Raw genomic sequence first — 57184 nt, 5'->3', positions numbered from 1 at the left:
AGCAAAAAAAAAGCAAGGCCGAAGCCTTGCAATTTAAACGCGTCCGATCTGTTCCGTTACCGGCGGCTGCGGGTTATCGCGCCAAGATCGCATCCTCCCAAGACTTTGACCGCGCAGGAGAACGGTTCTTTCTCCGTCCTCTCGGTTATGGAGGTACAATAGACCAAGCGTCACGCAGATGTCATCAAGAATCTTTCGCTGGATGCTTGGCTGTTGTGCTGCATTGCACAATAGAGGGGCAGAAGCTGCCCAACGAGTGATCAATTCGGCGATTACGGCGCCGGGTTTCCAAGCCGCCATGAAATCGCTATGAAGCGCACGACTATTCAGCCCAGCGCGCGCTGATTCCTGGCGCGGCCTTTTCATGGACTTGCCGATGCGTCTTACGCGTTATTTTCTGCCGATCCTCAAGGAGAACCCTCGCGAGGCCGAGATTGTATCTCATCGCTTGATGCTGCGCGCGGGTATGATCCGCCAGCAGGCTGCCGGCTCCTTCTCGTGGCTGCCGCTTGGCAAGCGCGTTCTCGACAAGATTTGCAACATCATCCGCGAAGAGCAGAACCGTGCCGGCGCGCAGGAATTGCTCATGCCGACCATCCAGTCCGCCGAGCTGTGGCGTGAGAGCGGTCGCTACGATGACTATGGCAAGGAGATGCTGCGGATCCAGGATCGCCATGAGCGCGACATGCTCTATGGCCCGACGAACGAGGAGATGGTGACCGACATCTTCCGGTCATTCGTTAAATCATACAAGGATCTGCCGCTGAATTTGTATCACATTCAGTGGAAGTTCCGCGATGAGGTGCGTCCTCGCTTTGGTGTGATGCGCTCGCGCGAGTTTCTGATGAAGGACGCCTATTCGTTCGATCTCGACTACGAGGCATCGAAGGCGGCTTACAACCGGATGTTTGTTTCCTACCTGCGCACCTTTGACCGCGTGGGCATGAAGTCCATTCCAATGCGCGCGGATACGGGTCCGATCGGCGGCGATCTCAGCCACGAATTCATTATCCTCGCTGACACCGGCGAGAGCGCCGTGTTCTGCCATGGCGATTTCCTGAACCTTCAGGTTCCGGGGGCTGACGTCGATTATGCGAATGATGCAGCCGTTGCTGACATCGTCAACGCGTGGACGACCCCGTACGCAGCGACCGAGGAGATGCATGACGAAGCCGCCTGGTCGGCGGTGGCTGCCGACAAGCAGGTGGCTGCCCGCGGTATCGAAGTCGGTCACATCTTCCATTTCGGCGACAAATATTCGAAGCCGATGGGTGCCTCTGTGACGGGACCGGATGGCAAGGAGCACCCGGTTTCGATGGGCTCCTATGGCATTGGCCCTTCGCGTTTGATCGCAGCAATTATTGAAGCCAGCCACGACGAGAATGGCATCATCTGGCCTGAAGCGGTTGCACCGTTCGATATCGCGCTGATCAACATGAAAGTTGGCGATGCGGCATGCGACCAAGCTTGCGACGAACTCTATGCAGCCCTGACTGCCGCAGGCAAGGACGTGCTTTACGACGATACCGACCAGCGTGCCGGCGGCAAGTTCGCAACCGCAGACCTGATCGGTCTGCCCTGGCAGGTGATCGTGGGACCTCGCGGCATTGCTGCCGGTGAAGTCGAGGTGAAGAACCGCAAGACCGGCGAGCGCGAGACCATGCCGCTGACGGCCGTGGCCGCCCGCTTCGGGATGGCCGCATGAGTGAAGCTGCCGTGAAGAGGCCTGCGGGGGCAGGGCCGTTCTCAGCGTTTGAACGTATGGTGGCGTGGCGCTACCTGCGCTCGCGCCGCAAGGATACGGTCATATCTGCGATTTCGCTGATCTCGTTTCTCGGCATCATGCTCGGCGTCGCGACGCTCATCATCGTGATGGCGGTGATGAACGGTTTCCGCGCCGAGCTGCTTACCCGCATCCTGGGTGTCAACGGACATGTGATCGTTCAACCTTTGGATCGGGCATTTGATGACTACGTTCCGGTGGCCGGACGCATCGAGGGCGTGCCCGGGGTGCGTTATGCGATTCCGCTGGTTGAGGGGCAGGTCCTCGCAACTGGACGGATGGGGCCAGGTAGCGGCGCGTTGGTTCGTGGTGTCTCCGACGAGGACATGATGAAGCTGGAGCTGGTCTCCAGCAATGTGAGGCAGGGCTCGCTCGCGGGCTTTGCCGCAAGCGAAGGTATCGCGATCGGCAAGCGCATGGCCGACAATCTTGGCCTTGCGTTAGGGGATGGCCTGCAACTGGTTGCTCCCGAGGGAGACGTCACGCCGTTCGGCACGACCCCGCGCCAGAAGACCTACCCGATCGTCGCAATATTCGAAGTCGGGATGTCCGAGTACGATGCGTCGATCATCTATCTCCCGCTCGCGGAAGCGCAGATGTTCTTCAACAGCGAGGGCGTCGTTCAGAGCATCGAGGTGTTCGTCGATAACCCCGATGCAGTTGATGAGTTACGCACGCCGATCGAAGTCGCAGCGCAGCGGCAGATTCTGATTACCGATTGGCGTCAACGAAATCAGACATTCTTCTCTGCTCTACAGGTTGAGCGGAATGTCATGTTCATGATCCTGACCCTGATCGTGCTTGTGGCGGCTTTGAACATCATTTCTGGCCTCATCATGCTCGTGAAGGACAAGGGCAGGGACATCGCCATTTTACGAACGATGGGTGCAACCAGCAGTTCGGTCATGCGGATATTCATGATGACCGGTGCCGCCATCGGCGTTCTGGGAACGCTGGCAGGCGTGGTGCTGGGAATCGTGGTCTGTCTCAATGTTGAGTCGATCAGGCAGTTCTTCTCCTGGCTCTCGGGCACCACATTGTTCAATCCGGAGCTCTACTTCCTGTCGACATTGCCGGCGAAGATGGATGTCAGTGAAACGGTGTCCGTGGTACTCATGGCGATGATACTATCGTTCCTTGCGACGCTCTTTCCCGCTTGGCGTGCTGCCAAACTCGATCCTGTTGAAGCGCTGCGGTACGAATAATGGCATCCAAGCTTTTGCTGGAACTCAAGGCAGTAGATCGTCGCTACAACGAGGGTGACCGCAAGCTGGTCATCCTCGACAAGGCAGACTTTTCGCTGAAGCACGGCGAGATGGTCGCGCTGGTCGCGCCTTCGGGCGCGGGAAAATCGACTCTGCTACACACAGCTGGCCTGCTGGAGCGTGCCGATGGCGGCGATGTCATCCTCTCCGGTGTCCCTTGCGGCCCCCTGTCGGACGATGATCGAACAGCCATCCGCCGCAACGATATTGGTTTCGTTTACCAGTTTCATCATCTCTTGCCGGAATTCTCGGCGCTCGAAAACGTGATGATGCCGCAAATGGTGGCAGGCCTCTCGCCAAAGCAGGCGAAGGAGCGCGCGCTCCAGCTGTTGGACTATATGAAGATCGGTCATAGGGCTGATCATCGTCCGGCGGAGCTGTCGGGTGGCGAACAGCAGCGTGTCGCGATCGCTCGTGCAGTCGCGAATGCGCCACTTCTGCTTCTTGCCGACGAGCCTACGGGCAACCTCGATCCGACGACAGCGTCCTATGTGTTTGATGCGCTGGAGGCGCTTGTCCGCCAGTCGGGGCTTTCCGCGCTGATCGCTACCCACAATCACGAGCTTGCCGCCCGCATGGACCGGCGCGTGACGCTGTCTCAAGGCAAGATCGTCAGCTTCTGAGTTCCTCTCACGGAAAGAGCCGACCCTCTGGTAAGGGCCGGCTCCTGACCCGGTCTTGGGGACGGGGAGGGTGGGGACTCGACCGGGCGTTCCGTATTCTCAGGCATGGTCTCGTCGAACTGACACATGCCCTCGTGTTAGAGATAGGCGATCAGCGGCGTCCACTCACACTGCCGACGAGAACGTTGCGGCCGTCGTCAATTGCCACCCACATGCCCGCATGTTTGGGTGATTGGCGCTTAAGATAGCGATAGTCGGTTTCCTGCCAGGCCAATACGCGCGCCTCGAGATTGTCGAGGATGAAGTCGCCCATATTGGTTCGCACGGTCAGAACTGCGTGGCCGTCCCCATTTGGCTGACGAACGACCGTGATCGGCAAATTTGATTCCGGGATACCCGCCGCGATTAAACGACGACGCTTTTCAAGAACATAGTCCTCACAGTCCCCAAGCCCGTGAACCGGATAGGACCAATGTTCCTCGATGCCCCACATCTCATAGTCGGTGCGAGGGGTGATCATCGTATTCACGAGGTTGTTGACTTCGATGATCGTCGCCCATAGCTCGCGGCTGAGCTTAACAGGTGCGGCTTCCCTAATCCGCTGGCACTCTTGTGCCTCGCGCTTGCAAAATTCGTAGTGTCCGACGGGCTGCGTGGACAAGTTCCCGGTCGGCATGAAGGGCTGTGCTGATGCGGCAGCAGTGGCGCTTGCGATGGCAATGACCATGGCTGCGATCAGCGTTTTTGTTGTTGTCGCCATTTGGCGTCTCCCCTGTGACGAGAGAACAATGGCAGACGCAGATTTATTCCACGCAAAAGCGTGTAGTACAAATTAGATCAAATTGAGCATTTGGCATGGCAATAAACATTAACGATTACAAAGCTGAACGCGAAGGATGTTTTTACATAGCGTAAAGGGCGGATCATTTCAGTTGGTCCGCTTCTTTAGGGTAAATACAAAATTAAAAGGGCCCGCGATGGACGGGCCCTTGAAATGATCGTCAGCAAATTGAGAAGTACTAGAACTCGGCGGTCAGCGCCTCTTCTCGCTGCACGATGGCGAATTCGACTGCTATTCCTTCAGCGAAGTGCCGGACCACGCGGCCCCGCATATTGCCAAGCATGACCTGGAGGCCGATAGCTGGCCGTGCGTTCACCTCGATTGCAGCGCCTGACAGCGATAGGTCGATAATGCGGCACGGGTGCTGGGTCCCGTCGGGAAGCTCCAGCAGGGTGATCGGGTTTCGCGGAGAGATGCGCTCGTGACGGCGATCTTCCGGCAGATCCAGTTCATGGCGATTGGCAAGCCAGGTAAGCTGGGCTGCGAGTTTGTCGCGTTTGCGCTCGGATGCGATGATGGTCATGGCGAAGCCGCCATCAAGCATGCGGGTAACGACGCCCTCGATTCTGCCTAAGTGATCAAGGTATGTGATGACACGCTCCCCAAGTGCGCCGCGTCTGTCCGCGCGCAGGGCAACATCGCCGGGTGACATGTCCAGAACCTGGCAGGGATATTCCGAGCGATCTTCGAGCATATAGCGGCCGTACACCTTCACGCGTACGCGCTGGAATCTGCGTCGTTCGGGTCTGCCGGAGGCGATATTCATCTGCACCGCCGCATTGGAACAGTCATGCCAATTCCTTCATCTCTTGTAAAAGCACAAGAAGATCGTCGGCACATTAGAGGCAGGCAAGTTAAAAAGGGGTAATACTCGGCGGATGATTTGAGAAGCTATCCCTCGCGCCCCCCGTCGATAACCACGAGGTGGCGAACTCTGCGCCCTGGTTTTGACGGTTCGGGCTGGATCGGAAGCATCTGCGCTTCGGCGGGATCGATTGGCGGAACTGATACCGAGGTGCGTGCCGCCAGCAATTCGGGCTCACGATCAGCGTCAATCACACGCAGCGTATCGATTCGGCTTTCAATGATCGGGTCTGCACCCAACCAATAAGGGCGTGCCAGCGGCGTGATCGCACCTAATATGCGTGGGCTGCCCATGCCGCCTTCCAGAGGCAGCAGGATCATTTCAAACTTGTTAATGCGCCCCGACAGGCTTGCGCCTTCCAGGGCGACGGTAACCACCGATTTGTTATGGAACGCTGCGTAGGTGAAGCGCGCAATGACACGCTGATCGCGGTGCCCCCACAGGGATATGAAGGAATATCCCTTCATTTCTCGCCCGTATGTCGCGCATAAACGCGTGCCGGCCAGCCGGAAAACGGCCTCGCCCCGGGAATCATTTTCAAGGATAAATGTATCCGCCAGCAAGGACTTGATGTCCGCCGGTTCGATCTCCGTGCGTCGAGGCGCGGGCCGTTCGCCTCGCAACCTGTTCCAATAATGGAACAACGCGATCGTTCCTTCGTGCTTCATGGACTCCTACCGCCCTGTTCCTCTTGCACTTGTCCCACGGGCGAACAGAAACTTTTTGATTCCCATGAGAGTCATGCCCCTACAAGCAGGAGCCATGCCAGTCCCGTTAACCGTTGTTCACGCGCTTCGGGTCCGGTAGGGTTAACGAATGGTTTACGTTGCCGACGAACACGAGGTATGGGAACCTCTCGATGACCTGAGGGGCGGGTTGGGTGGGGACTCGAATTGAACACTCTGGATGAAGGCCGTCTGGCACTACAGGCCGTTCGGGGATAACCGGACGGCTTTTAATTTTGGTGCAGGTCTGGCAGGGTCGGTGCTGTGCTGGACGGGCGACGCCGGGAAATCTGGTCCAGGCTCTTACATGGTCCTTCATCCGTCATATATGCGCTGAAACATCCCCCTCCCGAGAGCTGAAACAAATCGCATGACCGCTGAGCAACAATTTCCCGCCCCGGCGGCAGAGCAACCGATGGAAGAGGCACGGCCGCAGCGACGCGAGCCGATGCTGAACCTTCCCGGCATCATCGTCGCGCTGATTGCCCTATGTGCGCTGATCCATCTAGGACGCACCTATTTCCTTACCAGTGCTGGCGATTTTTGGGTCGTGCTCCATTTCGCTTTCATCCCGTTGCGCTACTCGGGCGGCTACGAACTTGACGTCTATGCCTTTATGGCTCCGGTGACCTATTCGCTGCTCCACGGCAATGCCCCGCACCTTATCGTCAACATGATCTGGCTGGCGGCCTTTGGTTCTCCGTTGGCGAACCGAATTGGCACAGTCCGCTTTATCCTGTTCTGGGTTGCCACGTCCGTTGCTGCGGTGGGTCTGCATTACGTACTTCACGCTGAGGACGTCACTCCGCTGGTCGGTGCTTCGGGAGCGATTTCGGGCATGATGGGAGCGGCAGCGCGCTATCTGTTTCAGGTCGACCGGCGCCTCAGGCGGCCCGCCTTCAGCGGTGCCATAAGGTCGGTCCCGGATGTCTTCCGTTCGCGTTCCGCGCTGACCTTCCTGGGTGTATGGCTTGCCGTCAATTTCCTGATGGCTTTCGGATTTGGTGCGCCTTCGGATGGTGGCAGCGTTGCTTGGGAAGCGCATATCGGTGGCTTTCTGGCGGGCTTCCTGGCCATCCGGTTGTTCGATCGCCGGCCCAGCCGCTTCCGCTAGGCTCAGCTGCTTGAATTCCCACGCGTCTCGGCGCACCATGGTCTCCACACCGGGGCGGGAAGAGGGCTTTGCCAGCGGAGGAGAAACAGATGACCGTGAAATCGATCCTCGATGCGAAGGGCCGTGAAGTCATTACAATAGAGCCCGAAGCCTCCCTGCATGAGGCTGCGCGCCTGCTTGGCTTGCGTCGCATCGGTGCGGCCGTGGTCGTTCGGGCAGACAAGACGATCCTGGGAATTCTCTCCGAGCGCGACATCGTTCGCGTTCTAGGTGAACATGGGGCCGGTGCACTTGAAATGCGGGTTCAGGACGCGATGACCTCCAAGGTCAGCACCTGCCGCGAAGGCAACACCATCAATGAGGTCATGGAGCTAATGACACGTGGCCGTTTCCGCCACCTCCCTGTCGAGAAGGAAGGGCGCCTGGACGGGATTGTGTCAATTGGTGACGTTGTGAAGCGGCGCATCGAGGATGTGGAGCGGGAAGCCGAGCAGATTCGCGAATACATAGCGACGGCATAACGATCTCGCATCCGGCGAGTCGGAACCTCGCAAGCCGGCTCGCGCATCCCGCTCGACTGCTGCGTCATCTGGTGAAACCAGTGGCCGAATGGCCCTGCGACCTTGCAAGCACGGTCCAAAAAGTCTGAAGCGCTTGCATGCGAGCGCGCTTTGATCTAGCGAAACCCTATATTTATGGCGCGCTCGCGCCTCTGGACCCTGCAGCGACGAACGGACTTCCATGACCCTCATCGATACGCGCACACCTGACCCCAAGCGCCTTATTCCCGGTGCCACCGGCGATTGGGAAGTGATCATCGGCATGGAGGTGCATGCCCAGGTCAAATCAGAAGCCAAGCTGTTCTCCGGCGCATCGACCGCATTCGGTGCAGAGCCGAATGCGAATGTCAGCCTGGTGGACGCGGCAATGCCCGGTATGCTTCCCGTGATCAACGAGGAATGCGTCCGGCAGGCAATCCGCACCGGTCTCGGCTTGAAGGCACAGGTCAACCTGAAATCGGTCTTCGATCGGAAGAACTATTTCTACCCGGACCTGCCGCAGGGCTATCAGATCTCCCAGTTCAAGCAGCCGATTGTCGGCGAGGGCACGATCATCGTTTCGGTCGGACCTGACCGCCAGGGCAATTTCGAGGACATCGAGGTTGGCATTGAGCGCCTGCATCTCGAGCAGGACGCGGGCAAGTCGATTCACGACCAGCATCCGACGATGTCCTACGTGGACCTGAACCGCTCCGGCGTGGCGCTGATGGAGATCGTGTCCAAGCCTGACATGCGTTCGGCCGATGAGGCGAAGGCATTTCTGACGAAGCTCCGCACCATAGTGCGCTACCTGGGCACTTGCGACGGCAACATGGACGAAGGCTCGATGCGCGCCGACGTCAACGTCTCCGTGCGCCGTCCAGGAGAGCCATTCGGCACGCGTTGCGAGATTAAGAACGTCAACTCGATTCGTTTCGTGGGCCAGTCCATCGAGTACGAAGCGCGTCGTCAGATTGCGATTCTTGAAGATGGTGGCTCCATCGATCAGGAAACGCGCCTGTTTGATGCTGTGAAGGGCGAAACCCGCTCGATGCGTTCGAAGGAAGAGGCGCACGATTACCGCTACTTCCCGGACCCGGATCTGCTGCCCCTCGAATTTGACCAGGCCTATGTCGACGCGCTGGCTGCGGATCTTCCCGAGTTGCCGGATGACAAGAAGGCTCGTCTCGTTTCGGAGTTGGGGCTGTCTGCCTACGATGCCTCTGTGCTCGTTTCCGAAAAGGCGATCGCTGATTATTTCGAAAAGGCTGCCGCCGGTCGCGATGGCAAGGCTGTGGCGAATTGGGTCATCAACGACCTGCTCGGCGCGCTGAACAAGTCCGGTAAAGACATTGAAGCGACTCCGGTTTCACCGGATCAGCTCGGTGCGATCATCGACCTCATCAAGGAAGGCACTATTTCGGGCAAGATCGCCAAGGACCTGTTTGAAATTGTCTGGAATGAGGGTGGTGATCCGCGCGAGATCGTCGAAGCCCGCGGCATGAAGCAGGTGACAGACACCGGCGCCATCGAGAAAGCCGTTGATGAGATCATCGCGGCTAATCCCGACAAGGTAGAGCAGGCCAAGGCGAAGCCGACAATGGCAGGCTGGTTCGTCGGGCAGGTCATGAAGGCGACGGGTGGCAAGGCCAACCCGCAGGCTGTGAATGATCTCGTCAAGTCGCGCCTCGGGATCGAGTAACGATGTTCGTACGCACCGTATCAGACCGCGATCTGGATGCGGTGCGACGACTGCTTGCCGAGAGCTTTCATCACACCTACGACGCGATCTATGGATCCGATCGCGTCGATAGTATGCTCGAGTCGAGGCACTCGTCGGAATTGCTACGTCGCCGTCTCGATCTGCCTCAGTCGGAATTTCTTGTCGCCGATGATGGCACCGAGCTTGCAGGCGTCACTTTCGCGAGTACGGCTGACGACGACAAGACCGTTGTACTTGACCTCCTGCATGTCCGAAACTCGCGCCAAGGCGAGGGCGTAGGCACGATGCTGCTTGTGGAGGCGGAGAGTTGCTTTCCGGACGCTGACAAGGTGCGGTTGGAGATCGAGGAAGCGAATACAGCTGCAATCCGCTACTGTCTGGGGCAGGGGTTCGCGAAGGTTGGCGAGGGCCTCGCGAGCGCCGCTCCCGCGTCCGAGATCAAGACGGTGATCTTCGAGCGGCCGATCATCTGGGCCGACTAGATCTTGTGTCGCCGCTGGTGCGGCAATCAGTTCACATGGCTTGAGAATGACGTTGTCAAACAGATCGCTGCGGCTTCTCAACCCTTGTATTTGCACGCGCGGGGGGCCATAAGCGGGGCTACGGCGCTACTTTGCCCGAGGAATCCATGACGACCTTTTTGAAACAGTTCTTCACTTGGTGGAATGGCCAGACGCTTGGAACCCGCTTCCATACGTGGCGTCACGGCACCCGCGTCGGCACTGACGAATTCGGCAACGTCTACTACGAGGGCGGCAAGGATTCGGAGGGGCGTACACGCCGCTGGGTCATCTATAAAGGGTACTCGGAGGCATCTTCGATCCCTCCCGGCTGGCACGGCTGGATGCATCACCGTGTCGACACTCCGCCGGTAAGCGAAAACTACCAGGCGCGTGAGTGGCAGAAGCCGCACCAGCCGAACCTGACTGGAACGCCTGCTGCATACAGGCCGCAGGGCTCGCTCCTGAATGCCGGCGAGCGTCCTCGCGTTACAGGCGATTACGACGCCTGGACACCCGGCTCCTGAGTGCAAAACGAAATTTGTGGCGAGGTTTTCTCGCCACAATCGTCTTGTACGCAGACGCAGTTCCTTTCTGAAGCACCGGATCGTACCGCCGTATGCGCACCCGTAATTCGAAGATAAGTCTGCGTCGTAGTTTCCTGGTTGCTGTAGGGTGCCTCGCACTTGGCACCGCCTCCGCATCCGCCGAGCGGATCAGCAACAAGGTGGCTGAGTTCACCGGCGTCGACAAGATTACGGGCCGGATCATCAGCTTCGATGTCTACATCAACGAGACGGTGCAGTTCGGTGCCCTGCAGGTGACGCCGCGCGTCTGCTATTCATCGCCAGAAACGGAAGAGCCGAAGACGGACACATTCGTCGAGGTGGATGAGATCACCCTTGATCGTAAGATCCGCCGCATCTTCAATGGCTGGATGTTCGCTGAGAGTCCGGGCCTGAACGCCGTCGAGCATCCTGTTTATGACGTCTGGTTGAAGACCTGCAAGCAGGAGTCGGACGTGCCCGCTCCAGAGGCTCCAAAGACCAATTGACGGTACCTAGGGCGCGAAGCTGGCGCGCGCCGATAGCGCCTCCGCCAGCAGCTGCTCGTATCTCTTCCTGGGCACATCGATCGCGCCGAAACGCTTCAGATGCTCTGTGGTGAACTGTGTGTCGAGGAGCGTGTATCCGCGTTCCTTGAGGCGCTCCACCAGGTGGACCAGTGCAATCTTCGAGGCATCTGTCTCGCGAGAGAACATACTCTCACCAAAGAAAACGCGGCCGAGGCTGACGCCATATAGGCCACCAACGAGTAGCCCATCGCGCCAGCACTCGACCGTGTGGCAATAGCCACGCTCGTAGAGGGCCGTGTACGATTCGCGTATCGGTTCGTTGATCCAGGTAGTCTCACGTCCCTCTCTTGCTTCAGCGCAGCCGTTGATAACGCCTTCGAAATCGGTGTTGAACCGAACCTCGAAGGGGTTCTGCCTGATCTTTTTTGCGAGGCTGCGGGGGACGTGGAAACTGTCGAGCGGAATGATCCCGCGCGACTCGGGTCGTACCCAAAATATCTCGGGGTCGTCGGCGCCTTCCGCCATGGGAAAGACGCCTGACGCGTAGGCACGCAACAGGAGGTCGACGGGTATTCGACGTCCTGGTGCGATTGGGCGGCTCATTTTGCCTGCCGTTGACGGTCAGTTGGCCGACGTCTTGGCCAGATGCTTTTCCAGCCAGTGGATGTCGTAGTCACCGTTTGCAATGTCGATGTTGCCGACGAGATCACGGAACAGTGGCAGTGTCGTGTTGATGCCGTCGACCACGAACTCATCCAGGGCACGGCGCAGGCGCATCATGCACTCGACGCGATTGCGACCGTGGACGATCAGCTTGCCGATCAGGCTGTCGTAATAAGGTGGGATTTTATAGCCGCTGTAGACGCCCGAATCGACACGGATACCGAGGCCGCCCGGAGTGTGGAAGTGCGTGATCGTGCCCGGGGAGGGAACGAAGGTGCGTGCGTCTTCCGCATTTATACGGCACTCGATCGCATGACCCTGGAAGCGAATGTCTTCCTGGCGCACAGAAAGGCCACCGCCGGAGGCGACGCGAATCTGCTCGTGGACGAGGTCGATACCCGTGATGGCTTCCGTAATCGGATGTTCGACCTGCAGGCGGGTGTTCATCTCGATGAAATAGAACTCGCCATTCTCGTACAGGAACTCGATCGTCCCGGCGCCCGAATAACCGAGATCTGCCACCGCGTTCGCGCAGATCATGCCTATGCGCTCACGCTCTTCCGCGTTGAGGGCAGGGGAGTTGGCTTCTTCCCATACCTTCTGGTGGCGGCGCTGGAGCGAACAATCGCGCTCGCCAAGGTGAATTGCATTTCCGGCACCGTCGCCGACGATCTGCACTTCGATATGACGTGGCTTTTCGAGGTACTTCTCGATGTACACGGCGTCGTCACCGAAAGCTGCGCCAGCCTCGGAGCGTGCGGTCGCAAGCGCGACCTCAAGGTCTTCCTCTGTGCGCGCGACCTTCATACCGCGGCCACCGCCGCCAGCGGATGCCTTGATAATGACCGGATAGCCGATCTCGGCAGCAATGCGCTTTGCTTCCTTCTCGTCCGTAACTGCTCCTTCAGATCCGGGAACGACCGGGATGCCCAGGCGCTTGGCCGTGCGCTTTGCCTCGATCTTGTCGCCCATCACCCGGATATGGTCGCCCTTCGGACCGATGAAGGTGATGTCATGCGCGGCGAGAATGTCCGAGAACTTGGCGTTCTCCGACAGGAAGCCGTAACCCGGATGGATAGCGTCGGCGCCAGTAATTTCACAGGCGGCGACGATCTGATGGATGTTCAGATAGGAATCGCGCGATGGCGGTGGGCCAATGCAGACGCTTTCGTCGGCCAGGCGCACATGCATCGCGTCGGCATCCGCGGTGGAGTGAACCGCAACGGTCTTGATGCCCAATTCCTTGCAGGCACGCAGGACGCGAAGCGCAATTTCACCGCGATTGGCAATGAGGATTTTCTGGAACATCGACACGCCTATTCGATGACGACGAGCGGCTCGCCGTATTCCACCGGCTGTGCATCTTCGCACAGGATGGCGGTAACGGTGCCCGAACGCGGCGAAGGGATCTGGTTCATCGTCTTCATGGCTTCGATGATAAGGAGGGTCTGACCTTCCTTGACGGTCTGCCCCACGGTGATGAACGGAGCAGCACCTGGTGCCGCGGCAAGGTAGGCCGTGCCAACCATTGGTGACGGAACCGCGTTCTTCGACGGCTCGGCTGCGGTGGGAGCGGTAGGCGCAGGAGCAGCCTGTGGCGCTGGGGCAGCCTGCGCAGGTGCGGCATAAGCCGGTCCGGCATAGGCCTGAACAGCTGCCGGCGTCCGCGACACGCGAATGCGCAGATCGTCTTGCTCGACCTCGATTTCTGTCAGGTTTGTCTCATCCAGGATGCTGGCTAGGTCGCGGATCAGCTGCTGGTCAACGCCGTATTTCTTGGTCGACATCGAGTTGGGTCCCTTAATCGTGTTTCTTGGCGCCGGTCATGACCGGGCTGCGAGCGCGTGAAGCGCCATGATGTAACCATACGGTCCGAAACCGCAGATCATGCCGGTGGCTACCGGAGACACCCACGAATGGTGCCTGAATTGTTCGCGCGCGTGAATGTTGGACAAATGCACCTCAGCGACGGGCAGGGGCTGCACAGCCCGGATCGCGTCGTGGATAGCGATGGAAGTATGACTGTAGGCTCCGGGATTGATGATCAGCCCCTTGGCCTTGGAACCGGCCTCCTGGATCCAGTCAACCAGAACCCCCTCATGGTTTGACTGACGAAAATCAACGTCAAATCCGAGCTTTGTCCCCGCCTCCCGGCAATCCTCGCCAATCTGGTCGAGAGTCTTGCCACCATAAATGCCGGGCTCTCGAATGCCGAGCATGTTCAGGTTGGGGCCATTCAGAACAAAAATGATGTTTGACATGGGTAGACGGTTCCTGCGCGCCGGCATCTATAAAGGGCTTAGTCCGGGAGGCAAAGAGCGCAAGTGCGTTCTTTGCCATGTCCACAGCGCATGGCGCGCATCAAGCAGGGTTAGTTCGTCGCGCGCGCCTGATCAACCTTTTCCGACAGGACTGAGTGTCCAAGTGCGCCAAAAACCACCTCGTCGCCGATGACGTAGGATGGTGTGCCGGTGATGGCGAGGCGATTGGCGAGTTCGTAGGTCTCGTTGAACGCCTGCATGATGGTCGGATTATTCATTTCCTTGCGAAGTGCGTCTTCATCCACGCCTAAGGATACTGCGGCGAGGATCGCTGCGCCTTCGGTCGCGCGTGCGCCGTTTACGAGCAGTCGCTCATGGAACTCGCCATACTTCTCAGGAGCGAGGGCCCGGAACGCCATGGAGACGATGTGAGCCTTCTGAGAATCCGGTCCAAGGATGGGAAATTCCTTTAGGACGAAGCGCAGGTCTGGATCCGACTGGACCATCATCTTCATGTCTTCAAAGGCGCGCTTGCAGAAGCCGCAATTGTAATCGAAGAATTCGACGATGGTGGTTGACCCGTTGGGGTTGCCGATGACACCGTCATACGAGGCGTTGAAGATCAGGTCTGCGGATTGGGCAATTGTCTCCTGCTGCAACTCGGCCTGCATGTCCTCTTGGCGCTGCTCAAGCGCAATCTGCATCTCAGCGAGGATTTCCGGGTTCTGCAGCAGATAGTTCCGAACCACCTGCTCGATCTTCTGGTCTGAACCCGCACCCGCCGCGCTGGCGTTCGCCACGGCACTATAGGTACCAGCATAGTAGCCAGCGCCAATTGCGAGGGCTCCTGCAACCAGGCCAGCAACGGTGAATGAAATGGATTTAGTGCTCATAGCCAATAGCCCGTATGGTGTGCCTAGCGCTTCGGCACTTTGAAATTGATGATGTCCTGTGCTCTGAGCCAGGAAGGAGAGCCTTTGGGTAGCTTCTGTTGCGCGCGCGCAGCGAACAACCTCGCGTCGTTATATTTACCCGAATAGAAGTGACCTTCTGCGGTTGCAAGCTCGGCATCGCCCACATTGCCGAGTTGGGCGTGAGCCTGCGCAAGATAGCGATATCCAGCGGAGAAGTCCTTGGTCCGCGAAAGGCCTGCCTGAAGCTCTCCGACGGCTTTTCGGACGTTTTCCGGTCGGCCCGTTGCAAGGAGCGCCTGGCCATATCCTATCTGGATCAGGCCGGAGCGTGTCTTGTCGAGGCTTTTGGCGCGAGCGAATGCTTGGGCGGCCTCCACGGGCCTGCCAGCCTTCATCAGTATCTCGCCGCGCATTTCATGGAAGTATGGGTTGTTCGGGTTCGCCTTCACGATCGCGTCGATCTTGGAAATGGCTCCGCGCGCGCTCCCGGATGTGAATGTCGCGATGGCATCGGCGTACAGGGCGGGTAGGCTACGCGGATTGTCGCGGAACATGCGCTTTGCGGCTGTGTGGCCCTGGGTATAGGCCGCAATTTTCGCGCGCATCAGGTCATGACGCAATTGCAGGGCAGGAGGATCTTTACGCTCGAAATGCCGGCTCTGGCGCGCCAGCGTTTCAAGCGTTGCGATCCGTTCTTGCGGCGTTGGGTGGCTGATCTGGTACGGATCGACACGGACACCGGCGAGAGACATGGCGCGACCCAGCCGCTCGAAGGTTTTCAGCATGCCCTTTGCCGATTGCCCGGTGCGTTCCAGATATGTGATGGCAGAGCGATCGGCAGTGGCTTCCTCCGTGCGCTGGTAGCTGAGGAGGGTGCGCCGTGCCAATTCGGAGCCACCCATCAAGAGGCCCGTACCGGAGCGACCAAGGCCGTCCGAGCCCGACTGAGCGCCGGCAACCATTGCGCCAGCGCCGAGGATCGTGGAGAGAATGGCCATGGTTTGCGCGCGAGCGAGCTGATCGCGAAGGCGCTGCTGGTGTCCGCCGGCGATGTGGCCTGCTTCGTGAGCCAGAACCCCGATGATCTCATTAGGGCTTTCAGCCATCAACAGAGCACCTGTGTTGATGAATATGCGCCGGCCCGCGACGAATGCGTTGAATGAATTGTCATTGACCAGAATGATCTCGATGCCGGATCTGCTCAGCCCGGCCGCCTCGAGAATCGGCCTCGCATATTCGGCTACCAACGCCTCGATCTCGGCGTCGCGTACAAGCGAGATTCCCCGCTGCGCATGGGCCGGCAAGATGAAGGCCAGCGAAAGAATTGCCAAAAGGAGCTGGCGCGAAGCGCGTGAAAAGGCGGAAATAGCACGCATGGATCTGAAGGCTGCCAAACTGTCGCGGAAATGAAAAGCAGAGACCACAATTTTCATGAACTTGTGAAGTCCACATCTTTCAGGCATTTGTGCGACCATTCCCATCTGGTTACCGAGGTTATACATGGCGGTCGCTATCTCCAGACGCGGCGCGGTTGAGCCGTTTCACGCAATGGACATTCTCGCTGAGGCCAACCGCCTTCGTGCGGAAGGTCATTCAGTGGTCTCGCTGGCGGTTGGTCAGCCTTCTGATCCTGCACCTCTCGCAGTGCGTGAAGCTGCGGCGCTTGCAGTACGCAATGGCAAGATAGGTTATACCGATTCTCTCGGTCTGATGGAGTTGCGCCAGGCAATCTCGCGTCACTACGCTGATGCCTACGGATTGGATGTGCCTGCTGCCCGGGTTGCGGTCACGACCGGATCGTCAGCGGGCTTCAATTTGGCCTTCCTGGCGATGTTCGATCCTGGCGATCGCGTCGCGATCACGACGCCTGGTTATCCTGCGTATCGAAACATCCTTGCCGCGCTTGGGCTTGAGGTCGTCGAAATTCGTCTCACTGAGGAGGGGTACCTCACGGCAGAGATGCTGGAGCGGGCTCATCGTGAAAAGCCATTGAAGGGCGTACTATTCGCCAGCCCGGGCAATCCGACGGGCGCGCTGATCCCAGCAGAAGCGCTGAAGCAACTCGTTGAGGCTGCGCGCGACATGGGAATTTCGGTGATCTCAGACGAGATTTACCACCGCCTGTCCTACACAGGCGGCGATGTCAGCGCGCTTGCGTACGGTGACGACGTGACGGTCATCAACTCATTTTCCAAATATTATTGCATGACCGGCTGGCGGATCGGCTGGATGATACTGCCGGAGGAACTGGTGCGTCCCGTGGAGCGGATCGCGCAGAGCCTTTACATTTCTGCGCCTGAAATGTCTCAAATCGGCGCGGTAAAGGCATTCGGAGGGAGCGCGGAACTCGACATCGTCCGACAGCGCTACATCGAAAACCGCAAACTGCTGGCCGAAGCTCTTCCAAGGCTTGGCTTGCCGCTGGCGGCGCCAATGGACGGGGCGTTCTACGCTTATTGCGATGTCTCGCGTCACACAAATGACAGCATGGACTTCGCAAAGAGGCTGCTTGCCGAGGCGCATGTCGCAGCAACACCGGGCATCGACTTCGATATTAATGAAGGGAACCGCTACCTGCGCTTTTCCTATGCCGGAAGCGGTGAGGACGTTGCAGAGGCGATCAAACGTCTGACGCGCTGGCTCTAGTAGCCGCTTTCAGGTGGCTTATGAAACGAAGAAACCGGCGCATGCGCCGGTTTCTTTATTCATGACATCAAGCTTTTAGAAGAAGCCGCGGCGTTGCCACCAACCCTTGCGAGGTTGTGTCTCTTCGCCCTCGGGTGCCGATGACGTAACCACGGGTTCAGATGCGATTGGTGCCGCTGCAGGCTGATCTGCTGCTGGTTCCGCCGTCGCGTCTGCAGCTGCAGCAGCTTCGACCTCAGTCTCGGTAGCCGGTGACGGTTCTACCTCACCCTTAGGTGTTTCAGCGACCGGCTCTGCCTCAACAATAGCGCTCACCGCTTCCGTCGGAACTGCAGCCACAGCTTCTTCTGCAACAACAGCCTCGGGCGCATCTGCAGCTGCCTCTTCGGTGACCTTCTTGCGGCGCGTGGTCCGGCGCGGCTTCGGCTTTTCAGCAACCACTTCGGAAGGTTCGGCGGGGGCAGCAAGGTCCGCAACGGCCTCGCTTACCTCAGCTGCGGCGGGCTCAACCTTCTTGGTCCGGCGTCGCGTCGTCCGCTTCTTTGGTGCTTCTTCCGCTACAGGAGCAGTCTCCTCGGAAGATGCCGCCTCGGGTGCCGTCTCTTCGGTCGCACCTTCGACAGTTTCCATAGCTGCGACGTCTGCGTCCACTACCGGGGCATCAGTGGCGTTAACGGGTGTCTCCACCTCGAAGGCTGGAGCCGAGGGTTCTTCCAGCTGGACGACTTTGTCAGCAACCTGAGCGTCGTCTTCGCTGGCCGAAGTTTCAGCAGTCGCTTCTCCTGCCTCGGCTGCTTCATCCTCGGTCGAGGCTGCAGCGGCTTCTTCGTCTTCGCGGCGATTGCGGCGTCCGCCACGCTTGCCACGACGGCGCTTCTTTGGCTCGGATCCGTCTTCTGCACCATTTTCGGAGGCCGCAGCGGCTTCCCCTTCGCCATCAGCCGAAGCCTCATCGGAGGCAGCATCATCATTGCTGTCATCAGACGCGTCCGATGCGCCGGATCTTGGCGAATCACCGTTTTCACGATCGCGACCACCGCGACGGCGGCGGCGACGCTTGCGCTTTTGCTGACCACCATTCTCTTCCTGCGCCGGAGCGGCAGCAACCTCAGTGGTGGTTTCTTCCTCGTCCTCTTCCTCGATTTCGAAATCGATGATGTCGTCTTCCGGGTATTCCTCATAGTTGAGGGCCGGCATGATCGGGACGAAGCCCTCGGGGCGTTCGGCGGCAGCGCCCTTCATGATCGCATAGTGCTGCGAGCGAACTGATTCATCCGCTTCGATCGTGATCGAGAGGCCGAAGCGGTTCTCGAGATCTGTAATCGTCGAACGCTTGTGATTCAGGATGTAGAGGGCCGTCGCGGTTGGCGTGCGAACGGTGATGTGGCAGCGCGAATCCTTCAGCAGGAAGTCCTCGATTGCCCGGATAACCATGAGGCCGACCGAAGATTCCGAACGGACATGGCCCGCACCGCCGCAATGCGGGCAGATCTGCATCGTCGACTCAAGGACCGAAGCGCGAATGCGCTGGCGCGACATTTCCAGCAGGCCGAAATGCGAGATGCGACCGACCTGAATGCGGGCACGGTCGTTCTTCAGGCATTCCTTGAGGCGCTTCTCGACCGCACGATTGTTGCGGCTCTCCTCCATGTCGATGAAGTCAATGACGATGAGGCCGGCAAGGTCGCGAAGGCGCAGTTGGCGCGCGACTTCTTCCGCTGCTTCCAGATTGGTCTGAAGCGCGGTGTCTTCGATCGAGTGTTCCTTCGTCGACCGACCGGAGTTAACGTCGATCGCCACGAGGGCTTCGGTCTGGTTAAGGATGATGTAGCCGCCGGACTTCAGGGTCACCTGCGGCTGAACCATCTTGTCCAGCTGTGCCTCGATGCCGTTGCGAGCAAAGATTGGTAAGGTGTCCCGATATGGCTGCACCACCTTTGCGTGGCTCGGCATCAACATGCGCATGAAATCCTTCGCCTCGCGGTAGCCCGCTTCGCCAGCAACCAGGATCTCGTTGATGTCCTTGTTATACAGGTCGCGAACCGACCGCTTGATGAGCGAGCCCTCTTCATAGACGAGGGCAGGCGCGGTGGACTTCAATGTCAGTTCACGGACGTTGTCCCACAGGCGCATCAGATATTCGTAGTCGCGCTTGATCTCGGTCTTGGTGCGGCTTTCGCCAGCGGTACGCAGGATCACGCCCATGCCCTGCGGGACTTCAAGCTCCTTGACGATATCCTTGAGGCGCTTGCGATCCTGGGCATTCGTGATCTTGCGGGAAATTCCGCCACCGCGAGCCGTGTTCGGCATCAAGACGGAATAGCGGCCGGCTAGCGACAGGTAGGTCGTCAGAGCCGCGCCCTTGTTGCCGCGCTCTTCCTTGACGACCTGGACCAAAAGGATCTGGCGGCGCTTGATGACTTCCTGGATCTTGTACTGGCGGCGCGACGGGCGGCGGCGCTCTTCGTGCACTTCCTCGAAAGCGTCTTCCGCACCTACCGAAACGACTTCATCGGCGCCATCGCCATTGTCGTGGCTGTCGTCGTCGTGGCTGTCATCACCCGACTCGTCATCCTGCTGCTGCTCGTCGTCAGACGCAGCAGGCTCATCAGAGGCAGCTTCCGATTCTACTGGCGAAGTATCGACGCTTGGATCTTCGTCGGCCTGAGCGGCTTCGGTTTCAATTGTTTCGGGTGCAGCTTCCGAGATGACATCGGCTTCCGCCGTCTCTGCAATGACCGTTACGCCTGCGTCATTGCTGTCCGCGTCATCGCTGCCGGCATCTTCGCTGGCAGCGGTTTCGTCGTGAGCGCCATCGTCGTCAGAAACGTTCTCGCTTTCGCCATCAGGGTGAGCAGTTTCACCATTGCGATCGCGGCTGCGGCCACGCCGACGGCGGCGATGGCGACCGTTGCGCTCCTCGCCGTCATCTTCATCTTCATCGGCTTCAGCGTCTTCCGCCTCTGCGCGCAGCAGTGCCTGCCGATCAGCAACGGGGATCTGGTAATAGTCCGGGTGGATTTCTGAGAATGCGAGGAAGCCGTGCCGATTGCCTCCATATTCCACGAAGGCGGCCTGAAGTGACGGTTCGACCCGGGTTACACGGGCGAGGTAGATGTTACCCTTAAGCTGCTTTTTATTCTCAGACTCGAAGTCAAATTCTTCGATGCGGTTACCGCGAACAACGACTACCCGCGTCTCCTCCGGGTGGGAGGCATCGATGAGCATTTTGTTGGGCATTATGATTTGTCTCCCCGGCGAGGGCAGACGGACGCAACCGCAGGATCGCGCGGAATGAATGCGCTGTTCTTGCCTGCACGCCGGAATATTGAGGGGTCGCACGCATTCGCAGAAGCCGACCTGCCATACCGACCGCGGCCATTACGGCGCGGTTTCCTTCGGTCCGGGGCAGGGTCTGGCTAACGTTCATTGCGCTACATGCGATACCATTTTTAAACTAAGGTCCGTTTTCAAACGGACCCGCCGATTTTTGCTCGTACAGAGCCGGCTGGGATGCTCCCGGCCGTCTTTCCTCACGCCAGGGGACCCGAACTCGCGGGTGCCGCCTGCAAGAAAATTCCTTGGAAACACCATGTCTGTTTCGCCGTGCCTTTCTCCGCGGGGGCACCGTTGCTGCCAAAGCAATGATACGCGGCAGGCTCGAACGATCACGACATTGCGGTGATCCGATCTTGCTTTTATGATTTGCTGAAGATCATGGCAACCCACATTCGGCAGCGGCATGCCGACGGAAAGTTGGGGACGCAGGTCATATGGTGCTTAAAGTTTTGCTTAACCATAGGCCATTACCACTCATTAACTCGGGCGTTCCGCTTAATATCGTACAGGGTGCCATGCCGCAGGCTGTCTCCATCTCTCGCGTGCTCATGCGGCTGATTGCGGCCATCGTGGCAGTAATCGGTCTTGCTCAGGCTGCCGCAGCATCCGATGCGCTGGTTGCGCACAGCTACAAGATGGCTGGAGATGCCGCGCGCATGCGGTTGGTTGTGCATTTTGACAAGGAGCCAGATCTTCGCTGGTTCCTTTTGCGCGACCCGCACAGGCTGGCGATCGAGATGCCGGAAGCGGAATTCCGGTTTGAGGGCGAAGATCTTTCGCCGCGCAGCATGGTAACTGCGGTGTTTTACGGCAATGCAGGTCCGGGGCACTCGCGGCTGATCCTGTCCTTCGATGGTCCGTTCGCGGTCGAAAAGTTCGAAATCCTCAAGAATGAGACCGAGCCGGGCTTCCGAATGGTCGCTGACATTGGAGCAGCCTCCGAAGAGGCCTTTCAGTCAGCAATGGCGGAGCAGATCGAAATCACCGGTGCCACCGTCGCTGCCAAAAGCGATCGCTTGCATAAGCAGGTGGAACGGCAGACCCGGCCATTCCGCGTTGTGATAGATCCAGGGCATGGCGGCATTGATACGGGTGCCGCTGGCGTTAGCGGAACGGTTGAAAAGACCATCACGCTCGCCTTCTCGCTGGAGCTTAAAAAGAAGCTGGGAGAAGTTGGTGGTCTCGATGTGTTTCTCACCAGAGACCGCGACCTCTTTTTGCGGCTCGATGAACGGGTGAAGATTGCACGTCAGCACGAGGCTGATCTCTTCATTTCGATCCACGCAGATTCCATTCGTCAGAAATCTGTGCGCGGTGCGACGGTCTACACCGTTTCCGACAAGGCCTCCGACCCGGAGGCAGCGGCCAAGGCTATCCGCGAAAACCTCGCAGACGAAATTGCAGGGGTGGTCGTTGAGGAAGAGCATCAGGAGGTAGCTGACATCCTGGCTGATCTGATCCGGCGCGAGACGCAGGGCTTTTCGATCCGCTTTGCTCGTTCGCTTGTTGAAGAGCTTTCGTCGGCGATCTCGATGATCCAGACCAATCCACATCGCTTCGCCGGCTTCCGGGTCCTTCGCGCGCCGGATGTTCCGTCTGTCCTTCTGGAGCTGGGTTATCTCTCCAATGCGCAAGACGAGGCGTTGATGAGGGATCCTGAGTGGCGCGCAAAAGCAGCGAGCGGTATCGCGGCGGCGATCGGGTATTTTGCTCAGGCTCGACAAGGTGCTGGCGGCTGAGCCATTTGCCCCAGCGATTCCTGGCTTTCCGGGCGATTTCTTCGCAGGGGATGCCGCTTTAGAGTGTGTTGCAGCGGAACAACACGGTGCTATCTATTACGGGAATCGCAAAACAGGCCTTTTCTATCGCCGCATTTTGCCCACAAGGGCGGAGCATCAGGGGTCTTTTAAGCGACGCATGATCCGAGCCGTTGGTTCTGGTCATGATGCGAGGGCCCAATTGGTCCTCCAGGTGGAGCGGGTATGATTAGGCTTATTGGATATTTCTTTGGTGTAGGTGTCGCGCTGGCGCTCGCTGTAGCTGCAGCCATTGCGATCTACCTGACCACTGTCACCAAGGATTTGCCCGATTACGAAGTGCTTGCGCGCTACGAACCGCCGGTTACCACCCGCGTTCATGCAGCCGACGGCGATCTGATGGGCGAGTTCGCTCGCGAGCAACGCCTGTTCTTGCCGATCCAAGCGATCCCGGACCGCGTCAAAGCAGCTTTCCTTTCAGCTGAAGACAAGAATTTTTATACCCATCCCGGCATCGACGTGATGGGGTTGATGCGGGCCGTCGTTACCAACGTCCAGAATTTCGGTAGTGGACGCCGCCCGGTGGGCGCTTCGACAATCACCCAGCAGGTAGCGAAGAACTTCCTTCTCGATTCCAGCGTCTCGTATGACCGAAAGGTCCGCGAGATGATTTTGTCGTTCCGTATCGAGCAGGCCTATTCGAAAGACCGGATCCTCGAGCTTTACCTGAACGAGATTTATCTGGGCTTCGTCATCCCTGGTTATGGCGCTTATGGCGTCGCTGCGGCGGCTCTCGTCTACTTCGATAAATCGGTCAACGAACTCACCGTTGCTGAGGCCGCATATCTTGCCGCGCTGCCGAAGGGGCCGACCAACTATCATCCTTACCGACACACAGAGCGAGCGCTCGAGCGCCGCAACTGGGTCATCGATCAGATGGTGGCCAATGGCTACGTAGATGTCGAAGAAGGTGAGAGGCAGAAGGCGCTTCCGCTTGGTGTCAACCCGCGACGTGGTGGAAACTACCTGTTCGCCGGTGAATATTTCACTGAAGAAGTGCGCCGTCAGATCATCGCGCGCTATGGCGAGAACGCACTTTACGAAGGTGGCCTTTCAGTCCGCACGACCATTGATCCGGTCATGCAGCGCCAGGCACGCAAGGCGATGCAGAACGGGCTGATCAAGTACGACACGCTTCGCGGTTATCGTGGGCCAGTTTCTCAGATCGAGCTGGGCAGCGATTGGGGTGTTGAGCTCAGCAAGGTTTCGCGTCTGTCCGATGTTCCCGAATGGAAGCTCGCTGTCGTTCTTGAAGCTTCTCGAGATGGGCTGAAAGTGGGTCTACAGCCCGCTCGCCAGGCATCAGGCGAACTTGTTGCGGAGCGCGAGACCGCAACCGTCGCGGCCGGTGATATGAACTGGGCAATGCGTCTTGCTCGTGATGGACGCATGGTGAAGGTGAATTCGCCTGCGGAAGTCGTCCAGCCCGGCGATGTTGTCTACGTCGAGACGAAGGGCGAGGGGGACGGCTACCGGCTTCGACAGGTCCCGGAGGTCGCCGGTGGTCTGGTCGCCATGGACCCGCATACGGGCCGTGTTCTTGCGATGGTTGGCGGCTTCTCTTTCTCGCAGTCCGAATTCAACCGTGCCACCCAGGCGATGCGCCAGCCAGGCTCGGCCTTCAAGCCGATTCTTTATGCGGCTGCGCTCGACAATGGCTATACGCCGGCATCCGTCGTCATGGACGCACCCATTTCCATCCGCGTTGGTAACCAGGTCTGGGAGCCCAAGAACTACGGCGGTGGTTCTGCTGGTCCATCGACACTGCGCGCCGGTATTGAACGGTCGCGTAACCTCATGACTGTGCGTCTTGCCAACGACATGGGTATGAACCTCGTCGCGGAATATGCCGAACGGTTCGGGGTCTACGACAAGATGCTGCCCGTGTTGGCAATGTCGCTTGGCTCTGGTGAAACCACCGTTATGCGAATGGTCTCTGCCTTTGCCATCATGGCGAATGGCGGCAAGTATATTCAGCCATCGCTGGTCGACCGCATCCAGGACCGTTACGGCAAGACAGTCTTCCGCCATGACCAGCGAGGCTGCGAGGGATGTAACGCTCCGGAGTGGAGCGTGTCTCTTCCAGAGCCTGAGCTGGTAGACAATGCGGAGCAGATCCTTGACCCGATGACCGCGTATCAGATCACGTCGATGATGGAAGGCGTGGTGAGACGCGGTACCGCAACATCGCTTGCCGAACTCGGTCATCCGATTGCCGGCAAGACGGGAACGACGAACGACGAACGTGACGCCTGGTTCATCGGCTATACGCCAGACCTCGTTGTGGGCCTCTATCTCGGTTACGACCGCCCGCGCCCGATGGGCAAGGGGTCGACCGGTAGCGGCTTGGCGGTGCCGATCTTCAAGGAGCTGATGGCCGAAGTTCTCAAGGACAAGCGCCCCGTCAACTTCCGCGTCCCAGACGGCATGACGATGATTTCGGTCGACCGCAAAACCGGAATGCGCTCGGACGGTGAAGGCTCGATCGTCGAGGCATTCAAGCCTGGTACTGGCCCAGCTGACAGCTATTGGGTCATCGGTATGGATGATTTCCAGGCGGCTGAACGGGCCAAGGAACTGTCGCCGGGCGCCAGCGAGGCGATCCTGCAGGGCGGTGGGGGCCTCTACTAAGGGCCAATACGCCCTGGCCATCACACCTTTACACCCGCGGAACAGGCACCTATGTTCCGCGCCGATTCAGCAAATTCGAAGGGAATTACCGCTTCATGCGCGCGGAAATCGAGAATATTGTCGACGAAATCAAGCAGGCGATAACCCTGCTGAGGAGGCATCTTTGACTGGGATCAGGCACTAAAACGGCTTGATTACCTGAATATGCGTGCCGAGGATTCGTCTCTCTGGGATGATCCGCAGGAAGCGCAGAAGATGATGCGTGAGCGACAGTCGCTTGATGACGGCATCAATGCCGTAAAGACGATCACGCAGGCCCTCCACGACAACATCGAACTCATCCAGATGGGTGAGGAAGAGGACGACCAGTCGATCATCACCGACGCGGAGGACGCAATCCGCGCCCTGCGGGGTGAGGTGAAGGCACGTCAGATCGAGACGCTTCTGTCCGGTGAGGCTGACGGCAACGACACCTATCTGGAAGTTCACGCAGGCGCAGGCGGCACGGAAAGCCAGGATTGGGCGTCGATGCTGCTGCGCATGTATACGCGCTGGGCTGAACGCCGGGGCTTCAAGGTCGAGGTGCTTGAAGTCCACGACGGCGAAGAGGCTGGCATCAAATCGGCGACCATCCACGTCAAGGGTGCGAACGCTTATGGTTGGATGAAGACCGAGTCTGGGGTGCATCGCCTTGTACGCATCTCGCCGTACGACTCCAACGCTCGTCGCCACACCTCATTTGCCAGCATCTGGGTGTATCCGGTCATCGATGACTCGATCGAAGTCGCGGTATCGGAATCGGATGTTCGTATCGACACCTATCGTGCATCCGGTGCCGGCGGTCAGCACGTCAACACGACGGACTCCGCCGTGCGCATCACTCACATCGCGACCGGCATCGTGGTCGCGTGTCAGGCAGAGCGCTCGCAGCACAAGAACCGCGCCAAGGCGTGGGAGATGCTGCGTTCACGCCTCTACGAGGACGAGCTGAAGAAGCGAGAAGCGGTAGCAAACGCATCGGAAGCTTCGAAGACTGATATTGGCTGGGGACACCAGATCCGGTCATACGTGCTGCAGCCCTATCAGCTGGTCAAGGATTTGCGGACGGGAGTCGAGAGCACAAGCCCGTCCGACGTTCTCGACGGCGAACTCGACGAGTTCATGGAGGCAGCGCTGTCCAACCGCATCGAGGGCGGCGCGGGGCAGGTGATCGAAGATCTGGCCTGATCTTTTTCAGGTCTCTATCAACAAAAGGCAGTGGGATGACCGCTGCCTTTTTTGTTGTTAGCAAGATTTAGAGAAGATTTTGGATCTTTCGGCCAGCCTTAAGGAAGCGAACTGGATCGATCGCGGTTCCGTTTCGCCGAATCTCGTAGTGCAGGTGCGGACCGGTAGATCTCCCGGTTGAGCCTGCTTTGCCAACCAAGTCTCCGGTGCTGACTTTTTGGCCGACTGATACATCGATCCGGCTCAGATGTGCGTAGCGGGTCGACAGGCCGTGGCCGTGTTCGATCTCGACCATGCGCCCATATCCCCCGTTCCAGCCTGCCTTGACGACCTTGCCAGCGCCGGTGCTGTGGATAGGCGTGCCCGTGGGTGTCCGAAAGTCGATGCCTGTATGCATCGCCTGACGGCGGACAAACGGATCGCGCCGCACCCCGAAGCTGCTCGTGACAGCTTTCCCGGGAGCCGGGTTGTGGATCGGCAGCTGCAATGCAACTGCTTTCGCGCTTTCAAGTTTTGCCAGCGCTTCGTCCAGTTCGCGTACCCGCGTGTCGAACAGCGTGCTGCCGTCCAACGGCATAAGCGGTCCACCGCTTGCTGTCTCGTCCTTGGTAATGTCAGCGCTCAAGCCTGCACTTGCAAGCGCCTCAGCGATTTGATCGGCGGTCTGGAACGCGGTCTCTGCAAGCTTGTCGAGGCCTTCGAGCTGCTCCTCCTCGATTGCACGAAGCGAGCGATTGATGGAGACGAACAGCCGGTCGGCACCGTCTGCTTCGGTTTCGGTTTGCGCAACTGTCTCGCCTGGCCAGGACAGCGCGGGTGCAGCCGCAAATACCGGTTCGGATCGCGCCGCGCGTAGTTCGGGACGTTTGCTGGGCACAGGCGCGCTATCCTGAGCTGCACCAACTTCTCGTGCGCGCTCCAGGATCGGCGTGATCTGGCCGTGCCGCTCTGACAGCTGGTTCTGGCGCGCAAGCAGCTGAGAAACCTTGTTCACCACCAATTGCTGGTCCAGAAGTTGACGGCTTGTGATGCGGTCAACTTGGCCGCGAAGCATTGAGATGCGATCTTCATAGGCTTGTTGAATGCGGGCCTGACGCGCTGCCGCAGCGCCTATGATGTCGTCGCGCAACACCAGATACGTGGTTCCGAGCAGATAGCCGATCGCAGCCACGACAACCAATGTCCCGCAGAATGCAGCGAGCCATGGCCGAACGATGAAATGCCGGATTTCGTCGCCGCGCGCGATAATTATCGTATGCGGTTCCTTACGCCTGCCGAAGACGGAAGCCTGCCGATTCCTTGCCACTGTACACACCCGATCGCAGGAAGATTGCGAGGGTGATTACACATAATTAGGGTTAACAAAGCTTGAGCGCGGCGGCATTTAGCGATGCCGGATTAACAGTTAGAGCGCGCGCACCGCTTCCAGCACCTGCTCGGCGTGACCGCGTACCTTCACCTTCGGCCAGACCTGAGAGATCTTTCCCTCTCTGTCGATGAGAAGCGTCGTACGCTCTACGCCCATATATTTTCGGCCATACATGCTCTTTTCCTTCCACACCCCATAGGCGTTGAGAACGGAAAGATCCTCGTCAGAAGCGAGGATCACGTCGAGCGCATGCTTGGTACGAAATTTGTCGTGCTTCACAACGCTATCCGGAGAAATGCCAATCAGAATCGTGTCAAGCTCGGCGAAGTCTGCCTTGAGCGCAGTGAAATCGAGAGCCTCCGCGGTGCAGCCGGCCGTGTCATCTTTCGGGTAGAAGAACAGCACCACATTACTGCCGCGAAAGGCCGATAGCGATATACGCTCCGCACCGCTGCCGGGCAGATCGAAATCTGGCGCTTCCTGTCCAATTTTGATCTGGTCCATGTTCGTGCTCCAATAAAGGTTCCGCTCTAGCGCTCGGCAGTTATAGTGAGCCACACAGATTCGTCCAACCGAAGGAACGGACCATCGCGGCGTGCATAGCGAGATCCTGCCCCACGAGAAAATCCGTTTTCGACGCAGCGATGCAATGCGACTGGACGAGTTGCCTTCCGCGGTTGCTGGAGTGCACCCGCGCAAGCGCTCGCGGTTACGCAGCCTCTACAGATTCGCGCTCTTCACCATAGCTGGTTTGACCCTGCTCGCCTGCGTTAGTATCGCGGCTATTGTGGGTGGTGTGGGAGACCTGCGCCTTCGCGATGAAGTTCAGCGTTCATTGCAGCGCCTCGCTGGTGACCAATACCCGGCGACCATCGGAGCGACGAGTGTGTCGATCAACGGCGCGGGAACCATAGTGCTTCGCGCGCAAGACCTGCGCATCGACCACGCCTTGCAGGTCGCAAGGCTGGATCTTGGACTCAGAGCGCTCCCGCTTGCGAGGGGGGACATACGCGTAAAAAGCGTTCGCGTTGCCGACGCGACAATCGATCTGGCAGCCTTGCCGCAGGCGGACGCCGGGGCGCAACTTGATCTCTTTGATGAGGACGGGCTCGTTGATCCAGATGTGGTGATCAACGCTGTGTTCAGTTCGGTGCATCAGCTTCTGGACGTGTTCGACCTTCGCGACATGGAGCGGATATCGCTTAGGAATGTAGCCATTGACCCGGCTGGAGCCACAGACAACGGTCGGGTTCAGATCTCGTCAGCTGATATAGAGCGCAACAGGCGGGGGCGGCTTTCCTTATCAGGCGAATTCTCGGTTGGCCGACGTTTGGCGGCGGTTGAAGGCAGCGTAACCATCGACCCGTCATCAAAGCGTCTTCGTGGAGTTTCGCTGGCGGTCGATATTCCCGAAGTGCCTGACAATGCCGAGTTGGCGGGGTGGGCCGGAAAGTTCGCGTCGGCCAACGTGACACTCGGCGGGTCGCAACTGCTCGAAGCCGAGAGTATTACAGTTTCGGCCCAGGTTGCGGGACTGAACTTTTCGGTTGGGCGACATGAGCTCGTCACCGACATTTCGGTTGATGCGACAGCTGCAGCCGGTACCGGCAAGCTCGAGTTGAACCGGGTTTTAGTCGAAGATGGCCGCTATAGCTGGGATTTCCATGGAGCATTGGGCCCGGAACCGGCGGACAGCGCGAACCGCGGCTACCGCTTTGAGCTCGTAAGCGATGGTTCCGAGTCGGCACCTGCCGATTCCCCGGAAGCGGCAGCGCCGATACTTGCGCGAATTTCCGGGCGGATGGATCGTGACTTCCAACAGATTGATGTCGAGGAGATCGTCGGGCGGGCGCCGATCGGAGAACTCGCGGGACGGGCTTCGATGCGGTTTCAACCTGGAAAAAGCCCGGGGGTCCAGTTCCGGATCGGTGTTCAGGAGATGCCGGTCAGCTACTCCAAACAGCTCTGGCCGTGGTTCGCTGCTACGCCCGCTCGGACATGGGTGCTGAATAATGTTTTTGGCGGGGTGGTCGAAGCCGGTCAGGTCGAGCTCAACGTTCCGCCCGGGCGCCTCGGCAATGGCGTACCTTTAGGCGCTGATGAGGTTTTCGGCTCCTTCAGCATTCGCAACACCCGGTTTGATGTCGCGGGACGCCTGCCTCCGGTACGCGACGCCATCGGCCAGGTCAGCTTTAGGGGAACAGACGTCGATATCTCTTTGGAGAGCGGCACCGCCTACATGCCGACCGGCAGGACCGTGACAGGCCAGAGCGGCACGTTGACCATCGACAACGCCCATATCCGTCCGACAATTGGAAAGCTGAAGATTGGCATCTCCGGCGAGGCTGACGCGGTCTTGGAACTCGCTGGCTATGATCCAATCAATGTTGGGCGCTATATCGACTTTAAGCCTGAGGAATTTTCCGGGAACGTCATCGGTTCAGTCACCGCAGATATTCCTCTCCATCGGGGAATTCCGGTCGAGACGCTCGGCTGGCAGGTGTCACTCGATTACGAAGGCGTGTCACTGAGCCGCGAATTTGACGGTCAGAAGATCACGAATGCCAGCGGGAGTATGGTGGTTGATCCCGGCTCTGCGCAGATAAAGGCCAAGGCCCAGTTGAATGGCGCACCCGCGTCGATCGACCTTCTCGAGCCGCTCGGTACCGATAAATCCAAGCGCCGCCGCCTCGTCGAGCTACAGCTTGATGATGACGCGCTACGTCGCCTGGCGCCGGGACTCCGTCAGATCTTGAGCGGATCGGTTGGCGTTAAGTTCGATGCCGCGGCGAGCGACGGACGCGAACTGAACGTTTCGCTGGACCGGTCGGCGCTGAGTTTGCCCTGGGTAGGGTGGAGCAAGGGGGCGGGCGTTCCCGGCTCAGCCAGCTTCAAGATGAACTCCGAGGGCGGGAAGCTGTCCCTCACAGACTTCAAGCTGCAAGGCGATAGCTTCGGCGCAAGCGGCTCTCTCACCCTGTCAAATGGCGCTCTGCAAAGCGCGCGCTTGAGCTCCGTCCGGCTTAACCGTAGCGATGATTTCTCGGTGAATGTTACGGCCAAGGGGAATGGCTACAATGTCAGCATCCGCGGCAAGAGGGCGGATGCTCGCTCGATAATCAAGATTTACACGGCGATGGGCGGCGGCAATGCTGCAAAGGAAGCAGCACCTGCCCTTAGCCTCGACTTGCAACTCGATCAGATGACCGGTTTCCATTCAGAAGAGCTGCGCAACGTGCGCTTAAGCTACTCCGGAAATGGCTCGCGAGCAGATCGGGTGGAGTTTTCCGCTATTACTGCGAGCGGACGTCCCGTTGCATTTGTGGATACAGACCAAGGTGGCAGCCGACGGATCGACATGACGTCCACGGATGCCGGTGCAGTGTTACGCTTCCTGAACTTCTATGAATACATGCGGGGCGGGGAGATTTCTCTCGCCCTTTCCGGGCCTCGTGGAGGTGCACTATCCGGCAGCATTGACGCGCGCAATTTCTGGATCGTCAATGAGCCGCGGCTTTCCTCTCTGGTATCCAGCACGCCGCCAGGCGACAACCGCTCACTAAGCCAGGCTGTGAGACGTGAAATCGATACGCAAAGTGTGGAGTTCGAGCGTGGATACTCCCGAATCGTGAAAGGCGACAACGGCATCAGCCTTGAGGGAGGTATCCTGCGGGGCCCCCTGATCGGCATGAGCTTTCAAGGCATGCTGTCAGATGCTCAGGGAAATGTCGCACTAACGGGTACCTTCATGCCAGCCTATGGCCTCAACCGGATCTTCGGCGAGATACCGCTGATTGGTCAGATCCTCGGGAACGGTCGAGACCGCGGTCTTATCGGCATCACCTTTCGGCTGTTGGGTGCGAAGGATAATCCGCAGCTAGCGATCAATCCCCTTTCCGTGGTGGCACCGGGAATTTTCAGATCAGTCTTCGAGTTCAGGTAAGGCTCAAAAAGAATGGGCCGCAGAAGCGGCCCAAACTTTTGGATCTTTCCAGTCAGGCTGGACGCACCAGCACGTGCTTCTTCTTGCCAAGCGAGAGCTTGATGACGCCCTCGGGCGAGACTTCGGCGCTGCCAATCGTCCTGCGCTCATCTGAGACAGGCTGGTCGTTGATGCGCACAGCTCCGCCCTGAACATGGCGTCGTGCTTCGCCATTCGTGCTCGCCAGGCCTGCTTTGACGAAAAGTGCGAGCACACCAATTCCAGCTTCAATTTCGGATGCCGGGATCTCAACCGTGGGCAAGCTTTCTGAAAGCGCGCCTTCTTCGAAGGTCTTGCGTGCCGTTTCCGCTGCCTGCTCCGCATTCTCGCGACCGTGGAGCATCGCGGTCACTTCCGTCGCGAGGATCTTTTTCGCCTCGTTGATTTCTGATCCCCCGAGTGCCGCGAGACGCGCGATCGCGTCGAGCGGCATCGTGGTGTAGAGCTTCAGGAATCGCTCGACGTCTGCGTCTTCAGTGTTGCGCCAGTACTGCCAGAAGTCATAGGCCGACAGCATGTCGGGGTTGAGCCAGACGGCGCCCGACAGTGACTTGCCCATTTTGGCGCCCGACGCGGTGGTCAGCAGCGGCGAGGTCAGCGCGTAGAGCTGCGGCGTACCCATGCGGTGGCCAAGCTCGATACCGTTGATGATGTTGCCCCACTGATCCGAGCCGCCCATCTGCATGCGCACGTCGTGGCGCTTGTTAAGCTCGACGAAGTCGTAGGCCTGCAGGATCATGTAGTTGAATTCGAGGAACGACAGCGACTGCTGGCGATCAAGGCGCAGCTTCACCGAGTCGAACGACAGCATGCGGTTGACCGAGAAGTGACGGCCAACGTCGCGCAGGAATTCAAGGTAATTGATTTCGCGTAGCCAGTCGCCATTGTCGACCATGATCGCATCTTGCGGGCCATCGCCGAAAGTCAGGTAATTCGAGAACACCTTCTTGATCGAAGCGATATTGGACGCGATCGTGTCGAGCGTCATCAGCTGACGCGCTTCGTCCTTGAATGAAGGGTCGCCGACCATGCCGGTTCCGCCGCCCATGAGGGCGATCGGGCGGTGGCCGGTTTTCTGCATCCAGTGCAACATCATGATCTGGATGAGGCCGCCGGCGTGAAGGCTAGGTGCGGTCGGATCGAAACCGATATAGGCCGTCACGATCTCTCTGGCGAACAGATCGTCGAGGCCGGTCTCATCCGAAATCTGATGGATGAAGCCGCGCTCGGAAAGCGTGCGCAGGAACTCTGATTTGAAGGCAGACATAGTCGGTTCTTTCGTGCGGAAGTCTGCGGGTGGCTTTAGCATCCTCGAGGCAAGAATCACAAGGAAATGCAGCCATGACGCTGAAATGCGCTCTCGGACTCATGAGCGGGACCTCGATGGATGGCATCGATATCGCCGCGGTAATATCCGATGGAGAGCAAATTGTAAGGCGGGGACCAAGTGGCTTCGTGCCTTATGAAGCCGACTTTCGTCAGCGCATTGGGGCTGCCCTTACCGACGCGAAGGCCATCAAGGCGCGAGCGGATCGCCCTGGTGATCTTGGTGAACTTGAGCGCGAAATTACGCGTCGGCACGCTGGTGCAGTTCAGGCATTTCTAAAGGAACATCCGCTCCTGACACCCGATATTGTCGGCTTTCACGGCCAGACTGTCCTCCATCGGCCTGACGAGGGCTACACTGTCCAACTGGGGGACGGAGCGGCGCTGGCAACTGCAACCGGCATCCCGGTTGTCTATGACATGCGTGCCAACGACATGGCACATGGCGGGCAGGGCGCTCCGCTTGTGCCTGCATATCACGCCGCTCTCGCCAGATCGCTTCCGTCGGAAACGAGCGATTTTCCCGTGTGCTTCGTCAATATAGGCGGCATCTCTAACGTCACTTATGTGCCGCGCGAAGGTGACCCGGTGGCGTTCGACAGTGGTCCGGGCAACACTCTGATTGATCAGTGGGTGTTCGCTCAGGGCGGGGTCCCATATGACGCGGATGGCATGATTGCTCGCGAGGGCGAAGTGATCGGTGAAATCGTCGGCCGCTACCTCGGGAGCGCGTTTTTTGAGCGGCCAGCCCCCAAGTCCCTCGATCGAAACGATTTCACGCTTGATCATACTGCCGGACTGGAATTGTCCGACGGCGCTCGCACGCTTGCGGCGGTCACGGCCGCTGCAATATTGCGCTCGGTAGATCATTTTCCGGAGGTGCCGAAGCTTTGGGTGCTGTGTGGCGGCGGTCGAAAGAACCCCCACATCGTAGCCGACATGCGATTGGGAGTACAGAGCGCCAGGGTTCTGCTCGCTGAAGAGGTCGGCTTTGATGGTGATGCGATGGAAGCGGAGGCGTGGGCGTACTTCGCCATCAGGTCGTTGAGGCAGTTGCCTCTAACCTTCCCGACGACGACCGGCTGCCGCGAGCCGGTCGTCGGGGGAGTTCTGATCGAACCTTAGCGGAGGCGCTTCGGCTTCGGCTCTGCCAGTTCACCGGCAAGACGGCGGTCGAGGTAATCCGCGCATTCATCGATGAGCAGATCTGTGTCGTCCGAGAAAAAGTGATTTGCGCCCGGCAGGATCTTCTGGGTGATGGTAATGCCCTTCTGCGTGTGAAGCTTGTCCACAAGCACCTGAACATCCTTCGGCGGCGCAACCTTGTCTGCATCGCCATGGATGATCAAGCCAGACGAAGGGCAGGGCGCGAGGAACGAGAAGTCGTAGATATTCGGCTGTGGTGCAACCGAGATGAAGCCCTCTATTTCGGGACGGCGCATCAACAACTGCATGCCGATCCAGGCTCCAAACGAGTAACCGGCAACCCAGCAGTTCTTGGAGTCCGGGTGCAGGGACTGCACCCAGTCAAGCGCTGCTGCGGCGTCCGACAGCTCACCCGTTCCGTGATCGAATTCACCCTGGCTGCGGCCAATAGAGCGGAAGTTGAAGCGAAGAGTTGTGAACCCACGCTTCTGGAACATGTAGAACAGATCGTAGACGATCTTGTTGTTCATCGTTCCACCAAACTGTGGATGAGGATGCAGCACAATCGCGATGGGCGCGTTCTTCTCCTTGGAAGGCTGGTATCGTCCTTCAAGACGGCCTGCCGGACCTGCGAAAATCACTTCGGGCATACTGACTCCACTTTGCGCGATACAGGGATGCCAATCGGCATATGTACTGGACGCGCCGCCTCTCGCCCTTGACGGCGGGCAGTCGCGACCTTAAAACACTTTAGAACTGTTCAAAACTAGAGGGCGGGTCCCTCTGGCAGCTCGGGTGTAGATAGGACGTCTGAGCCCTGAATTTCAAGGAAAAACGCTGCACTGACGCTGGTGCAGGGAAAGGGCGAAGTTGCAACATGGCGAACAGCCGCGTCTACCTTGATCATAACGCAAGTGCGCCACTGCTTCCAGCGGCGCGTGAGGCGATGATTGCGGCTCTCGACCTTACGGCGAATCCCTCTTCGGTTCATCATGAGGGCCGGGAGGCGCGTCGCCTCGTCGAGGCCGCGCGTCGCGATGTTGCTGCGCTTTGCAACGCCAAGCCCGAGCACGTTGTTTTTACATCTGGTGCCAGTGAAGCGATCACCCTTGTCCTGACGCCCAACTGGAAAATGGGCAGGTCGCCGCTCATCTACTCAAGGCTCTACGTTGCCGAGACGGATCATTCGATCGTGGTCGGGGGCGGAAGATTTTCTCTGGATCAGGTGCAGCAGCTCCCGGTTACGGGCAGCGGCATCCTGGACCTTGAGGCGCTGAAGTCTGCGCTTGATGCACATGACATGACGGTAGGATTGCCGCTGGTCGCGGTTCATCTTGCCAACAATGAAAGTGGCGTCATCCAACCCGCCGCCGAGATAGCTGCGATTGTCCATGCGGCTGGCGGACTTTTTGTTCTCGATTCGGTTCAGGCCGGGGGGCGTGTGTCGCTCGATATTGCGGCGTTGAAGGCAGACTTTCTGATTCTCGCGGCTCACAAGATTGGCGGGCCGAAGGGGGCTGGCGCTCTGGTGGGAACCAGCGATGTTCTCATGCCTTCGCCGATCTCAGTGGGCGGCGGCCAGGAGAAAGGTCATCGCGCCGGAACGGAAAATTACGCCGCGCTTGCCGGCTTTGGAGCGGCGGCACGCGAAGCATTGCTCAATCTGTCGCGATCGGGGGAGTTGAAGCAGCGTCGCGACCGTATCGAAAAGATCATTCGCGAAGCTGTTCCCGACGCGATTATCTTCGGTGAGGGGGAAGCACGTCTTCCCAACACGGTCTTTTTCGCCATTCCAGGCGTCAAAGCCGAGACGGCGCTCATCGCATTCGACCTTGCAGGGGTTTCGATCTCCGCGGGATCGGCCTGTTCGTCGGGCAAGGTAGGTGCCAGTCGAGTTCTCAAGGCGATGGGCTTTGGCGAATCAATCAGTGGTCTCCGGGTTTCCGTAGGTCACCAGACAGCTGACGAAGATATAGATCGCTTCGCGATTGCGTTGCGCGAATTCGTCAGCAGGCGCGTCAGCGCTGCCTGAGGAGGAAATCGGCTCGACGGGGAAACCCAAGAGCCCATGCGGGGCAGATATGCATCCCTTACCGGTGCAAATCTGAGTCGCATGCATTACATAAGCCGCATGCCGCGCCGAGAATGCGCCGCCATGCGATATCGACAACTGCCGGACCTTGAACCCGGCGAGGATGGAGAGCGCCGATGCCTGCTGTGCAGGAGACTATCGACACGGTCCGTATGATTGATGTGGACCAGTACAAGTACGGATTCGAGACCGAGATCGAAGTCGACAAGGCTCCGAAGGGCCTTAACGAAGACATCATCCGCTTCATCTCGAACAAGAAGGACGAGCCCCAGTGGATGCTGGAGTGGCGTCTGGAAGCCTATCGTCGTTGGTTGACGATGGTCGAGCCGACCTGGGCTCGTGTCGACTACCCGAAGATCGATTTCCAGGACTTGCATTATTATGCAGCTCCGAAGAACCAGACCGGTCCCAAGTCGCTGGACGAAGTGGACCCGGAACTGCTGCGCGTCTACGAGAAGCTTGGCATTCCGCTGCGCGAGCAGGAGATCCTTGCCGGCGTGCAGAAGGACCCGGACGAGGTTAGCGACAACGTTTACGCATCCGGCCGCGTCGCTGTTGATGCCGTGTTCGACTCGGTATCCGTCGTCACGACTTTCAAGGAAGAGCTGGCGAAGGCCGGCGTGATTTTCTGCTCGATCTCGGAAGCCATTCGCGAGCATCCGGAGCTTGTGAAGAAGTATCTTGGCTCGGTGGTCCCGGCGACCGACAATTACTACGCCACGCTAAACTCGGCGGTCTTTACGGACGGCTCGTTCGTCTACGTGCCAAAGGGCGTCCGCTGCCCAATGGAACTGTCGACCTATTTCCGTATCAATGAGAAGAACACGGGCCAGTTCGAGCGCACGCTGATCATCGTCGAAGACGGCGGGTACGTGTCTTACCTGGAAGGCTGCACTGCGCCACAGCGCGACGAGAACCAGCTGCACGCGGCCGTCGTTGAGCTTGTTGCGCTTGATGATGCCGAGATCAAATACTCGACCGTACAGAACTGGTACCCCGGCGACGCCCAGGGCAAGGGCGGCATCTACAACTTCGTGACGAAGCGCGGCGATTGCCGTGGCAAGAACTCGAAGATCTCGTGGACGCAGGTCGAAACCGGCTCGGCAATCACCTGGAAATATCCGTCCTGCATCCTTCGCGGCGATGGCTCCCAGGGCGAGTTCTATTCGATCGCGGTGTCGAATGGCCACCAGCAGATCGATTCCGGCACCAAGATGATCCATCTGGGCAAGAACACGCGCAGCCGCATCATCTCGAAGGGTATCTCTGCCGGCAATTCGCAGAACACCTACCGCGGGCAGGTGTCGATGCACCGCAAGGCCGAGAACGCGCGCAATTTCACCAATTGCGACTCGCTTTTGATCGGCGATCGCTGCGGTGCGCATACCGTTCCGTACATCGAGGCGAAGAACTCGACGGCCAAGGTCGAGCACGAGGCGACAACCTCCAAGATTTCCGAGGACCAGCTGTTCTACGTGATGCAGCGTGGCGTGCCGGAAGAGGAAGCCATCGCGCTGATCGTCAACGGCTTCGTCAAGGAAGTCATTCAGGAACTGCCGATGGAATTTGCCGTCGAAGCGCAGAAGCTGATCAACATCTCACTTGAAGGCTCGGTTGGCTGATCTTTCGCCCGAACCGCCATACGATATTCAGGAAGAACAATATGCTCGAGATTAAGAACCTGCACGCCCGCATCGCCGAAGACGGCACCGAGATCATTCGCGGCCTGAACCTGACCGTTCAGGCGGGCGAAGTTGCAGCGATCATGGGACCTAACGGTTCCGGCAAGTCGACCCTGTCCTACATTCTCGCCGGGCGTCCGGACTACGAAGTGACCGAAGGCGACATCCTCTACAATGGCGAGTCGATCCTGGAGATGGACCCAGCCGAGCGCGCAGCATCCGGCGTGTTCCTCGCTTTCCAGTATCCGATGGAAATCCCGGGCGTTGCGACCATGGAGTTCCTCAAGGTAGCGATGAACTCGCAGCGCAAGGCGCGTGGTGAGGAAGAGCTGAAGATCCCGGAGCTCTTGAAGCGGGTGAAGGAAGCTGCCGGCGCGCTCAATATCAATATGGACATGCTGAAGCGTCCGCTGAACGTTGGCTTCTCCGGTGGTGAGAAGAAGCGCGCAGAGATCCTGCAGATGAAGCTTCTCCAGCCGAAGCTCTGCGTTCTCGATGAGACAGACTCCGGCCTCGACATCGATGCGCTGAAGATCGTGTCGGATGGCGTCAATGCACTGCGTTCGCCGGATCGCGCGTTTCTGGTGATCACTCACTATCAGCGCCTCCTGGATCACATCGTTCCGGACACCGTCCACGTTCTCTATCGCGGCCAGATCATCAAGTCGGGTGACAAGAGCCTGGCGATGGAACTGGAGCAGAACGGTTACGCCGGCATCATCGACGAAGCAGCTTGAAGGTGGTCGATATGAACGTCCACGCAAACCCAACGTTGACAACGGCCGAAAAGGCCCTCGTTGACACATTCGCCGAGCGGTTTTCTACCTTCCCCGGCGACCCGAACGTGGCTCATAGCCGCGACAACGCAATTGAGCAGATCAAGGCCGGGCTTCCGACGCGCCGCGTCGAAAGCTGGCACTACACCGATCTGCGCCGTCTGCTGACGCAGGTGCCATCATTTGAAGCTGGTGCAGCTCCCCAGAAGCTCTCGACGGTGCTGTCGGGCTCGACGGTTCTGGCAGTGCTTGATGGGGTTGCAGATACGGCAAGGCCTGCACTCGACGGCGTCACCGTCGACCGGCTTGCAGACCTGCTGCAGGCAGGCGACGCGCGCGTAAATCTCGCGCCGGATGCCGCTGACGATGCGATTGGCGCGATCAACTCCGCTTTCGTTGCTGATGGTTACGTGCTTTCAGTTGCCGAGGGTGCGACGGTCTCCAACCCGATCGAATTGCAGAACATTCAGGCCGGCGGGCAGGTCCATGCGCGTTTCAGCTTGAAGGCTGGTGCACGTTCAAGCGCAACGATTGTCGAACGGCAGTCGGGCGACGGTGCGGCCTTCGTCAGCTCGGTCTCGACGCTGGAGCTGGGCGAAGGCGCAGACATCCTGTGGGTGATCGTTCAGGATCAGGCCGAGACTGCGACGCATTTCGGACAGTTCAAGGCAAAGCTCGCTAAGGATGCAAAGCTGAGCCTGTTCGTCATGAACGTCGGCGGTAAACTCGTGCGACAGGAAATCTTCGTCGATGTGGAAGGTGATCACGCTGACTTCCGTCTGCGTGGCATCAACCTGCTCGGCGGTGAGACCCACTGTGACGTGACGATGAACCTTGGTCACCTCGCGCCGCACACCACCTCGACCGAGCTGGTGCGGAACGTGGTCACCGATAGGGCTCACGCCGTTTTTCAGGGTCAGATCCGTGTCGCACGTCCGGCGCAGAAGACCGATGCCAAGATGGCTTGCAACACGCTGCTTCTCTCCGATGAGGCGGAAATTTCGACCAAGCCGGAGCTGGAAATCTTCGCTGATGACGTCGCCTGCGGCCATGGTGCCACGGTGACCGAAATTCATCCGGATCATCTGTTCTATTTGATGGCCCGTGGCGTCGAAGAGAAAATCGCTCGGTCACTGCTGATCAAGGCGTTCCTCGCCGAAGTGGTCGAAGAGTTGGAAAATGAAGAGCTGGTCGCCCGGCTCGAAGAAATGTTGGACGACTGGTTCGTCCGGCACGCATAACGACCGGAGCGGTGGCGCGATGGATCTGAAAGTCGAAAACATGACCTATGATGTCGAGGCAATCCGCCGAGATTTCCCGATCCTTTCGCGCACCGTTTACGGTAAGCCTTTGGTGTATCTCGATAACGGCGCGTCGGCTCAAAAGCCCCGAGCGGTAATCGATGCCATCACGCATGCCTATTCGAATGAATATGCAAACGTCCATCGCGGCCTTCACTTCCTGTCGAATGCCGCGACGGATGCTTATGAAAAGGCAAGAGAATCGGTCCGTCGCTTTTTGAACGCCGGCAGCTCGGAAGAGATCATCTTCACTAAGTCGGCGACTGAGGCGATCAATACCGTTGCATATGGCTGGGGTATGCCCAACCTCGGCGAGGGCGATGAGATAGTTCTCTCGATCATGGAGCATCACTCCAATATTGTGCCATGGCACTTCATCCGGGAGCGGCAAGGGGCGAAGCTCGTCTGGGCGCCGGTCGATGAGGATGGCGAGTTCCATATTGAGGAATTCGAAAAGCGCCTGACAGAGCGTACGAAGCTCGTCGCCATCACGCATATGTCGAACGCCCTGGGCACTGTGACTCCGATCAAGGAGATCGTCCGTCTGGCACATGCGCGAAATATCCCAGTGCTGGTAGATGGTAGCCAAGCCGCGGTTCACATGCCGGTGGATGTGCAGGATCTGGGGTGTGACTGGTACATCTTTACGGGTCACAAAGTTTATGGCCCGTCTGGCATCGGTGTTCTCTATGGCCGCAAAGAGCGGCTTGAAGCGATGCGCCCGTTTATGGGCGGCGGCGAGATGATTGAGAATGTCACAGAAGACAACGTGACCTACAATCACCCGCCGCACCGCTTTGAGGCTGGAACGCCGCCCATCGTCCAGGCAATCGGACTCGGCGCCGCTGTGGACTATATGGACAGCGTAGGTCGCGAGCGTATCGCCGCGCACGAAGGCGTTCTGACGTCTTATGCTCATGAGCGGCTAGGTGCGATCAACTCACTGCGCATCTTTGGCAATGCGCCAGGGAAGGGGGCAATCGTCTCTTTCGAACTGGACGGTATCCACGCCCACGATGTATCGATGGTAATCGATCGCTCAGGCGTGGCTGTGCGCGCGGGCACGCATTGCGCACAACCGTTGCTCAAACGCTTCGGTGTGACTTCGACCTGCCGAGCATCATTCGGCATGTACAATACGAAGGCCGAGATTGACGTGCTCGCAGAAGCGCTGGAAAAGGCGCGGAGGTTCTTCGGATGACAGATATGACCGATATGGAAAAAAATCCGCAGGCGGATGCTGTAGCGCAGACTTCGGCGATCCCTGCTGACGAGCTGGCGCGGCTGACTGACGATATCGTCGCTGCGCTGAAGACCGTTTACGATCCGGAAATCCCGTCTGACATTTACGAACTCGGCTTGATCTACCGGATCGACATCGAAGACGATCGCTCGGTCAAGATTGACATGACGCTGACCGCGCCTGGCTGCCCAGTAGCGGGCGAAATGCCTGGCTGGGTCGAGAACGCGGTTGGAGCTGTCGAGGGCGTGTCCGGGGTCGACGTAAGGATGGTATTTGATCCGCCATGGACGCCGGATCGCATGTCGGAAGAAGCGCAGGTCGCAGTCGGCTGGTACTGATCCGCTTGCGCCGACGGCAAATCTTCCCCATCTTGAGATGAACGCATCATTCTACCGGCCTTGAACCGGTACTGAGTGGAGACGACTATGGGCAGGTTTCAGATCATGACGATTACGGACGCAGCCGCTGAGCGTGTCCGGGAAATCGTGACCTCGCGCGACAATGCGCAGGGCATCCGCATCGGCATAAAGAAAGGCGGGTGCGCGGGAATGGAATACACAATCGATCTTGTCGAAGAACCCAATCCCAAGGACGATCATATCGAGCATGCGGGCGCGCAGGTCTGGGTGGCTCCGGAAGCGACGCTTTACCTCCTCGGCACCGAGATGGATTTTGAGCGGACGACACTGCGCACCGGCTTTACCTTCCATAACCCGAACCAGTCTTCGGCGTGTGGATGCGGCGAGTCTGTCGAGCTCAAGCCGGCTGACTTGAAGGCGCTGGCCGAAGCACGCGCCGCCGCAGGCGTCTGAGCGCTTGGACGACGACGCGATCAGAGATCTGTTCGCGCGTCTGGGGCCGATTAAAATCAGGAAAATGTTTGGCGGGAAGGGCGTCTATTTCGACGGTCCTATCGTCGCGCTTGAAGTTGGCGGCGAATTGCTGCTGAAAGCTGACCATGTGTCCGCCGCAGATTTCGCGGCGGCCGGGTCTCAGCAGTGGGTCTATGAGGGCAGTGCTCGGAAGACCAAAGCCTCAATGCCATACTGGACTGTACCAAGCGAAGCAGCGGATGACCCGGATAAGTTCCTCATCTGGGCCCGCAAGGCCTATGAGGCCTCGCTGCGTTCATTAAAGTGAAGATATCTCGGCCGAAACGGTCAGGCTGAAATCGGCATTCCGATCAGCATGAATGCAGGAATGTCATCGCCGAAACCGACAGGGGCGGGGCCCAGATCGTCATGGTACCGACGTCCGCGTTCGCGGCGATCACCATGATGGTCGCTGCGTGACTTGCGCTCGGCATTATCATGACGAATGGCCTCGCGGCGAGATTCCTGCGACAACACCGGCTTTACCTCTGGCTGTACATCGTGTTCGGCAACAGCAGCGACGGCGCTTTCTGTTGTCTTGTCCTGCTTGGCCACAGATCGCTTGTCTTTGCCGGTGGCCCGGCCACGTTCGCGCTTGTCGCCACGTGCGCGGCGTGGACGCTCTTCCTGCTCCGGCTCGTCACCGAGCGTGGACAGGTCGCCATCCAACCAGTCAACATTGTTGCCGATCATCTTCTCAATCGCGCCAAGCGCCTTCACATCGGCTTTGGTGACGATCGTGAAAGCCTTGCCTGAGCGGCCAGCGCGGCCGGTACGACCAATGCGGTGGACATAGTCCTCTGCATGGATCGGTACGTCGAAATTGAAGACGTGGCTGACATCAGGGATATCCAGGCCGCGTGCGGCGACATCTGACGCTACCAGCAGCTTGAGCTTCCCGTCGCGGAACGCCGAGAGCATGGCCATGCGGGCACGCTGATCCATGTCACCGTGCAGAGCACCTGCATCGAACTCGTATTTGACCAGCGAGCGGAAGAGTTCTGAGACATCCGACTTGCGGTTGCAGAAGATGATCGCGTTCTTGAGCTCCGCATCCTCGGCCCGGATCAGATCGCGTAAAACCGCGCGCTTGTCCCATGGCTTCGATCTGGACTTGACCAGCTTCTGTTCGATGTTGACGCCGGTCGACGATGCTTTGGCCACTTCGATGCGGACAGGCGCCTGCAGGAACTGCTCCGTCAGCTTCGTGATTTCCGGCGGCATTGTCGCGGAGAAGAACAGGGTCTGACGGGTGAATGGGATCAGTTTGCAGATGCGTTCGATATCGGGGATGAAGCCCATGTCGAGCATGCGATCTGCCTCGTCGATGACGAGGATTTCGACGCCGGTCAGCAGCAGCTTGCCGCGTTCGAAATGGTCCAGCAGGCGACCGGGCGTCGCGATCAAAACGTCAGCGCCGCGCTCCAACTTCTTTTCCTGCTCGTCGAACGACACGCCGCCAATCAGAAGCGCCACGGTCAGACGGTGGTTCTTGCCGTATTTGACGAAGTTCTCCTCTACCTGCGCCGCGAGTTCGCGCGTCGGTTCAAGGATGAGCGTGCGTGGCATGCGAGCGCGGGCGCGGCCCTTCTCAAGCCGCGTGATCATCGGCAGGACAAACGCCGCCGTCTTGCCGGTGCCTGTCTGGGCAATGCCAAGAATGTCTTTGCCCTGAAGGGCATGCGGAATGGCGCCAGCCTGGATCGGAGTCGGATTGACGTAACCGGCATCGGTCACGGCGGACAGAACCTTCTGCGAGAGGCCAAGATCCGCGAAAGTTACGGATGGCGCTTCTGATGCTACCTCGGTTTCAGGCAGGATTTCAGTCTGATTGTCTGCTGACACTGTGATGTTTGTCTTTGCTGGTTTGCCCGACGGCGATACGCCGCCCACACCCCGATACGGAAAAATCCGCACGATCGTCGCTGTTGGCGATAAGGAATGATGTCGGTGATGTCAACGGCAAGGGCCGCGAAACCACGAATTTACGCTGCTTTGATCAATATATGATTAAGCAGACAGGTATTTTCAATAGCGGAACTGTTCGGCGAGAATGCGTTCATCCCATGAATGGCTTTGATCAAACAGAAGCGTGACAGTCGAGCGGCGCGATTCCCTTACGGTAACGGAGGTGACCGATCTGACTTCGGAATGGTCGGCAACGGCATTTACCGGGCGCTTATCGGCTTCAAGAATATCAAAACGTACCACCGAGCGGTTGGGCAGCAACGCGCCGCGCCATCGTCTGGGCCGAAAGGGGCTTACGGGCGTGAGAGCAAGCAGGGGAGCATCGAGCGGCAGAATGGGGCCATGGGCCGACAGGTTGTAGGCCGTTGAGCCTGCAGGTGTCGCAACCATGATTCCGTCGCAGATCAATTCATCGAGCCGGACTTTTCCATCGATGGTGATGCGGACCTTAGCTGCCTGCGCAGACTGGCGAAACAGCGAGACCTCGTTGATGGCACGCCCCGTAAGCAGATTACCTTCCGCCGTCTCCGCCGTCATGACCAGCGGTCGGATCGTCTCCGATTCAGCGGCGATGATGCGTTCGTGAAGGTCTTCTTCGCGGTACTCATTCATCAGAAAGCCGATCGTGCCGCGGTTCATGCCGTAGATGGAGCGCCCGGAATCCATGTTTTCCTGAATCGCCTGCAGCATGAAGCCATCGCCGCCAAGCGCAACAACGACATCTGCCTGATCAAGAGGTGTCTGACCATAGAGTGTAGCAAGTCGCGCAGCAGCTTCGCGAGCATCGCGATTCTCGGCGCAGATGAATGTCAGGGCAGGGCGTTCTGTAGTCATTGATATTCCGTGCGGCAGGCGCGGCCATGCTCCACGCAGCATAGGAGTTAGCATGGCGGACCTCGGGAAGATAGCGCGGGAAGCTGAGGACGTTCATTCCCCTTTACACCGGCTACAAATATGCTAATCCGTGCGCCGTGCCCTTGTAGCTCAGTTGGTAGAGCACCTGATTTGTAATCAGGGGGTCGCGGGTTCAAATCCTGCCGGGGGCACCATAAAAATCAATGACTTACTTCTATACCTACCGGCTAGCACGGTCTGCACGAGTGTCCTAAAGGGCGTCCTTTCTCTGCCGGTCTTCTTAGTCACGCCATAGAAAACGCCGCGCATCGCTGATGCTGACAGCAAATGTGAGTCGCAAGTTCCGTGCGTGTTCGTGCTGGTTTTGGCGAGCGGAGCTCAGCGCACGTGCAGACCACTGGTGCGCGCGCCGTCTCTCATGACTGCTAAATGTCGCACTTGCTGCGGCCAACCGTCACAATTTCCGTTGCCAGATTGCAAAAACCGTAGCAATTTGTCGCATGGGAGGACGGTACATGAAGTTCACGGATTACGCAGGCGAGATGATTGTGCTCGCAATTTTGGGGCTGTTGGCATTCGCTACGACTTACGCTTTGTTCATTGCCTGAGGGAACTTCCCCTTAAAGAGACGTGAGTTAGCCGCCGCGATTTGGCTGCGCAGCGTCATCTTCGGCGTCTTCCGTGGCGCCTACACGCTGGATGAGGTGAGCCTTTAGCTCGTCAAGCTTTTGCAGCGACCAGTCACTTATGTCAGCAACCTCCAGCCATGCGTCGACATAATGCTGCGGGGCGTAGACGTGACCGTGCCCCATCGGCGTTCCCGCAGCAAAGGCCATATCGACTGCCAGTTGAAGCATTGTCACCAGCGGGTACCACCTTAGCTCTCTTGACACGTCCGGGCCGCGTGGTTCCCCCATCCATGCTGGCTGACGGTAGAGGTTGTGGTAGTCAAAAAAGGTAACGGCATCGCTGGCATATTGGAGGTAGACGATCCGGGTCGGACCCCATGGTGCCCCAGGCTCGACGTTGGTGCCGTCCTGATTCATGAAACGGGCAAAACTTCCGTCACGGAAAGCGGGAAGCCAGGCGGGCGTGCCGGGGTTTCTTCCGTTGGTGAGCTGCCTCCACATGCGGCTCTCGAAGGGCGGCCCACTCCAGAGCGCACCTTGAATAGGATCAGCGATGATCTCGAAGAGTTCGAGCGAGCGCTCGGAATTCATGGCGCCGAGGCTGAGGCCGTGCAGATACAGCTTTGGTCGCTGGTCGGCAGGGAGCGTGCGCCAGTAGTCATAGACCGCCGTGAAGATGGCGCGTGCAGCGTCCCGGCCGTATTCAGGCTGAACCAGCAGCGACAACGGGCTCGACAGGTAAGAGTACTGGAGAGCCACGCTCGCAATGTCGCCGTGATGGAGGTACTCGACCGCGTCCATGGCTGATGGATCAATCCAGCCTGTCCCTGTCGGAGTGACCACAACCAGCGCTTTCCGTTCGAAGGCACCGACACGCAACAGCTCTTCCAGCGCGAGCGCTGCCCGCTCTTCCGCCGTCTCGGCGGCTGCCAGTCCGACATAAACCCGGATAGGTTCCAGGGCTTCCTTGTCAGAGATCGCCGATATGTCGGCTGCGCTAGCGCCAGAGGCGATGAACTCGCGCCCGGTGCGGCCGAGAAGCTTCCAGGCGACAAGAGATGCTTCGCTGCCCGTCTTCATCGGGTCGCTAGGTTGTGGGCGCTCCGGTTCGATGAGCGCGTCGAATTCGCGAAACGAGGAGTCCGCCAGGCGAAATGCGGTGCGCAGCAACACATCATTTGCCAGCAGCCAGAACAAGATGATGGTGGCAGTGACCCCGACCACGTTTGCGATGCGTCTTGGAACGTAAACGTTCATCCATGCAGCAAATCTCGACGCCGCGTAGGAAAAGAGGCGTCCGATTGCGAGAAGGACGACGAAGGTTGCAAGTGCGTATAGGCTGACGCGTACTTGGTGACTGCTCTCCAGCGGCTTCATATCCATCGCAAGCCGGATGGAGTTTTGCCAATCACCGGCACGCCACAAAAACAGCAGCAATACCGATAGGCAAAAAATCCCGATCAAATAATTGGTGATCAGGCGTAGCCGCGCCCTGGGTGCGCGCAATTCAAGGTAGAACCAAAGCCAGCGTGAGAAGACGCCGATGCCGTAGCCAGCAGCGAAGCAGGTCCCGCCTAGTATGCCTTGGGTAACAGCAGTGCGGGGGATGAGGCTCGGGGTGAGGGAAGCCGCAAAAAGCAGAGTTCCCAGCGCCAGGCCGACGCCCGAAAGAGCCTCGATCCGGCGACGTATCCAGGAGAAAACTGGATGAGCAAAAAAGTTGGGTTTGGTTCCGGCTCGTTCCATACGTCTTTGTGCCTTTGCTCAAGAAAACTGTCCAGAGCGAGCCGGAACCCTCAGCTACTAGTGGCCGTGGCCGGAATGGTCACCTTCGCTTGCCTTCGCGCCCATCGCCTCAACCGCGAACTCGACGTCGATCGAACCGGCCTTCTCGAAGTGTAGCGTGCCACTGAAGCGTTCGCCCTCCTTGGGCGGCGCGTTAAGCTCCATGAACATGAGGTGGTAAGAGCCGGGCTCAAGGGAGACTGATCCCCCGGCCGGGATCTCTACGCCTTGCGATAGCGGGCGCATCGTCATGATGCCCTCCGCATTGACCGCCATCTCGTGAATTTCAGCCCGTTCGGAAATCTCGCTCTCTACCGAGACCAGGCGGTCGGCTTCCTCGCCCGCGTTCTTTATGGAGAGGTAGCCAGCAGCGACCTTGGCGGTCGGCACGGTTGCGCGGGACCATGGGTGATCGATCTGAAGGTCACCGGCCTTGTAATCATGCGCTTCAGAGGGAAGCGTCATCGCGGCGAGCATCAGCGCCAGTGCGGTTACGCCGCGGCGGATCATGCCACCGCGCGCGAGGTTGAATGGAAAAGTGGTTGTCTGCGCCGAGGCGCGAGGAGTGATGGCCATAAAAATTGCTCCGTAAGCCAAGCAAGGCTGTAAGTTGATTAGAAGTAGGGCGCATTGCGCCACGAACTTATCAACTCGACGGAGGAGCACGGGGATTGCCCGGGCGATAGGTGCTCGCAAGGTGCGAGTCTACCTGAGCGGCGGGCTTCAGAACGCTTGTGGTCTGCGTAAATGGATGGTCCAGAACGACATCCGGTGCTGGACCAGCCTGTAGCGGGGCGCATATTGAGCAGGGACCAAAGCAGCACCCGGGCATGCCCTGATCGCTTGCATCTCGGGTATCGCTGCTGGTGATGCAGAGGGGATTGCCGAAGATGTCGAGGGTGGGGGCGGTGCTTGCCGAAGCAATCGTGAATGCTCCGAGCGCCAACTGAAGCACAAGCAACCAACTCGCAGCCAGTGCGATGGCGATGTGCTTTTTTCCGTTGCTGCCCGTCTGAAACACGGAACTACCCGTCAGTGAGTTCTGATCTGCCCAAGCAGGTAGCATCCGTCGCTGCGTGGCGAAATGTGCGATGATGACGCTGGGGGACCTTTTTGGGGCGCAGGGTGCAGAGCTCAAGGCGCTTGAACATCAGAGCTCTGCAGCAATGTAGAGATAAACCTTTGTGTGCGCTGGCGTTGTGGAGCGGTAAAAAGTTCGCGCGACGGCCCCTTCTCCACGATTACTCCCACCTCAAGAAATACAGCCTCCTGCGCAATGGTCGATGCGAGGCGAAGATCGTGCGTCGCTATGACCATTGTTGTCCCCTCGCGTGCAAGCTGTGCCAGCACCTCCACGACTTCGCTTGCAAGTTCAGGATCGAGCGCTGAGGTTGGCTCGTCGCATAGGAGGACCTTGGGCGAGGGCGCCAGTGCGCGGGCGATTGCCACGCGCTGCTGCTGCCCCCCGGACAGGGTAGACGGCCAAGCATCGGCCTTATGTCCCAGGCCAACCTTTTCGAGAAGTTCGCGGGCTCGCTGATGCGCCCTGTCCTTTGGCCACTTCAGTACGGTGATCAGAGATTCCGCTACGTTGTCCATCGCGTTTCGGTGCGGAAAGAGCTGAAAGTTCTGAAACACCATGCCGGTCTGGCGACGCAGCTTCTGAACCGCTTTCCAGCCCGCTTTGCCACCGGGGTGAAACTCCAACGACTCTTCGCCGATCCGCAGCGAGCCCGATGTTGGGATTTCCAGCAGGTTGATGCAGCGCAGCAAGGTCGACTTCCCACCACCGGAAGGGCCGATGAGGGCGGTAACGCTTCCTTCGGCAAACGTTACGTCGACATGATCGAGCACAGTGTGTTCACCGAACTTTTTCACGATCTGCTTGAGCTCGATCATGTCCGTGCCTCCATGAAGCCGCCATAGCGATTGAGGCGATGTTCGAGGCGGGTCTGCAGTGCCGAGAGGACGGAACTGATTGCCAGATAGATCAGCGCGGCTTCGATATAGAGGATCAGTGGCTCATAGGTGACGGCGACCACCCGTTGTGCAGCCTGAAACAGTTCCGGCACCGTGATCGCAGCCGCGAGAGACGTATCTTTTACCAGCGAGATGAAGGTGTTGGAGAGGGGAGGCACGGCAACCCGCGCCGCCTGTGGCAGGATGGTCCTGCGCATCGTCTGCGTCCAGGACATGCCGATGGAAAATGAAGCCTCCCACTGGCCCTTTGCGACGGATGTGATTGCAGCTCGAACAATCTCTGAACTGTAAGCTCCGATATTAAGGGTGAAGCCGATCAGGGCGGCAGGAAATGCGTCGAGCAATATGCCGGCTGACGGAAGGCCGTAGAAGATCAGGAAAAGCTGCACGAGAAGCGGCGTTCCTCTGATGATCCAGACGTAAAAGCGGGCGATCGCCGCGAGCGGCCATGGGCCGAACAATCGGACCAATGCGACGATCAGTCCAAGCGTCAGACCAAAGATGAAGGAAAGAAGAGTAAGCGGGATGGTGAATGCAAGCGCGGCCCACAGAAGCGGGCCGAGCGAGTCAATCATGAGTTGGAGCCAGTGCGGCACGACCATATCTCCGTTGTCAGCTAATCTAACGGGGCCGTTCGCAGAACTGCAAGGTAGGCCGCGATAAACGGTGGTCGTTATTCGGAAACGTCTTCGCCGAAATACTTTTCAGAAATCTCCTTGTAGGTTCCGTCGGACTTGATCTCCTCAAGCGCCTTGTTGATCGCCGCGACCAGCTCGGGGTCTCCCTTGCGGACCAGAATTCCGGAATGAGAAGCGTCGCCAACGGTCGCGACGATCTTCACCGGTGCGTTTGGCTGCTTCTTCTTAAAGTCATAGAAGGACAGACTGTCGTTGAGCGTGGCGTCAGCGCGCCCTTGGACCACCAAGGCGATAGACTGATCGAACCCGTCGGTCGCCACGATTTGAGCGCCGGCCTCCTGAGCCATGCGACCGTAATTGCTGGTCATGGATTGCGCAGCTTTCCGGCCGGAAAGATCTCCAACGGCGGTGATATCGCTGTTGTCCTCGCGCACAATCAGCGCCGCCTGGGACGCAACATACGGGTCCGAGAAATCGAACTTCGCCTTCCGCTCCTCGGTGATGCCGACCTGGTTGATCACTGCGTCATAGCGCGTCGCGTCCAGCCCTGCGATCAGTCCATCCCACTTCCCTTGGACGAATTCGGCCTTCACGCCGATACGTTCAGCGACTGCCTCGCCAATCTCGACATCGAAACCGACAAGTTTCCCGCTCTCATCATGATAGGTGAATGGAGCGTAGGTCCCTTCAGTGCCGATCTTGATCACCCCTGCGGCCTTGATGGCATCGAAGTTATCCCCGGCGTGGCCCGGAAAGATTGCCAGTGCCTGAATCGTGCCTGCCAAGGCAATTGTCTTCAGCCAGTTCATTGATGTCTCCGTGAGAATAGCGAGGGCGGAACATTTTTCTGCTAAACAATCTAGGTCGGCGGCGTCTTAGAACAAGAACATCTGATCTCGCTCTCTGAAAGAATAGAAATGTTTTTTCTTTCCTTCGCAGGATGCGCGCAACATGCGCCCCGCGCGCTGCCAATTGCGGTCAAACGCGAATCGTTATATAGTTGACTATATAGCGGTGTGGGAGAGGCGGCTTGGCCATTGAAGCTTCAATCAGTTTTCGTGCCGACGAGGCGCCGACCATTGGTCGAGAGAGGATCCGGCTGCTGGAAGCCGTGGCACGCTGTGGAAGTATCTCGGCTGGGGCCAGGGCTGCTGGCATCAGCTACAAGGCTGCATGGGACGCGCTGGACGCGATGGCGAATTTCTTCGGAAAACCAATGCTCGAGACGCGAGCAGGTGGGCGTTCCGGCGGAGGAGCAAGGCTTACAGAGGCGGGTCTGCGCGTAGTCGGTTCCTATCATCGGCTGGAGGGAGAGCTTTCGCGCGTCCTTGCTCAGCTTGAGCCGGAACTGGCGGGTTCTGGCATACATCCACTCCAGCTCGTAACGGGTTATCTCATGAGAACGAGTGCACGTAATGTGCTGCGGGGAACGATAAGTACGATCCTTGCCGATACGCTGAATTCGGAGGTCGCGGTGGTGATCGGCGATGAGGCCACGATCCATGCCCTCGTTACCAATGAGAGCGTCCGCGAGCTTGGGCTGGTGGTTGGACGCGAGGCCATTGTCCTCATCAAGGCGCCCTTCGTTATGATCGCGCCCGGGGGGAAGCGGCCGTCTGTTTCTGCCCGAAATTGTCTCGCCGGCAAGATTCTGCGCTGTGAGACTTCATCCGTGAATGCCGAGGTTGTCGTCGACATCGGTGGGGGCAAGACGCTTGCAGCCAGTATCAGCGCGCACAGCGCCAAAGACCTCGAACTTGCCGAGGGCAGGGAAGTCTACGCCCTGTTCGAAGCCTCCCACGTCCTTGTTGCAACAGACTGATTTTCACGGAGAGCAGACATGCACCACCTCAAGATTGTCGCGGTAATTCTGGCAATGGTTGCGCCGGCGATGGCAGCTCGGCCAGCGAATGCTGCGCAGGCCAATGTGGCGGTTGCCGCGAACTTTACCGATGCTGCGAATGAAATTCAGGCAGTCTTCGCACGATCGACGGGACACGAAGCGGTCTTGTCCTTCGGTGCGACAGGGCAGTTATACACCCAGATATCGCAGGGTGCTCCATTCGACGTATTTCTTGCCGCCGACGATGAACGCCCTGCGCTGGCGGTGTCTGAGGGTTATGGCGTCGATGGATCGGTGTTTACCTACGCCATTGGTCAGTTGGTTCTTTATTCCGCCGACGCCAGCGGGGTAGTTGGGGCGGAAACCTTAAGAGCCGGCGCGTTCCAGAAGCTTGCGATCGCTAACCCCTCCACAGCCCCATACGGCAGGGCTGCCGTCGAAGCGATGAAGGCGCTTGGTGCGTTTGACTCGCTAGAGACGAAAATTGTTCACGGACAGAGTATTGCCCAAGCATTTCAGTTTGTTGAGACAGGCAATGCAGAACTTGGCTTCGTGGCGCTTGGCCAGGTTTCCCAGATGGGAAGCGGTTCACGCTGGATCGTTCCGCAGGAATATTACGGGCCAATCAAGCAAGACGCGGTCCTCCTGAAGAGAGGCGAGGATAACGAGGCTGCCATAGCATTCCTCGAATTTCTGAAAAGCGAAGAAGCGACCGCGATCATTCGTAAATTCGGCTACGAGGCTGGCCTGTGATGTTGGGATGCTACCGCCCTTGCTTTGGCGCTGTTCAGCATTGGAGGAAGGGCGCTGTCTGACGAGCTCTGGTCGCCGATTTGGCTGACGATCCAACTCGCGGGTATCACGACGTTCACACTGTTGATCGTCGGCATCCCCATTGCGTGGTGGCTGGCGTGGTCGACTTCTCGCTGGCGTGAGGTGGTCGGTGCCATCGTGGCACTGCCGCTGGTGCTGCCGCCAACGGTTCTGGGCTTCTATATTCTCGTTGCGTTAGGGCCGCAGGGACTCGGCGGATGGTTTGGCCATCTCGCAGGTGTTCGCAGCTTTGCCTTCACCTTCGAAGGGCTGATCCTCGGCTCAGTCATCTCTTCGTTGCCGTTCATGGTGCAGCCCGTACGAAATTCGTTCGAAGCCATGGGGCGGCGTCCGCTCGAAGTCGCGGCGACGCTGCGAGCTTCGCCCTGGGACCGGTTCGTTACCATTGCGCTGCCGCTCGCTCTGCCGGGATTGCTTACGGGCGCAGTTCTGACCTTCGCCCACACCATCGGTGAATTTGGCGTCATCTTGATGATCGGCGGAAACATCCCCGGGGAGACCCGGGTGCTGTCAATCGCAGTCTACGACTTTGTTGAGACCCTGCGTTGGCGAGAAGCGCATATTCTGTCGGTCGGAATGCTCGTTTTCTCGTTTGTAGTGATCCTGCTCGTCTCCCTGCTCGCCCGGAAATCAAAAGGACGAGCATTATGATGGCCGGGACAATCGAGATTTCGCTGGATGGTCACATTGGTGACTTGCACCTGAATGTGGATATGTCACTACCGATGCGTGGTATCTCAGCCCTTTTCGGGCGATCGGGGTGCGGAAAGACGTCTATCCTGCGTTCGGTTGCCGGCCTGAGCCGTATTCCGGGACAGATTGCCGTCGGGAACGAAGCGTGGCAGCGGGAAGGGCACTTCGTTCCCACTCATAAGCGATCTCTTGGATATGTCTTCCAGGAAGCCAGCCTCTTTGCGCATCTCAACGTCAGGCAAAATCTCAATTACGGCCATAGGCGCGCTGGGAATGGTTCGGGGAAGGTCCAGTTTGACGACGTCGTCGAACTGCTGGGGCTAGTGAGACTTCTTGATCGCTCGCCGGAGAACCTTTCAGGAGGTGAACGCCAGCGCGTCGCCTTGGGGCGAGCGCTCCTGTCACAACCGCGTCTGCTTTTGATGGATGAGCCCCTCTCGGCGCTCGATCGTTTGAGCAGGGATGAGATCCTTCCCTACTTTGAGGCGCTGCACGCAAGCTTGAAAATCCCGATCCTGCTGGTCACGCACGATCTTGATGAAGTTGAGCGCCTGGCGGATCATCTTGTCCTGTTGCAATCCGGGAAAGTTCTGGCCTCTGGGCCCCTTCACGCGCTTCAGGGCGATCCAAGTCTGCCGCTGGCGGCGCGCAGGGATGCAGGTGTAACACTTGATGCGGCCGTTACCGGATACGATCACACTTACGGTCTCGCAACCCTCACTACGAATGGCGCAACGCTCACCGTGCCGCTGCCAGCTGGCGCTGCTGCGGGACGTCACCGCCTTACCGTAAGGGCCGGGGACGTAAGTCTGGCACGCGAAGTCCCGCATGCGACGACGGTTCTTAATGTCCTGCCCGCGAAGATCCTCAGTGCCTCTCACTCCGGCTATGAAGTCATTGCTCTTCTGGGGCTCGGGTCAGAAGGTGCCGGCAGCCGGATCCTCGCCAGAGTCACCAAACGCTCGTGGGACCAATTGCAGCTGCAAGTCGGCATGGGCGTCCACGCGCAAATCAAAAGCGTCGCGCTTGTGCGGGAAGCTAAAGGGTAGCGGCCTTTTCGAAGCAGCGACAGCATCGCGAAGGCGCGGCGAGAACGCTGCCATGGGACGACAAGCTCGGTAGGCTACCACGCGCAGCTAGTTGATTGCGATTTTACTATTGCGTTTTTTCGCAATCAATATACTTCTACGAGAACAGTTTCACTGGGCGCATGGGGTGAAGCATGAAGCGAAGTTGTGGGACGGGGGCATCCCGTACCCGTCGTCCCCGGCGCTAATTAAATTGGTGTGCCGCTTGGAGATCATCCCAAACCGTCTGGACCTAAGGGGCCCGGTTCACCGGTGGACCCGAGAGCGTTGCCTTGCCTGCTGAACGCAAATTCGCCAACTGAAAACCGATTATCCGGAGTATTTTCATGAGCATCGCCAAACTCCTTGTGAAAGGCTTTTTTGAACCCCGCACGTTTTCAATCCAGTACGTTGTGGCCGATCCTGAGACCAAGAAATGCGCCATTATCGATCCGGTGCTGGATTTCGATGAGAAATCAGGGGTAACCGCCACCAAGAGCGCTGACGAACTTCTGGCATACGTTGCAGCGCAAGGTTTTGAAGTGGAGTGGATCCTCGACACACATCCGCATGCCGACCACTTTTCCGCAGCGCCTTACCTGAAGGTGAAGACGGGTGCACCGACCGCGATTGGTGAAAAGGTGGTCGAGGTCCAGAAACTCTGGATGGACATCTACAACTGGCCCGACTTCAAGGTGGATGGCTCGCAATGGGATCGTCTGTTTGCTGCAGGCGACACGTTCAGCGTCGGCAATATTCCCGCGCGTGTCCTTTTTTCACCCGGTCACACGCTCGCTTCGATCACCTACGTGATCGGAGATGCCGCCTTCGTGCATGACACACTCTTCATGCCGGATTCCGGCACTGCGCGTTGCGATTTTCCGGGTGGCAGTGCCAAGCGGCTCTACAAGTCCATCATGGAAATACTGTCGCTGCCGGATGAGACCCGTGTGTTTACCGGTCACGATTATCAGCCCGGCGGCCGCGAGCCGCTATGGGAATCGACGGTTGCCGAGCAGCGCGCGACTAACACGCATATGTCGAAATGCGCGACGGAAGCCGAGTTTGTCGCTGTGCGCGAGGCGCGCGACAAGACGCTCGCCATGCCCAAGCTTATCCTGCATGCGCTGCAGGTGAACATGAATGGTGGCCGTCTTCCTGAGCCGGAGGCCAACGGCAAGCGATACCTCAAATTCCCCCTCGATGCGCTCGAGGGAGTGACATGGGATGATCGATGAAACTCGAACTTGAACCCGGCATGGCTGACCTGGTCGCCAATGCTGGGGAGGCCGCAGATTTTCTCAAGAAGTTCGCTCATCCATCGCGGCTGATGATCGTCTGCGCTCTCATTGATGGAGAGCGCTCGGTGCGCGATCTCGAAGATACACTCGGGATACGCCAGCCTGGCCTGTCGCAACAGATCGCGGAATTGCGGGACGCCGGCTTCATCGTCGGCCGCAGGGAGTCAAAAAGCATGTTCTATCGCCTCGCGGATGGGCGGGTGCGCGACTTCATTGAATTGATGTACCGGATGTTCTGCACGTCGCAGTCGTCTGATCCCGGAGACGTAAAATGACGGAGTTCACCCCGTGGGCGTCGCTGATCGGCGGGGTCATGATCGGCCTTGCGGCGGTCCTTCTTATGTTGTGGGAAGGCCGTATCGCTGGCATCTCAGGCATCGCCTCGCGCCTTCTGCCGCCCTATCGCGACCGCGCGTTTGCATCGCGGTTCGGCTTTATCGCCGGCATCATTGCCGCACCACTTTTGATGTCATGGTTGAAGGGTGCGCCGATCTCGCAAACCATTTCATCCAACGTGCCGCTGATGATCGTAGCAGGCCTCATCGTCGGCTTTGGCGCGGTCTGGGGCAATGGTTGTACCTCAGGTCACGGCGTGTGCGGCTTGTCCCGCCTGTCGCCGCGCTCGCTTGTTGCGACCATGACCTTCATGGTGACGGCCTTTGTCACCGTCTTTATCGTCCGTCACGTGATGGGAGGCTGATCGGGTGTCTTTCCTCGTCAATCTCGCGTTGGGTCTTCTGTTTGGCGGTGGCCTGGTCGTCTCCGGCATGGCGGACCCGGCCAAGGTCTTGAACTTTCTCGATCTGTTCGGAACCTGGGATCCATCGCTTGCCTTCGTCATGGGCGGTGCGGTGATCGTCGCCTTCATCGGCTATCGTCTTGTACTGCGCCGTGAGCGGCCGCTTGCGGGTGGAGCGTTCCATCTCCCAACCCGACAAGACATCGATATCCGTATCCTCGTTGGCCCAGCCATCTTTGGCGTTGGCTGGGGGCTCGGTGGTTTTTGCCCTGGTCCTGCTATCGCGGCGTTGGGCTTAGGCGCCCCAGGCACGCTCGCCTTCGTTCCTGCCATGATCCTTGGCATGTTCGCTGCACGAATGCTGAGCGAAAAGCCGACATAGCTCGCACCCACGCTCCCTTAGAACATCGCACGTGGGATGAATGTTGCGATCTGCGGGAAGATGACGATCAGCAACAGGGATACGGCCATGGCGAACCAGAATGGCAGGACGCCTTTGAAGATCGTCGTCA

The 57184-nt window shown here is 58.6% G+C and carries 52 protein-coding genes and 1 tRNA gene; 32 read left to right on the top strand and 21 right to left on the bottom strand.

The genetic code is table 11. The annotated features are described in order from the left end of the window. The first annotated feature begins 376 nt into the window (after positions 1–376). Genes proS through IOD40_RS08010 form a run of 3 tightly spaced genes read left to right on the top strand, consistent with a single transcriptional unit; the run spans position 377 to position 3671 of the window. The gene (gene proS, locus IOD40_RS08020; protein WP_198476020.1) at positions 377–1705 is read left to right on the top strand and encodes a proline--tRNA ligase; all 1329 of its coding nucleotides are present in this window, start codon (positions 377–379) and stop codon (positions 1703–1705) included. After that, positions 1702–2988, top strand: a complete 1287-nt coding sequence (locus IOD40_RS08015; protein WP_198476019.1) for a lipoprotein-releasing ABC transporter permease subunit — start codon at positions 1702–1704, stop codon at positions 2986–2988. Before proS ends, IOD40_RS08015 begins: the two co-directional genes overlap by 4 nt. Continuing rightward, a complete protein-coding gene (locus tag IOD40_RS08010) occupies positions 2988–3671 on the top strand; it encodes an ABC transporter ATP-binding protein (protein ID WP_198476018.1) in 684 nt (227 codons plus the stop codon). Before IOD40_RS08015 ends, IOD40_RS08010 begins: the two co-directional genes overlap by 1 nt. Positions 3672–3822: 151 nt before the next feature. Here IOD40_RS08010 and IOD40_RS08005 read toward each other — a convergent pair whose 3' ends face one another. The 3 genes from IOD40_RS08005 to IOD40_RS07995 all read right to left on the bottom strand — a co-directional run bounded on the left by IOD40_RS08005 (position 3823) and on the right by IOD40_RS07995 (position 6045). After that, the gene (locus IOD40_RS08005; RefSeq protein ID WP_198476017.1) at positions 3823–4431 is read right to left on the bottom strand and encodes a transglutaminase-like cysteine peptidase; all 609 of its coding nucleotides are present in this window, start codon (positions 4429–4431) and stop codon (positions 3823–3825) included. A gap of 259 nt (positions 4432–4690) precedes the next feature. Next, a complete protein-coding gene (locus IOD40_RS08000; protein WP_198476016.1) occupies positions 4691–5278 on the bottom strand; it encodes a PilZ domain-containing protein in 588 nt (195 codons plus the stop codon). A gap of 125 nt (positions 5279–5403) precedes the next feature. Next, the gene (locus IOD40_RS07995) at positions 5404–6045 is read right to left on the bottom strand and encodes a PAS domain-containing protein (RefSeq protein WP_198476015.1); all 642 of its coding nucleotides are present in this window, start codon (positions 6043–6045) and stop codon (positions 5404–5406) included. Positions 6046–6472: 427 nt separating this feature from the next. Between IOD40_RS07995 and IOD40_RS07990 the strand changes: the two genes are divergently transcribed. The 6 genes from IOD40_RS07990 (at position 6473) to IOD40_RS07965 (ending at position 11032) form a co-directional block, all read left to right on the top strand. Beyond that, complete coding sequence (locus IOD40_RS07990; RefSeq protein WP_233713899.1) at positions 6473–7216, top strand: rhomboid family intramembrane serine protease; 744 nt, start codon at positions 6473–6475, stop codon at positions 7214–7216. Positions 7217–7305: 89 nt separating this feature from the next. Next, positions 7306–7737, top strand: coding sequence for a CBS domain-containing protein (locus tag IOD40_RS07985; protein ID WP_198476014.1), 432 nt, complete (start codon positions 7306–7308; stop codon positions 7735–7737). Positions 7738–7957: 220 nt separating this feature from the next. Next, entirely contained in the window at positions 7958–9457 is a 1500-nt protein-coding gene (gatB, locus tag IOD40_RS07980; protein ID WP_198476013.1) for an Asp-tRNA(Asn)/Glu-tRNA(Gln) amidotransferase subunit GatB, read from the top strand. Positions 9458–9459: 2 nt separating this feature from the next. Next, positions 9460–9960 carry a GNAT family N-acetyltransferase gene (locus IOD40_RS07975; RefSeq protein ID WP_198476012.1) on the top strand — a complete coding sequence of 167 codons (501 nt, stop codon included), beginning with the start codon at positions 9460–9462 and terminating at the stop codon, positions 9958–9960. 146 nt (positions 9961–10106) lie between these two features. Continuing rightward, positions 10107–10505 (top strand): NADH:ubiquinone oxidoreductase subunit NDUFA12, encoded by a 399-nt coding sequence (locus IOD40_RS07970; RefSeq protein WP_198476011.1) that lies wholly within the window; start codon positions 10107–10109, stop codon positions 10503–10505. Positions 10506–10597: 92 nt separating this feature from the next. After that, positions 10598–11032 (top strand): DUF2155 domain-containing protein, encoded by a 435-nt coding sequence (locus IOD40_RS07965; protein ID WP_198476010.1) that lies wholly within the window; start codon positions 10598–10600, stop codon positions 11030–11032. A gap of 6 nt (positions 11033–11038) precedes the next feature. Here IOD40_RS07965 and aat read toward each other — a convergent pair whose 3' ends face one another. The 6 genes from aat to IOD40_RS07935 all read right to left on the bottom strand — a co-directional run bounded on the left by aat (position 11039) and on the right by IOD40_RS07935 (position 16267). Next, positions 11039–11656, bottom strand: a complete 618-nt coding sequence (gene aat, locus IOD40_RS07960) for a leucyl/phenylalanyl-tRNA--protein transferase (RefSeq protein ID WP_198476009.1) — start codon at positions 11654–11656, stop codon at positions 11039–11041. 18 nt (positions 11657–11674) lie between these two features. After that, on the bottom strand, positions 11675–13024 hold the full coding sequence (gene accC / locus IOD40_RS07955; protein WP_198476008.1) for an acetyl-CoA carboxylase biotin carboxylase subunit: 1350 nt from the start codon (positions 13022–13024) through the stop codon (positions 11675–11677). Positions 13025–13032: 8 nt separating this feature from the next. Beyond that, positions 13033–13503, bottom strand: coding sequence for an acetyl-CoA carboxylase biotin carboxyl carrier protein (accB, locus tag IOD40_RS07950; protein WP_198476007.1), 471 nt, complete (start codon positions 13501–13503; stop codon positions 13033–13035). Between the two features lie 36 nt (positions 13504–13539). Next, a complete protein-coding gene (aroQ, locus tag IOD40_RS07945) occupies positions 13540–13977 on the bottom strand; it encodes a type II 3-dehydroquinate dehydratase (protein WP_198476006.1) in 438 nt (145 codons plus the stop codon). Between the two features lie 110 nt (positions 13978–14087). Then, positions 14088–14870 carry a DsbA family protein gene (locus IOD40_RS07940; RefSeq protein WP_198476005.1) on the bottom strand — a complete coding sequence of 261 codons (783 nt, stop codon included), beginning with the start codon at positions 14868–14870 and terminating at the stop codon, positions 14088–14090. Positions 14871–14893: 23 nt separating this feature from the next. Then, positions 14894–16267: a M48 family metalloprotease gene (locus tag IOD40_RS07935; protein ID WP_198476004.1), complete on the bottom strand. Its 1374-nt coding sequence runs from the start codon at positions 16265–16267 to the stop codon at positions 14894–14896. A gap of 124 nt (positions 16268–16391) precedes the next feature. Between IOD40_RS07935 and IOD40_RS07930 the strand changes: the two genes are divergently transcribed. Beyond that, on the top strand, positions 16392–17537 hold the full coding sequence (locus IOD40_RS07930) for a pyridoxal phosphate-dependent aminotransferase (protein ID WP_198476003.1): 1146 nt from the start codon (positions 16392–16394) through the stop codon (positions 17535–17537). A gap of 75 nt (positions 17538–17612) precedes the next feature. Here the strand turns inward: IOD40_RS07930 and IOD40_RS07925 are convergent, their stop codons facing one another. Further along, a complete protein-coding gene (locus IOD40_RS07925; RefSeq protein WP_198476002.1) occupies positions 17613–20777 on the bottom strand; it encodes an Rne/Rng family ribonuclease in 3165 nt (1054 codons plus the stop codon). A 614-nt stretch (positions 20778–21391) separates the two neighbouring features. On the opposite strand from IOD40_RS07925, the gene IOD40_RS07920 reads away from it, so the two are divergent. The 3 genes from IOD40_RS07920 to prfB all read left to right on the top strand — a co-directional run bounded on the left by IOD40_RS07920 (position 21392) and on the right by prfB (position 26551). After that, positions 21392–22615 carry an N-acetylmuramoyl-L-alanine amidase gene (locus tag IOD40_RS07920; RefSeq protein WP_198476001.1) on the top strand — a complete coding sequence of 408 codons (1224 nt, stop codon included), beginning with the start codon at positions 21392–21394 and terminating at the stop codon, positions 22613–22615. A gap of 243 nt (positions 22616–22858) precedes the next feature. Beyond that, a complete protein-coding gene (locus tag IOD40_RS07915; protein ID WP_198476000.1) occupies positions 22859–25324 on the top strand; it encodes a penicillin-binding protein 1A in 2466 nt (821 codons plus the stop codon). Positions 25325–25419: 95 nt separating this feature from the next. Continuing rightward, positions 25420–26551, top strand: a protein-coding gene (gene prfB / locus IOD40_RS07910) for a peptide chain release factor 2 (protein ID WP_198475999.1) whose coding sequence is annotated in 2 segments (ribosomal slippage) — positions 25420–25488 and positions 25490–26551 — 1131 coding nt in all. Because the reading frame shifts where the segments join, the coding sequence is not laid out codon by codon here. A gap of 67 nt (positions 26552–26618) precedes the next feature. On the opposite strand, the gene IOD40_RS07905 is transcribed toward prfB, so the two are convergent. Then, positions 26619–27857, bottom strand: coding sequence for a M23 family metallopeptidase (locus IOD40_RS07905; RefSeq protein ID WP_198475998.1), 1239 nt, complete (start codon positions 27855–27857; stop codon positions 26619–26621). Between the two features lie 99 nt (positions 27858–27956). Then, entirely contained in the window at positions 27957–28424 is a 468-nt protein-coding gene (locus IOD40_RS07900; RefSeq protein WP_198475997.1) for a peroxiredoxin, read from the bottom strand. Positions 28425–28515: 91 nt separating this feature from the next. Between IOD40_RS07900 and IOD40_RS20310 the strand changes: the two genes are divergently transcribed. Continuing rightward, positions 28516–31863 (top strand): YhdP family protein, encoded by a 3348-nt coding sequence (locus IOD40_RS20310; RefSeq protein WP_198475996.1) that lies wholly within the window; start codon positions 28516–28518, stop codon positions 31861–31863. A 52-nt stretch (positions 31864–31915) separates the two neighbouring features. On the opposite strand, the gene tyrS is transcribed toward IOD40_RS20310, so the two are convergent. Further along, a complete protein-coding gene (gene tyrS, locus IOD40_RS07890; RefSeq protein ID WP_198475995.1) occupies positions 31916–33169 on the bottom strand; it encodes a tyrosine--tRNA ligase in 1254 nt (417 codons plus the stop codon). A 74-nt stretch (positions 33170–33243) separates the two neighbouring features. On the opposite strand from tyrS, the gene IOD40_RS07885 reads away from it, so the two are divergent. Further along, entirely contained in the window at positions 33244–34353 is a 1110-nt protein-coding gene (locus tag IOD40_RS07885; protein ID WP_198475994.1) for an anhydro-N-acetylmuramic acid kinase, read from the top strand. On the opposite strand, the gene IOD40_RS07880 is transcribed toward IOD40_RS07885, so the two are convergent. Next, positions 34350–35024, bottom strand: a complete 675-nt coding sequence (locus tag IOD40_RS07880; RefSeq protein ID WP_198475993.1) for an alpha/beta hydrolase — start codon at positions 35022–35024, stop codon at positions 34350–34352. The genes IOD40_RS07885 and IOD40_RS07880 overlap by 4 nt on opposite strands. A gap of 227 nt (positions 35025–35251) precedes the next feature. On the opposite strand from IOD40_RS07880, the gene IOD40_RS07875 reads away from it, so the two are divergent. From IOD40_RS07875 to IOD40_RS07840, 8 genes are all read left to right on the top strand, one after another. After that, positions 35252–36406, top strand: coding sequence for a cysteine desulfurase family protein (locus tag IOD40_RS07875; RefSeq protein ID WP_198475992.1), 1155 nt, complete (start codon positions 35252–35254; stop codon positions 36404–36406). Positions 36407–36582: 176 nt separating this feature from the next. Next, positions 36583–38088 carry a Fe-S cluster assembly protein SufB gene (sufB, locus tag IOD40_RS07870; protein ID WP_198475991.1) on the top strand — a complete coding sequence of 502 codons (1506 nt, stop codon included), beginning with the start codon at positions 36583–36585 and terminating at the stop codon, positions 38086–38088. Between the two features lie 41 nt (positions 38089–38129). Continuing rightward, a complete protein-coding gene (gene sufC, locus IOD40_RS07865) occupies positions 38130–38885 on the top strand; it encodes a Fe-S cluster assembly ATPase SufC (protein ID WP_198475990.1) in 756 nt (251 codons plus the stop codon). A gap of 11 nt (positions 38886–38896) precedes the next feature. Further along, positions 38897–40165, top strand: coding sequence for a Fe-S cluster assembly protein SufD (gene sufD / locus IOD40_RS07860; protein WP_198475989.1), 1269 nt, complete (start codon positions 38897–38899; stop codon positions 40163–40165). Positions 40166–40184: 19 nt separating this feature from the next. After that, a complete protein-coding gene (locus IOD40_RS07855) occupies positions 40185–41426 on the top strand; it encodes a cysteine desulfurase (RefSeq protein ID WP_198475988.1) in 1242 nt (413 codons plus the stop codon). Next, a complete protein-coding gene (locus tag IOD40_RS07850; protein WP_198475987.1) occupies positions 41423–41806 on the top strand; it encodes an SUF system Fe-S cluster assembly protein in 384 nt (127 codons plus the stop codon). The genes IOD40_RS07855 and IOD40_RS07850 overlap by 4 nt, the downstream gene beginning before the upstream one ends. Positions 41807–41893: 87 nt before the next feature. Next, complete coding sequence (sufA, locus tag IOD40_RS07845; protein WP_198475986.1) at positions 41894–42280, top strand: Fe-S cluster assembly scaffold SufA; 387 nt, start codon at positions 41894–41896, stop codon at positions 42278–42280. 4 nt (positions 42281–42284) lie between these two features. Next, positions 42285–42608, top strand: a complete 324-nt coding sequence (locus IOD40_RS07840) for a TfoX/Sxy family protein (RefSeq protein ID WP_198475985.1) — start codon at positions 42285–42287, stop codon at positions 42606–42608. 20 nt (positions 42609–42628) lie between these two features. Here IOD40_RS07840 and IOD40_RS07835 read toward each other — a convergent pair whose 3' ends face one another. Then, complete coding sequence (locus IOD40_RS07835) at positions 42629–44161, bottom strand: DEAD/DEAH box helicase (protein ID WP_198476198.1); 1533 nt, start codon at positions 44159–44161, stop codon at positions 42629–42631. A gap of 207 nt (positions 44162–44368) precedes the next feature. Then, a complete protein-coding gene (locus IOD40_RS07830) occupies positions 44369–45142 on the bottom strand; it encodes an NAD kinase (protein ID WP_198475984.1) in 774 nt (257 codons plus the stop codon). A gap of 139 nt (positions 45143–45281) precedes the next feature. Between IOD40_RS07830 and IOD40_RS07825 the strand changes: the two genes are divergently transcribed. Continuing rightward, positions 45282–45357 (top strand) — tRNA-Thr (locus IOD40_RS07825). 441 nt (positions 45358–45798) lie between these two features. Here the strand turns inward: IOD40_RS07825 and IOD40_RS07820 are convergent. The 5 genes from IOD40_RS07820 to IOD40_RS07800 form a co-directional block, all read right to left on the bottom strand. Further along, positions 45799–47538, bottom strand: coding sequence for an alpha/beta hydrolase (locus IOD40_RS07820; protein WP_198475983.1), 1740 nt, complete (start codon positions 47536–47538; stop codon positions 45799–45801). A gap of 57 nt (positions 47539–47595) precedes the next feature. Continuing rightward, positions 47596–48153, bottom strand: coding sequence for a copper chaperone PCu(A)C (locus IOD40_RS07815; protein WP_407649118.1), 558 nt, complete (start codon positions 48151–48153; stop codon positions 47596–47598). A gap of 558 nt (positions 48154–48711) precedes the next feature. Next, a complete protein-coding gene (locus IOD40_RS07810; RefSeq protein ID WP_198475982.1) occupies positions 48712–49476 on the bottom strand; it encodes an amino acid ABC transporter ATP-binding protein in 765 nt (254 codons plus the stop codon). Then, the gene (locus IOD40_RS07805) at positions 49473–50153 is read right to left on the bottom strand and encodes an ABC transporter permease subunit (RefSeq protein ID WP_198475981.1); all 681 of its coding nucleotides are present in this window, start codon (positions 50151–50153) and stop codon (positions 49473–49475) included. The genes IOD40_RS07810 and IOD40_RS07805 overlap by 4 nt, the downstream gene beginning before the upstream one ends. A gap of 77 nt (positions 50154–50230) precedes the next feature. Then, a complete protein-coding gene (locus IOD40_RS07800) occupies positions 50231–51004 on the bottom strand; it encodes an amino acid ABC transporter substrate-binding protein (RefSeq protein ID WP_198475980.1) in 774 nt (257 codons plus the stop codon). Between the two features lie 221 nt (positions 51005–51225). Between IOD40_RS07800 and IOD40_RS07795 the strand changes: the two genes are divergently transcribed. The 8 genes from IOD40_RS07795 (at position 51226) to IOD40_RS07760 (ending at position 57054) form a co-directional block, all read left to right on the top strand. After that, a complete protein-coding gene (locus tag IOD40_RS07795) occupies positions 51226–52017 on the top strand; it encodes a TOBE domain-containing protein (protein WP_198475979.1) in 792 nt (263 codons plus the stop codon). Between the two features lie 54 nt (positions 52018–52071). Further along, positions 52072–52791 (top strand): molybdate ABC transporter substrate-binding protein, encoded by a 720-nt coding sequence (gene modA / locus IOD40_RS07790; protein WP_233713907.1) that lies wholly within the window; start codon positions 52072–52074, stop codon positions 52789–52791. 24 nt (positions 52792–52815) lie between these two features. Then, the gene (modB, locus tag IOD40_RS07785) at positions 52816–53523 is read left to right on the top strand and encodes a molybdate ABC transporter permease subunit (protein ID WP_233713898.1); all 708 of its coding nucleotides are present in this window, start codon (positions 52816–52818) and stop codon (positions 53521–53523) included. Beyond that, positions 53520–54614, top strand: coding sequence for a molybdenum ABC transporter ATP-binding protein (gene modC / locus IOD40_RS07780; RefSeq protein ID WP_198475977.1), 1095 nt, complete (start codon positions 53520–53522; stop codon positions 54612–54614). Before modB ends, modC begins: the two co-directional genes overlap by 4 nt. A 365-nt stretch (positions 54615–54979) precedes the next feature. Continuing rightward, positions 54980–55870 carry an MBL fold metallo-hydrolase gene (locus IOD40_RS07775; protein WP_198475976.1) on the top strand — a complete coding sequence of 297 codons (891 nt, stop codon included), beginning with the start codon at positions 54980–54982 and terminating at the stop codon, positions 55868–55870. Further along, positions 55867–56208: an ArsR/SmtB family transcription factor gene (locus IOD40_RS07770; RefSeq protein WP_198475975.1), complete on the top strand. Its 342-nt coding sequence runs from the start codon at positions 55867–55869 to the stop codon at positions 56206–56208. Before IOD40_RS07775 ends, IOD40_RS07770 begins: the two co-directional genes overlap by 4 nt. Continuing rightward, a complete protein-coding gene (locus IOD40_RS07765; protein ID WP_198475974.1) occupies positions 56205–56633 on the top strand; it encodes a YeeE/YedE family protein in 429 nt (142 codons plus the stop codon). The genes IOD40_RS07770 and IOD40_RS07765 overlap by 4 nt, the downstream gene beginning before the upstream one ends. A 4-nt stretch (positions 56634–56637) precedes the next feature. Then, the gene (locus tag IOD40_RS07760) at positions 56638–57054 is read left to right on the top strand and encodes a DUF6691 family protein (protein WP_198475973.1); all 417 of its coding nucleotides are present in this window, start codon (positions 56638–56640) and stop codon (positions 57052–57054) included. The last annotated feature ends 130 nt before the right edge of the window (positions 57055–57184 follow it).

Origin of the sequence: Aquamicrobium zhengzhouense (genome assembly GCF_016124105.1) — a bacterium.
Taxonomy (GTDB): domain Bacteria; phylum Pseudomonadota; class Alphaproteobacteria; order Rhizobiales; family Rhizobiaceae; genus Aerobium; species Aerobium zhengzhouense.
This window is presented reverse-complemented; position numbering and strand designations above follow the sequence as displayed.

Excerpts from the sequence above, each read along its gene's own strand:
- proS (WP_198476020.1), top strand. The coding sequence starts at position 377 with ATGCGTCTTACGCGTTATTTTCTGCCGATCCTCAAGGAGAACCCTCGC.
- IOD40_RS08015 (WP_198476019.1), top strand. The coding sequence starts at position 1,702 with ATGAGTGAAGCTGCCGTGAAGAGGCCTGCGGGGGCAGGGCCGTTCTCA.
- IOD40_RS08010 (WP_198476018.1), top strand. The coding sequence starts at position 2,988 with ATGGCATCCAAGCTTTTGCTGGAACTCAAGGCAGTAGATCGTCGCTAC.
- IOD40_RS08005 (WP_198476017.1), bottom strand. The coding sequence starts at position 4,431 with ATGGCGACAACAACAAAAACGCTGATCGCAGCCATGGTCATTGCCATC.
- IOD40_RS08000 (WP_198476016.1), bottom strand. The coding sequence starts at position 5,278 with ATGAATATCGCCTCCGGCAGACCCGAACGACGCAGATTCCAGCGCGTA.
- IOD40_RS07995 (WP_198476015.1), bottom strand. The coding sequence starts at position 6,045 with ATGAAGCACGAAGGAACGATCGCGTTGTTCCATTATTGGAACAGGTTG.
- IOD40_RS07990 (WP_233713899.1), top strand. The coding sequence starts at position 6,473 with ATGACCGCTGAGCAACAATTTCCCGCCCCGGCGGCAGAGCAACCGATG.
- IOD40_RS07985 (WP_198476014.1), top strand. The coding sequence starts at position 7,306 with ATGACCGTGAAATCGATCCTCGATGCGAAGGGCCGTGAAGTCATTACA.
- gatB (WP_198476013.1), top strand. The coding sequence starts at position 7,958 with ATGACCCTCATCGATACGCGCACACCTGACCCCAAGCGCCTTATTCCC.
- IOD40_RS07975 (WP_198476012.1), top strand. The coding sequence starts at position 9,460 with ATGTTCGTACGCACCGTATCAGACCGCGATCTGGATGCGGTGCGACGA.
- IOD40_RS07970 (WP_198476011.1), top strand. The coding sequence starts at position 10,107 with ATGACGACCTTTTTGAAACAGTTCTTCACTTGGTGGAATGGCCAGACG.
- IOD40_RS07965 (WP_198476010.1), top strand. The coding sequence starts at position 10,598 with ATGCGCACCCGTAATTCGAAGATAAGTCTGCGTCGTAGTTTCCTGGTT.
- aat (WP_198476009.1), bottom strand. The coding sequence starts at position 11,656 with ATGAGCCGCCCAATCGCACCAGGACGTCGAATACCCGTCGACCTCCTG.
- accC (WP_198476008.1), bottom strand. The coding sequence starts at position 13,024 with ATGTTCCAGAAAATCCTCATTGCCAATCGCGGTGAAATTGCGCTTCGC.
- accB (WP_198476007.1), bottom strand. The coding sequence starts at position 13,503 with ATGTCGACCAAGAAATACGGCGTTGACCAGCAGCTGATCCGCGACCTA.
- aroQ (WP_198476006.1), bottom strand. The coding sequence starts at position 13,977 with ATGTCAAACATCATTTTTGTTCTGAATGGCCCCAACCTGAACATGCTC.
- IOD40_RS07940 (WP_198476005.1), bottom strand. The coding sequence starts at position 14,870 with ATGAGCACTAAATCCATTTCATTCACCGTTGCTGGCCTGGTTGCAGGA.
- IOD40_RS07935 (WP_198476004.1), bottom strand. The coding sequence starts at position 16,267 with ATGCGTGCTATTTCCGCCTTTTCACGCGCTTCGCGCCAGCTCCTTTTG.
- IOD40_RS07930 (WP_198476003.1), top strand. The coding sequence starts at position 16,392 with ATGGCGGTCGCTATCTCCAGACGCGGCGCGGTTGAGCCGTTTCACGCA.
- IOD40_RS07925 (WP_198476002.1), bottom strand. The coding sequence starts at position 20,777 with ATGCCCAACAAAATGCTCATCGATGCCTCCCACCCGGAGGAGACGCGG.
- IOD40_RS07920 (WP_198476001.1), top strand. The coding sequence starts at position 21,392 with ATGCCGCAGGCTGTCTCCATCTCTCGCGTGCTCATGCGGCTGATTGCG.
- IOD40_RS07915 (WP_198476000.1), top strand. The coding sequence starts at position 22,859 with ATGATTAGGCTTATTGGATATTTCTTTGGTGTAGGTGTCGCGCTGGCG.
- IOD40_RS07900 (WP_198475997.1), bottom strand. The coding sequence starts at position 28,424 with ATGGACCAGATCAAAATTGGACAGGAAGCGCCAGATTTCGATCTGCCC.
- tyrS (WP_198475995.1), bottom strand. The coding sequence starts at position 33,169 with ATGTCTGCCTTCAAATCAGAGTTCCTGCGCACGCTTTCCGAGCGCGGC.
- IOD40_RS07885 (WP_198475994.1), top strand. The coding sequence starts at position 33,244 with ATGACGCTGAAATGCGCTCTCGGACTCATGAGCGGGACCTCGATGGAT.
- IOD40_RS07880 (WP_198475993.1), bottom strand. The coding sequence starts at position 35,024 with ATGCCCGAAGTGATTTTCGCAGGTCCGGCAGGCCGTCTTGAAGGACGA.
- IOD40_RS07875 (WP_198475992.1), top strand. The coding sequence starts at position 35,252 with ATGGCGAACAGCCGCGTCTACCTTGATCATAACGCAAGTGCGCCACTG.
- sufB (WP_198475991.1), top strand. The coding sequence starts at position 36,583 with ATGCCTGCTGTGCAGGAGACTATCGACACGGTCCGTATGATTGATGTG.
- sufC (WP_198475990.1), top strand. The coding sequence starts at position 38,130 with ATGCTCGAGATTAAGAACCTGCACGCCCGCATCGCCGAAGACGGCACC.
- sufD (WP_198475989.1), top strand. The coding sequence starts at position 38,897 with ATGAACGTCCACGCAAACCCAACGTTGACAACGGCCGAAAAGGCCCTC.
- IOD40_RS07855 (WP_198475988.1), top strand. The coding sequence starts at position 40,185 with ATGGATCTGAAAGTCGAAAACATGACCTATGATGTCGAGGCAATCCGC.
- IOD40_RS07850 (WP_198475987.1), top strand. The coding sequence starts at position 41,423 with ATGACAGATATGACCGATATGGAAAAAAATCCGCAGGCGGATGCTGTA.
- sufA (WP_198475986.1), top strand. The coding sequence starts at position 41,894 with ATGGGCAGGTTTCAGATCATGACGATTACGGACGCAGCCGCTGAGCGT.
- IOD40_RS07830 (WP_198475984.1), bottom strand. The coding sequence starts at position 45,142 with ATGACTACAGAACGCCCTGCCCTGACATTCATCTGCGCCGAGAATCGC.
- IOD40_RS07820 (WP_198475983.1), bottom strand. The coding sequence starts at position 47,538 with ATGGAACGAGCCGGAACCAAACCCAACTTTTTTGCTCATCCAGTTTTC.
- IOD40_RS07815 (WP_407649118.1), bottom strand. The coding sequence starts at position 48,153 with ATGGCCATCACTCCTCGCGCCTCGGCGCAGACAACCACTTTTCCATTC.
- IOD40_RS07810 (WP_198475982.1), bottom strand. The coding sequence starts at position 49,476 with ATGATCGAGCTCAAGCAGATCGTGAAAAAGTTCGGTGAACACACTGTG.
- IOD40_RS07800 (WP_198475980.1), bottom strand. The coding sequence starts at position 51,004 with ATGAACTGGCTGAAGACAATTGCCTTGGCAGGCACGATTCAGGCACTG.
- modA (WP_233713907.1), top strand. The coding sequence starts at position 52,072 with ATGGTTGCGCCGGCGATGGCAGCTCGGCCAGCGAATGCTGCGCAGGCC.
- modC (WP_198475977.1), top strand. The coding sequence starts at position 53,520 with ATGATGGCCGGGACAATCGAGATTTCGCTGGATGGTCACATTGGTGAC.
- IOD40_RS07775 (WP_198475976.1), top strand. The coding sequence starts at position 54,980 with ATGAGCATCGCCAAACTCCTTGTGAAAGGCTTTTTTGAACCCCGCACG.
- IOD40_RS07770 (WP_198475975.1), top strand. The coding sequence starts at position 55,867 with ATGAAACTCGAACTTGAACCCGGCATGGCTGACCTGGTCGCCAATGCT.
- IOD40_RS07765 (WP_198475974.1), top strand. The coding sequence starts at position 56,205 with ATGACGGAGTTCACCCCGTGGGCGTCGCTGATCGGCGGGGTCATGATC.